The organism is Gammaproteobacteria bacterium (assembly GCA_016200485.1).
In the GTDB taxonomy this organism is placed as follows: Bacteria; Pseudomonadota; Gammaproteobacteria; order Tenderiales; family Tenderiaceae; genus JACQEP01.
On sequence record JACQEP010000014.1, the window covers coordinates 115,343 to 173,013 of the forward strand.

Here is a 57,671-nt window from a genome sequence, read left to right on the forward strand (position 1 = left end):
AATCAAATTGCCCTTTGCCAGCGCCAGTGTTCGCGCCCAGCGCAGTTGCTGGGGTAGTTGTTCGAATCGCCAACACATCAGTCTCAATCGCGCAATGATGTTTCTGGATCCGGAGATTGTGCGCTATCTGCTCATACATGAGCTGTGTCATACCGTGCATCTCAATCACTCACGCCGCTACTGGAACTTGGTAGAACGCTTCGCGCCACACTATCGCGACCATGAAACGATTCTTGATCGTGCAATGGCGGACTTAGTGCCGCGTTGGGCGTTTGCCGCTGAAGCGCGGGAAGGCTAGTATCATCGGATTTATCAGTCGATGATTTTTCCTTAGTCAGCCGTCAGAACTGGCCTTAAGGCTTAATCATCAGCCCACCTGGTTTTTTCTTTGAGGTGGGGGTGTCTTCGTAAACTTGTTGCAGTTCCAGCAAGTGCTCAGCAATGACGGCGGCCTCTGCAATAGGCATAGTGCCAAACACCGGCATCTTGCGCTTTGGATTGATGGGCTTGGTGATGTAATCAACAATCCCGTCACGACCCCGCAGTGTGAGGATATTGGCGGGCGTCTGGTCCGCTAACAGACCCGTGCCATCCTTGCCATGACATTCCGCGCAATGGTGATTGAATAAATCTTCGCCCGTCTTCAAGTCAGGGTGATTATGGTCGTCACGGTTGCTACAAGCGGTGAGCGCACCGATTAGCATCAGGCACATGAATGGCTGAATGGCCGGACTCAAACGCAATTTATTTTTGATCATCGCGGTCATAAAGCGAAATCAGTTCATCAGAAACAGAATCTGGCATTTTAATTGGAAGCCGACACGGCTGATACAAGTCGTTCATGAGTTTCGTAAAACATAACGTCCGGTCTTTTTTCCGCCGATTTTCTCGACCAGCCCTGCGTCAAGCAGCGGACGCAATAAATCCATCGCACCCTGTCGAGACACGCCCAGCGCCTTCCATATTTCAGCGGGAGCCATGCCCCCGTGATCGCGAAGCAGATACAGAAGCTGTTCCTGCCGCGGACGCAAAATCAGTTTTTCCGCAGATTGGACCCGGAAGGTTTGAATCCGCAGCCATGCCCGTTCCAAAGTCTGCTTCAGCCCCGCCGCACAGTACTCCAGCCACGCAGACATATCTTCTCCAGCCTCCCGTACACCATCCAGTGCGGCATAGTATTTGGGGCGATTTTCCCAGTAATACTCATCCACCGAAAAAATGTGATGCGTGTCAAAACCGCGCCGGTAGAGCTCCCACAAAGCAAGCGCCCGACCCGTACGGCCATTGCCATCGGCAAACGGATGGATGGCCTCGAAGCGGTAATGCAGAATGGCCGAACTGAGAACCGGCGAGAGTTTTTTTGCAGCCGTATTCCACCACTCCAGCAACTCGAACATCAAACCTGAAACGGCATCCGGCGGAGGGGGAAGGTACCGCCCGACCCGGACAGAGATCATCCGGTATTTCCCCGCCTCACCCTGATCCATTACCTCCCCGGCCAGAATCCGATGCAGCGCCAGAATGTCCGCATGACGGATGTTTTTTTAGCTGCGTTTTTTTCCACGTAGCGCAGCCCGGCGAAATAATTCATGACTTCCCGCTTGGGTCGCGCACTGGAAGCGGAAAGTTCGCGCCCTTCCTCCAACGCACGAACCTGTTCGAGCGTCAGCGGGTTTCCCTCGATGGCCGTCGAGGCGTGAACGTTGCGTGTGCGGGTATCTTTCTGCAGGGCGGGAATCCAGGCAATATCCACCACGGTGCATTGAATGCGCTCGCGTAACGCCGCCACCCGCTCTACCTCAGCAAGCAGGGTTGGGGTGATAGTGAATTGCGGAACATAAGCCATATAGAAAGCCTAATTAAGTGTCAAGTATAAGTCAAGTTTTGTGTCAAGTAATGATCAAAAAAAGCCCGGACTCGCCGGGCTTCGTAGTTCGTAGTGATTTAATGATCAGTTGAACGTAAGCGTCTGCGCCATCACATTGCCGTTAGACTCAACGTAACCTTGCCATTCAACTCGGTCGCCAACCATCGGGGCCGACGATTCCGCTCAAACATTTCTGCTTTTCTTGATCAAATCGTAGGCAAGCTGAATTTCTTTTGCCTGCTCGGTCGCCATCGCGATCATGTCTTCAGGCAGGCCCTGCCCGATCAGTTTGTCAGGATGGTATTGGCTCATCTGTTTGCGATAGGCGCGCTTGATCTCCTGATCGCTGCTGTCTTTGGTGACGCCCAACGCCTTGTAGGCGTCATCCAATGCCGCAGCTGAGCTAGCTGTTCCTCCAGCGAAGTGGGATTGATTCAGCACCATCTCCAGCATGCGCTTGAAGGTGACCTGGTCATAACCCACCCGACCGGCGATATCAAAGAGCACCGCCTCTTCAGCCGGATGAAAATGTCCATCCGCCAGCGCCATCACGATCAGATAAGCCAGTAATACTTCCTTCAGATTCTTCGTATGTCCGCAAACGGACATAAATCGCTGATAGGTCGGCCCGATGTCAAATTCCGGTTCGGCTCCCCGCTTGAACAAGATAATGGCCTGCTGGCGATGTTCCGCGGTCATACCCAGTTTCTGCATGAAGGCCTCAGCATGATCGATCTCGTGCTGAGAGACCTGCCCATCGGCCTTGGCCAGCTTGCCCATTGAGAGGAACATCGTCTCGAGGAAAACCGCCTGACGTTGCGCATTCTGCAACGGGTTCAACGCACCGGCGCCATACACCCTGACGCGATCAATAAACGACCCGGCAAGCAAACCGAAGATCGCTCCAAAGAACCCAAAAAAATAATAACCTGCGATTAAACCTATAAGCTTGAACAAGAGAACTCCAGTCAATTAATTCGGATTTAAGGTATCAGAGTGATTTAATGTTACTCATCTCTTTGCCAGACTAAAATACGATTGTTGACTGGCATTTCATAGTCCTTGATTAAGGACAACCCAACCCCCAATGCCAAGTCATTCAGATCGTTAAAATCGCGAATCCCACTGGCCGGATCTCTTGCCTTTAACCAGGCGTCGAAGCGCGCGTTGCTGTCACTGGTATAGCGTCTACCGTAATTAAAGGGACCATAAAGGCAAACACGCCCGCCGGCAATGAGCATATTGCCTATGCCTTCAAACATATATTCCACTTCCGGCCAGGACATAATATGTGTCGTATTGGCAGAAAAGATGTAATCAATGCGCGAGACCGGCCAAGTCTTTTGTTGCACATCCAGGGCTAACGGCGCTAAAACGTTTGCCAACCCAGCCTCAGACCGCCAGGCTTCGATTCCAGCAAGTGATTCCTCTACATCCGTAGGTTGCCAGGTAAGATGCGGCAGATGTTGTGGAAAGTACACGGCGTGCTGGCCAGTCCCGCTGCCAATTTCGAGCACAAATCCCGGCTCGGTAAACTGCTCACGCAAAACGGCCAGGATTGGCGCTTTATTTTCTTCACACGCTGCTGAAAATGGTTTCATTATCGTTGCCGCCATAAGGCGAATTATCGCTGCCCAAATGAGATCTAATCCGCTTTAACATAAAACACGAATCTCCTCACCGAAGACGATAAGCGTCAAATATAGTTAACGGTCACTAGTTAAGGGGTTCCACTCTTTATCGTCGCCTTTACTTCGGTGACTCCTTCCACGGCGCAACCTTGAACAGCAGCAGCATGCCCGGTACGGCGAGCAGCGCACACAGCAGGAAGAATCCGGTCCAGCCCATCGCTTCCACCAGCCAGCCGGTGGCGGCATTGGCGAAGGTGCGCGGGATGGCCATCAGGCTGGTGAACAGGGCGAACTGGGTGGCGGTATACGCGGGGTGTGTGGTGCGCGCGATGAAGGCGACGAAAGCCGCCGTGCCGACGCCGACGCCGAACGCTTCCAGGCCGATCACAATGGCGAGTTGGGTGCGTTCCAGCGCTCCGATGTCGGCATGATACCCGATGGAAGCCAGCCAGGCGAAACCAAAGATCGCCAGCAACTGCACCACGCCGAACACCCACAGCGCGCGATTAATGCCGATCTTCACCATCCACAGTCCACCCAGCAGGCCACCAATGACGGCGGGCCACAGCCCGGCATTCTTGGCGATCAGTCCGATGTCGGTTTTGGAAAACCCCATGTCGAGGTAAAACGGCGTCGCCAGCGCGGTACACATACTGTCACCGAGTTTGTAGAACAGCAGGAACGCGAGGATCAACAACGCGCTGCCCCAGCCCTGGCGATTGATGAATTCACGGAACGGCTCCACCACGGCATCGCGCAGCGACTTGGGTGGCACGGCGCGGTGCGGCTCCTGCACCATCAAAGTCATGGCGATGCCCGGCAGCATGAACAGCGCGGTAATCATAAACACCATGTTCCACGGCAGCATGTCAGCCAGCACCAGCGACAGCGAGCCCGGCACCAGCCCCGCAATGCGGTAGGCATTCACATGCACTGCGTTGCCCAGCCCCAGCTCGCTATCCTCCAGCAACTCGCGGCGGTAGGCATCGAGCACAATGTCCTGCGTCGCGCTCAGAAAAGCGAGCAGCGTGGCGATCCAGGCGATGGTGCGCAGATCACTCTGCGGCGAGAACGCGCCCATCGACGCAATCACGGCCAGCAAGCCAAACTGCGTCAGCACCATCCATCCCCGCCGCCGCCCCAGCATCGGCACGACATAGCGGTCAAGCAGCGGCGACCAGAGAAATTTCCAGGTATAGGGAAACTGGATCAACGCAAACAGGCCGATGGTCTTGAGATCGACATGCTCAGTGCGCAGCCAGGCCGGCAACAAATTAAACAGGAGATACAACGGCAGACCAGAAGAGAATCCGGTAAACACACAGATCAGCATGCGCCGGGTAAAAAGCTGCTGCCAAACGGACATTATTCTTTTCCTAATCAGCCCAAAATCGCCGCGAGTTCGCGGATGAAGTTCAATCCTGCCTCCAGAGGCTACATCATTTCGTCGCCCAGTTCATCCGGATCGGACAGGTTTTTCATGGCGGTATCACTCGTTTGACGCGTCCTTGACTGCAGTGTGGGCATGACGAAGCCAGTGCGTTAGAATTGCGGGTTCTGCAACAATGAGCAAACGACTCAATATGCCCCCGGCGCTATCCATACGCAATCTCACCAAGACCTACAAGAACGGCCAAGTCGCCCTGAGCGGTATCGATCTGGACGTCCAGCCGGGGGATTTCTTCGCACTGCTCGGCCCCAATGGCGCGGGCAAGTCCACCACCATCGGCATCATCTGCTCACTGATCAACAAAAGCGGCGGCAAGGTGTGGGTGAATGGACACGACATCGACACTGAATTTCCTCAGGCCAAGGCCTGCATCGGGCTGGTGCCGCAGGAGTTCAATTTCAACATCTTCGAGCCGGTGGGTGAAATCGTCATCAATCAGGGCGGCTATTACGGACTGCCCCGCAAACTTGCCACGGAACGCGCCGAGCGTTATCTCACCCAGCTAGGCTTATGGGAGCGGCGCCATGAACAGGCGCGCACACTCTCCGGCGGGATGAAACGGCGCCTCATGATCGCGCGCGCACTGGTGCACGAACCACGGATCCTGATCCTGGATGAACCCACGGCGGGAGTCGACATCGAGATACGCCACTCGATGTGGACCTTCCTCGAACAACTCAACGCCCAAGGCACCACCATTATCCTCACCACACACTATCTGGAAGAAGCCGAACGGCTGTGTCGCAACATCGCCATCATCGATCACGGACAGATCGTGGAAAACACCAGCATGAAGGCACTGCTCGGCCAACTCAACACTCATACCCTGGTGTTGGATCTCGCCCAAGCCATCGCCCATGCGCCCGTCCTCAGCGATTACACAACACGCCTCGTAGATGATCACACCCTCGAAGTCGATGTGTGCAAAGGGCAAGATCTCAATTCGATCTTCACCGCGCTTGGCGCGCAAAGCATCGCCGTCGCCAGCATGCGCAACAAAACCAATCGCCTGGAAGAATCGTTCCTGCATCTCATCGGCAACGGGGCCAAGCCATGAACGCACGCGCACAATACATCGCCTTTCAAGCCATCCTGGTCAAAGAAATCCTGCGCTTCACACGCATCTGGATTCAGACCATCCTGCCGCCGATGATCACCACCGCGCTTTACTTCGTCATCTTCGGCCACCTCATCGGCTCCCAGATCGGGGCGATACAAGGATTCAACTACATGGACTATCTGGTGCCCGGCCTGATCCTCATGGCCGTGATCACCCAGTCCTACGCCAATGTCGTCTCCTCCTTCTACGGCTCCAAGTTTCAGCGCAATGTCGAGGAAATGCTGGTCGCGCCCGTGCCCAATTACGTCATCCTGCTCGGCTATCTCGCCGGTGGCCTGGCGCGCGGACTCTCGGTGGGACTCGCCGTCGCGCTCGTGGCCATGATCTTCAGCCACATCCAGATTCACAGCCTGCTGATTACGCTCTCAATCGCAGCCCTCACCTCCGTGCTGTTCTCCCTCGCCGGATTCATCAACGCCATCTACGCCAAAAGCTTTGACGACATTTCCATCATCCCCACCTTCGTGCTCACACCACTCACGTATCTGGGCGGCATATTTTATTCCGTCACCATGCTCTCCAGCTTTTGGCAGCAAGTGTCACTGGCCAATCCCATCCTCTACATGGTCAACGCCTTCCGCTACGGCATGCTCGGCGTCACGGATACCCATCTGCTAACGTCCTACCTCATTATTCTGGGGTTCATCGTCGCGCTGTTTGGGTTCAGCCTGTCGCTGTTAAATCGAGGGGTTGGGATACGTTCGTGAGGCGTGAGTAGAGAAAATCGGTCACGCAAAAACGTGGTAAGCACTATTTCAGCCAGATGTAGGGTGGGTTAGCGTTTTTTGCGTAACCCACCAAGCGTGCGAAGCACACAACCTATTGTTTTAATGAGTGCCTAACGACACGGTCGGTGGGTTACGGCGCAAGAAAATGCGCCTAACCCACATCGATTACCAAACCCCTTAAGTTCAGTGCCATTCGGCTTTGCGCCCTTAAATGGGTACTATCTCAGTTTCGCAATAGCGCGCAGCCGCCGCATTAATTCAGGTAAACGCGCCTGACTCGCAACATCACCCGGAAGATGACCCGAAAGCGCCAATTGAAACTCGTTATCTGTCAGTAGGTTCGTCAACTCGTCTGCAATGTATTTTCTCAGTTCACTGTCTGAGGCCCGGATTTCTTCAAGCAATTCCTCACGGCCATCAATCACGGTAATCACATCTTCCAGGTCGTGGCTCGCCAAGTAGTCGTTATTGCCACGACCGTGAAAGGCCACCAACTTGGTCGCGATAAATACCGGCGCGGTGATGAGTCGAATCTCCACATCCCCCGGCAAATTAACACGGGTCGCCGTACGAATTGCCAGTGGATACCAGCGATTATGAAAGCCAAGTATTCCCGGCTCACTCGGCATCAGATCCAATATCACGCCATTTCTAAGCCAACGACAAATAGGCGCATCAGGAGAAATATCATGCTTGAAGCCGCGCGCTTCCACTGCCTTTTCCATCGCATGATAATCCGCAAGCGTCACTACCTGTGCCACAACATCCACGTCGTTGGTAGCGCGTATGGTTTGTGCGCGTTGTGCAGTCAGTAACAAACCTGTTGCACAACCACCCACAAATACCAGCGACTCACGCAGCGCTCCAAGCGCGTCTGCTACCGGGACTAAAATGGCAAGATTTGGGTCATCCATGACGCCACTGTTTTTCACTGCAACCGTTCCTCAAGTAATTTTTTTGCCAACTCCCTCTCGCGCGCCTGCCCCGCCCGCAGCGCATCAAACAAGGCCAATAACTCATAAAGCGGTTTATCCTCTACCGCGGCCAGCGGCAAATTCTCATATAAAGGCAACAGCCCCGGCCCCCTCACGGTACCTTCCGGGTGTGGCCATACCGGTAGCGGTTCTGCCGAATGCATCATCATGTCCTTGAGTGGTGAACACCCGTGCGCCGTTGGAAAACCAATGGTGATCTCCCCGCGCACCGCCGGATAGGCATAAGGTGCCCCATAGATAAGGAATGGTCGCAAAGCGGCAAGTACGGGTAAGGGGCGCCCCTCAATTTCCGCCACCAAACGGGCGGCCATCAGTCGCTGCACGGCGGCGTGTGCCTCGAAGCGCGACAGGTGCATAGCCTCACCCAAGGCGGCATAGGGCAACCATTGCCCCTTCAAGGTCACCAATTTCAAGACAATCGCCAGGTCTTGTGGCTTCAGCACCCACTGTCGGCTACTGGCCCGCCTCATGGCGACCGATTTTTGAGATGATTTAGCTCTGCTCATATGCTATATGCATATAGCATATATAGATCTGAATTGCCAGCACCTTGTATGCCATATGCATATTGCATATAAACGATCTGGATATAACTTATTGAAAATCAGCCACGTAGGGTGGCCAATTGTCGATCATGCAAGCCACGCAACGTAACCAGCGAAATGATCGCCCCGACCAAAGCAAATGCCATATCAGACTGCGTATCCCACACATAACCCTGAGTCCCCAAAAACGCCTCTGCGCCATCCCCCGTCCCCAACGCCACCCACCATTCCACCGGCTCGTAAAATGCACTGAAGGCAAGGCAGAACGAAACCACAAAAAAGAACTGCCAGCGCACGCCGCGAATGACGTCCTTCCTCACAATAATCTCACGCGCAATCAGCGCCGGCACAAATCCCTGCGCAAAGTGGCCCAGCTTGTCATAATTATTTCGCGCAAAGCCAAGCAGATCCTTCAGATAATCAAATAGCGGCACCTCGGCATACGTGTAATGCCCGCCCACCATCAGGATGATGCAATGAACCAGAATCAACACATAAGCCAACGGCGTTAACCGAAATGACTTATAGGTCAGCGCCAAAACAACCGCGCCGATCATTGCGGGGATAACTTCCAGGAACCAGGTAAATTGATCTTTGGGATAAGTGCCAGACCAAATCAAAACAATCAGATAAATGGTAATCCAAGGGTAGATGGCATGTACTCCCTTACGAAATAGAAATCGTGCCACGACATTTTGGGAACTTGTTACAGCCCCAGAACTCTTTTTGATTATTCTCCCCCTTCTTTGTGATGCGCTTCACCATTGATGCGCCGCATTTTGGGCAGTCAGGTACTGACTCATCTACCGGATTAGATTCTGACTTATCTGGCTTCGAATCCGAAACAGCTGCAACAGCACCGCGGCACTTAGGAAAATCAGAACATCCAAAAAATTCCTTGCCAGGATTCTTACCTTTTTTAGCAGACCGCCTGATCATCTCTTTGCCACATTTAGGGCATTTAGGCATACCGGTGGTATAACCAGTGTCTGGCTCAGCAACAACCACATCACTTTCTTCAAGCCAAAACTTTGCCATATAGTTGATCGTGATCGGTTTGTGCATCAAAACCAGTTTATTCGCAAATGTGTATAAACTTTGCTGTGAGATAACCTTTGCAAGACTCATAACAGAAGACAAAGAATCATCATTTATGTCATTATTAAAACGCTCCAAGAATTTATCCGCTTTCATCACTGCACTACAGTCATACAGGCCTTTTTTAGGCTTTGTCAGTCTTGACTGTGGTGATATGAGAACAATATTTCGATAATTCGGCCTAAGAGTGATTCCAAGCCTTGTTGGCAAAAGACCATTATCATTCAACAAACGCTCTAATAATCTTATATGCCTTTCGTTTTGTGCGATTGGTGAGGGAATGGAATATGGCCTGTTTTCATAAAAATAACTAAAATCACCCTCATCAGAAATTGATACGCCATAATTGAAATTCTTTGACTCGATCACATAAATATCGAGCATTCTACCGATCAACAAATGGTCAATCTGAGCGACATCACCATCATGCTCAAGCCGAAGATCATGAATTAGAACCCAGTTCTTTTTTTGCTTAAAATCAAAATCAAGATAATAAGCGGATGTCTCCTCGCCCTTCTTGCCAGAATAAAGATTCTTCAGCTCACGATCGACAAGGCGTTTCTTCTCATCAGGAAAATCGCGCTCAAGCAGGTCAGACAAATAATCGATTCTCGCCTGACTATCATCCTTATTTTTAATTATCATTCAACCACCCACTCACCATAACTAATCAGATGTATACTCGGCATCCTGTGTCAGTACAAAAGACGTGCCAGCCCTGCTTGACTTTAATATTCCACACGCTCAATACGTTACCATTAAGTGTATTTTCTTGGACAGGCGCAGCACGGATTCGCCAATTGGAGCCGTAAAAATGCACCTTACGCACATTATTTTTCGTAAAGTACGAAATTTGGCAATTCAGAAAGGCCAATATAATTAAACATCTTGTAATTCGCCCGCCGAGCGGAAGATGATAGCTGACGTTTTTTAAGATTGCTCTTTGGAATAAATGGGTAAAAAACAATCCGCTGTTTGTTTTTTCCTTTCTCTTTCCATTTGAAATTCACCAGCAATGGCGGAACGATAAAGCCAGACTTTAACACCTTATCCATAATATCCCAGCCCGCACCGAAGATTTCATCTTTTGGCTTGCACTTATTGGTTTTCACTTGTGCGCGAAAGGCACAACCTGAACATTGAACATCATAGAGGGGGTAATTCGTTGGCAATTGCATCAAAGGCTTGCTACAGTTTGGACATGAAACTAGCCGTATTACCTCACGTTCACCGTCATTACCAGATTTATTGTTTCCGGCATTCATATCATCTGTCTACCATTTCGCCCAGCCCAAATCACACAGAATTATCCCAACTGCCTGAATCGCAAATTCAGCATCTTGTTCAGTCAGTTGTCGTAACTTCCGCTTCTCTTGTTCGGAGTGTTTTCCTCTAGGATGTAACCTCGAAATTATCCGCGCCGCGTTTGCGACAATCTCTAATTTTTCTTCCGCAATTTTATCAGCAAGCCCTCCAAGATCGAGACCAGGATTTACTTTCCCTTTACTCTGAAGGTACTTTGATAATATTGAGGATGCCGCCTCCCGACATCGGTCAACAACTGAATCCGCACCCGCCCGGAATATTTCCTCCTCCAATTTATCAATATACTCAATGACTGATACGCCATCATTCGACAGGATCTTTTCCCTATCTAGTTCAGGTAAAGCGCCGCCGCTCTTTCGAGCGCGCAATGTAATCATTTCATCGCCAATTGCGCTTGTCTCTATATTGACCAGTGTCCAAATAGTAAAACCGTCTTCTGAGCCCAAAAGAAGTACAGGCTGATCTATTTTTAGCAACTTAAGATGATGTCTTAGTCGAATCGATTGAAAAGCATATACATGCTTCCTATTATATGGGCCTATACCAATTTCTGTCCCTAAAGCCGGGTGTGGCCACACATTCCATTGTTGAACTATTGACTGATCGGCCTGATAAATTCTTCCTCTTCGAATCCGGCTAGATAAATCGTAGGTCTCTTCCCTAAAAATAAGGCTCGTTGACGGAAGAACATTATATTTCGCTGGTTGAAATATCGTTTCATGAACAGAAGCAATGGCCACTTGGAGTAATATTGGGCTAGGCCAGACGGGGTGCCCCCAATTTGATTGGGCCTCGTAAACAAGGCTTGTATCTCTATCAATCGCGATATTCATGAAGCAGCCTCATCAAGGATGATACCTTCAACACCATTTTTATTTATCTGTCTTCTGACTTACGATCGGCAAGGGAGATAATCCAAGCGCCCTAAGAAATTCATTGTGGTTATTAGTGGCCCCAACAATTTTCATTTCCAGGTCAACCAGCTCAGCATTTACCACCCCAAGATCAATTTTCTCCTCCGTCATGGCGGTGCTGACATAACGCGAAATATTTAGGTTGAAATCGTTTTTCTCGATCTCCTCCATCAACACACGCCGTGAGTAGCGCGCCTCTTCATTACGGTATTGGTAGGTGCTGACGATCTTGTCGATGTGTTCCGGCAGCAGCTTGTTTTGTCGCTTGCCTTTCTCAAAGTGATCGCTGGCGTTGATAAAGAGCACGTCATCTGGTTTTTTGCACCGTTTCAAAACAAGAATACAAACCGGGATGCCGGTAGAGAAAAACAAGTTTGCAGGCAGACCGATCACGGTGTCGATATGGCCATCTTTTAGCAGCTTGGTGCGGATGCGTTCTTCCGCGCCGCCACGGAACAGCACGCCGTGGGGCAGAATAATCGCCATCACACCGCTATCACTGAGGAAGTGGAAACCGTGCAACAGAAAGGCGAAGTCGGCGGCGGACTTCGGGGCAAGGCCATAGTTCTTGAAGCGAAAATCCTCGCCCAGTGCATCGTTCGGTTCCCAGCGGTAGCTGAAGGGTGGATTGGCGATCACAGCATCGAATTGCATCTTCTTGGCCGGGTTCATCTCATTGAGAATATCCCAGTCGTTAAGCAATGAGTCGCCGTGGTGTATCTCGAACTCGGTATCCTTCACCCCGTGCAGCAGCATGTTCATGCGCGCCAGGTTGTAAGTGGTGATGTTCTTTTCCTGTCCGTAAATCTTTCCGATTGTTCCGCGCTCTTTATGAAGTTGCTTGCGCACATTCAGCAGCAGCGAGCCGGAGCCGCAGGCGAAGTCCAGCACCTTGCTCAGTTTTTTCTTTTTGCCGTTTTTGGGTTCCTGACTGTCCAGCGTGACGATTTCGGAAAGAATGGTGGAGATCTGCTGCGGGGTATAGAACTCGCCCGCCTTTTTGCCGGAACCGGCGGCGAATTCGCCGATCAGGTACTCATAGGCATCGCCCAGGATATCGGTGTCGGTGCTGAATTTCGAAATGCCTTCAGCGATCTTCTGAATGATGGTGCAGAGCTTGGCATTGCGATCTGACGGTTTCTTGCCCAACTTCTCGGAGTGCAGGTTGATTTCCGAAAACAGCCCCTGAAATGTACTCTCGAATGATTTCTCTTCGATGTACTTGAAGCCCTTCCACAAGGTATCCAGCAGGTCTTTGTGGTGCGTGCGCGCCATTTCGGCAACGCTGCTCCAAAGGTGCTGCGGTTCGATCACATAATGCACCTTGAGGCGCATCTGTTTTTCAAAGTCTTCGGCATCTGCGGCGTTCTCTTCGTACCAGATTGCCAGCGGTGCGCGCCGGTCATCCTTTTGAGGTGTGGGATAGTCTTTGCCCAGCTCCTTCTTCGCCGCCATCTCGTAGTTGTCCGAGAGGTAGCGCAAAAACAGGAACGAAAGCATATAGTCGCGAAAGTCGTCGGCATTCATCGCGCCGCGTAATTGGTCGGCGATATCCCAAAGGGTTTTACCGAGTTGGTTGAGTTCTTCTTTGGTCATGGCTTTCCATTCTTCTCGTTAGATGGCGGCAGAGTCTTGGTGTTTTTGGCCAGTTTCTTTTCGTCCGATTTCACCCGCCGCTCCAGTTTTTTCAAATCCTCTTCCGCAGCAAGGCGTTCGGGTTTGATACCGCGCTGCCCCAGCATCTCGCGCACGCTGACATTATTTTGCACATGCTCATCGGTAATGGCGCGCTCGCCTTGCAAATTGGCTTGCTCAACATTGTGGTTGGTCATCTCCGTCGCAAGATTTTTGGCGGCAATCGTCAGGGTGGGCAGAAAGTCTGCCAGCGGACGGCTTTTAACGATGCCGTATTTGTCTTTCATCGCCTGTGTTGTGTGGCCACCGAATAAGGCTTGGTCACCTTGTGAGCGAATACGGCCAAACCCGGCCTCATCCACCCCGCGCTCATAGATGTTTTGCGACAGGGCCTTTTCCGATTCTTTCAGACGGTCGCGCGCTTCCATACGGGCCTGCAAGCGCATACGGTCTTCAATCAGCTCCTGCTTGCGGGTTTGCACTGCAAAATAGCTTTGTGCAAAGGCGATCTCGGGTTTGCGCGGGTCGCCGTTCTGGGCAATCAAATAGCAGGCATAGCGAGTCAGCATGAAGTCATCGATTTCCCGCCTAGCGCCGCTGCCCAACTCGACCATTTTCGTGACGCCACGAAAATGGTCCGAAGCCGCCTGGCCTGTGGCCTCGCAGGATTCCATGGCGCGGTTGATGGCGGTTTGGAAGTTCTCCCAGCGTGCGTAACCCAGCTGCTCCTGCAGGTCGCGGGCAAACCAGAACTCGATACCCTCGGCATCGGCGCGTTGTGCTGCCGCTTCAAGATGTTGGTGCAAAATCTGCAGTTGCTTATCCATGTGATGCCTCTTCAGTCAATTCCGGGAACAACTCTGGATTGAATCGATAGTTCGCCATAAAGTCATTCAATATTTTTTTGAAATACTGCTTGTTCTCTTCCATCATCTCGCGTGGCTCAAACAACGAATAGTTGCCGTGGCTCAGCACGTTGATCAAGCGCGCATGCAGGATGTCATCTTCATCGTCGGCTTCCTGCTTGATACAGGCAGAGAAATTCTTGAAACCATGAAAGGTGGCTGTCTTTTCCAGAATGCTCCGCAGGATATTGAAGTGGTAGGTGTAGAGGCGATCAGTTTCAACAGCTTCGTGGAGTTGCTTGAGCAAGGCGACATGGTGGAAAAATGGGGTCTCGTTGGTATAGCGCAGCGTATAACTGCCAGCACCTTTGTCGCTGTTTAGAAAAAATGGTTGAAGCGGATTTCCCTTTCTGTCATTCAGCGCATTCCACATCACATTGAAAAACAGTGCATGGTGTGACGAAATGACCGCCTTGATTTTGCCGTTGGAATCTTTCAAGAGATGTGCCAAATGGGCGGCCACCGCAATCGCATTATTGTCGTCCAGCGATGAGATGGGATCATCGATATAAATGTATTTAACCCACTCATAGACTTCCTGCCCATCTATGGCCAGTTGGGCGACCGCGAGGAAGAAACACCAGACAAAGATATTCTCTTCCCCGCGCGATACCTTGATTGGAACAGGGTCGCCGTTTTCATCCCGGTCGCGAAAGAAGGTGATTTCCCAATCGCCGTAATTGATGAAAAAGTTAAAGTCCGTATAGCGCGCCAACAGCGGGCCGATCCGGTTTTCCATTTCCAGCTCTTGCAGCCCACCAAAGAAACGCGAGTCGCGGTTCAGGCGCATGACGCGCCGCTCATCATTCTCCAGGTCGTTATCCCAGTAAAAAAGGTCTTCGGTAAAAGCGTTGAAGTAGAGCGTATCCCGCTGAACCTCATCAATGGTTAACGCATCATTTACACTGTCATTGACCGTCATTGGTCTTGTCGTAACAGTTTTACCCAACTCCTTGAATGCCATCGACAGGCGGGTCTTGCCTGTGCCGTTGTAGGCGAATAGCAGGATGTATTTCTTCTCTGCCAGCTTATCGCGCAGGTGGGTGGCGACTGCGTTGATGTCGGCGAAGGTAGCGAGACCATTGCTCATGCGCCCACCTCCTCCATGGCTGGAAAGAGTTGGTGCATCAGGCCTTTTTTATGGGTTTTAAGTACGGTAAATTGTAGGGTCTGCTTTGTCATTGTATCACCCCGCCAAACAAATCTCCCTGAGCAGGTCGTTTGCCTACAAGCCCAGAGGAAACGGTAAATCCACTTAACTCAGAACTTGATAGTGGCACATCAATTTCAGCATCGTTGTAACTTAAGACCCGGATAACCAGGTATTTGACTTTATTGGTCGGGCGTTTGACTATCTGAACACGCATGACATCAGTGGTATGAAGTGGCAGAGCGTCCAATTTAACCTTTTCCCAAAATTTACCAGTTAAGTCCTTGTCGAAATCGAAGGCGTTTTGATTATCCTCAACAATTTCAATTTTTCCGCGCCACGAGCGCTTGCCTTTCCAATCCGGGCTATGCACGATAATATTTGTTTCACCCAGATATAGAAGCTCTTCATCGGGTACCTCTTTGATATACAAATGGAAGTTATTCCGCGGTATAGGAGCAAAATCACCAAGACGAAAAGTATCTATACAATTATCTTTCTGGAACTGGTGGTAAATCTTATTTTTCTGTTTAATACATTCTCGTGGAAATTTTTCTGGAATATCCGCCGCTCTTCTTGTAACAAACTCGTTAACAGCCCGAACAATTTCGGCGTGCCCTTTTTTTGCCCAATCGTCAGCAGTTTCTCCAGTCAGCAAGGTAATAAACGGGCTAGCTCCAATAAAGCTAATCAAAAAAAACAGATTGGTTTTCCAGCCTCCTTCCTCCGGAGTGCCAATCTGTATGTCGATAGCAAGACCAAAAACCTCGGTAATTTCTTTATAAGACTCTATGAAAACAAGAAGTGAATTTGTATTGATTTCATGTTTGCCCTGAAAATTTCCGAAGTGAATTGGCAAGACAAATTCGTTCATGCCGGCACCTCATCCATGGCAGGGAAAAGCTGCTGCATTAGGCCTTTTTTATGTGTCTTGAGGGCTTCGACTTTTTTGGCTTGGGCGGTGATGAGTCCGTCGAGGGAAGAAAGGCAATCGGCGATTTTTTGTTGCTCCGGCAGACCTGGAACATTTATGTTTAGCTTTCTAAGTTGGCTTGAATACAGATGAACAACTGAAATCCCTTGAGCCAGTCGAGCAATCTCTTTCTTTTTGGCGTTGTTCAAGTAATAAGAAAGGAAAACCCCATTCAAGTTTGATCGAATAATATTTAGGTCGCCTCCTAAAGCGATACCACTACTCAAAACGCATGAGGCAGTTGCAATATCTTCCTCAGTTTCGCCAGATGCGGGAATAATCACGTCATTTGCTTCACTGAGAACTAATTCATCAGCTGGCACATCCGTGTAAGATATAACGGTTTCTATTGTCTCATTGTAATGAGTATAGAGTTCCCCATATCTAATACATGGCTGTTTGCCATTCGGCGATATATCTGATTTAGAAACACCCTTACCTTTTGAAAAGGTCGCCACTTTTTCAAGTGGCTTTTCTTCCCACCCTCCCGCCCCTCGAAACTCTGGAAAGCGGCGTTGGGGGGTGGTTTTGCCTTCAGCGGGGAAGAGTTGTTGCATCAGGCCTTTTTTATGGGTCTTGAGGGCGTCGAGTTTTTGGGTTTGGGCGGTGATCAAATCGTCGACGGAAGTGAGGCAATTGGCGATTTTTTGTTGTTCACCTAACTCAGGAAGCGAGACTGTAAGCCTCAGGAAGTCTTTTTTGTTTAACACCCTATTTCTCCCGGCACCGCCGGGAGAAATAACACCGAGTTTGTAAATAAACTGCTTATCAAGAATTACGTATCGAAAGAATTCTGGAATCGCTACTTTTCTTTTGAAGACAAATGTTGGAAAGCGATGAGAAACAAGAGCGCCTGCATCGGCTTGTTGCGCAATGGCAATCGCCCCTTCCCAAGCAAACGTGATGTTTACAATCAAGTCATCAGCGCAGACCTCATAGAGATACTCCATCGCGTTCTTTTCAGGATTTTTGAGATGTTTTAAAAAAGTGCCTTTCCCATGGCTACGTATCCCCAATCCCAAGTAATGATCAACGGGTTTTTTTCTTTCTCGAACAACGGGAGAAAGTGCATCTTCTAACGGCTTGTTTTTCCATTCCGTCGCGTCCCGAAACTCAGTAAAGCGGCGCACCGGCACCAGTGCCTTTTTACTTTGCTTACTCATACGCATTCAACCCCGATATTTCGCGCCCGCCCGCAAGTTTTTGCAGATAGGGCACCAAGTCTGCCATCAAGGCCAGTTCGGCTTCACGCCGCGCTTTCCAACCCAGCCCTAGGGGGCTAAGCAGGTCGGTGAGCTGTTCGCCGTCGAATATCATGCGGCTCATGATGGCATCGACAAAGGCTTGCAGCGCCGCGGATTGCAGGCCGTGCTTGTTGGCGATGTTGGACAGGTCGGCGGCGGCCTTTTGCGCCTTGAAGGTCTGATAGCCTGCGCGAATCTCTTTTTCATTGAGTGCTTCGCCGGTTTTCAGGCTGTTGATATAGGCGATGATGTCTTCGCGCTCTTCCATCAGATTGGCGTTGGCGCTGATCAGCTCAATGAGCTGGGCGCGGGTCATCTTTTGCTTGCCGGTTTTCTGCGTGGATTTAGCAATCAGCCCCATGATGTAGTCGTAGTCGATGAGGCTGGAGGCGAACAGCACCAGGTCGAATTCCAGTTGTTGCACCTCTGGCCCCGCCTCATCGCCTTTGCCCTGTTTGCGCTTGAGTTCCAGCGCGGTGTCAAGGTAGGCAGCCTTGAAGCTGCGCAGGGTGTCGGTGGGCAGTTTCTGCTCGATGGTCTGTTTGCTCTGGTCATCGAGGTCGGTGTATTGCTCCAGTTGGGTCTTGAGCTTTTGCACTTCTTTAAAGTGGTTGATGAATTCCGCCTTGGCGGTGTCGCCCTTGAGGTTGACCACTTGCGAGGGTTCGCAGGGCAGCCCTTTGGCGGCCATAAAGGTTTCCAGCTTGCCCACGGCGGCTTGGTATTTTTCCACCACCTTGGGGGCGGGATCGACCAGCCAGATTTCCCGCGCGCGGTCTATGGCTGCGCCGGAAAAGAGTTTGATGGCGTCGTCTACTTCGATCTCCTGATAGCGGAAGTCGAGGATGTTGCCCCAGGGCTTGCTGTCGTTGAGCACGCGGTTGGTGCGCGACAGGGCCTGGATCAGGCCGTGGTGTTTGAGGTTTTTATCCACGTACAGGGTGTTGAGGTATTTGGAGTCGAAGCCGGTAAGCAGCATGTCCACCACGATGGTGATGTCGATCTTGTTTTGGCGCGGGTAGTCAGCGTTGCTGTACTTCTGATCCTTGATGCGCTGCTGCACGTCCTGATAGTAGAGGTCGAATTCGTTAATGGTGTGATTGCTGCTGTATTGGAGGTTGTAGTCGTCAATAATGGTTTTGAGCGCGGCTTTCTTTTGCTCCGGCTCTTGTTTGTTGTCTTCCTTTTCCTGTGCCAGGTCTTCCTGTAGCTGCTGCACGTCTTTGTTGCCTTCTGCCGGTGGCGAGAAGACACAGGCGATGTGCAGCGGCTCGAAGGTTTCATCTTCGGCCTGTTTTGTTGCCTGCATGGTTTTGAATAGCTCGTAGTATTCAATGGCGTTGTTGATGGAGGCCGTGGCCAGTATCGCGTTAAAGCGGCGATGGTCGGTGGCGCTGTCGTGCTTTTGCAGTATGGCGTTGATGACGGCATCCGGCGGCGGTGTTTGTCCCTTCTTTGGTTTCTTATCCCCCTCCTTGCCAAAGTAGTCGATGTGGAAACTCAGTACGTTTTTGTCATCAATGGCGTGGGTGATGGTGTAGGCGTGCAGCTCTTTTTCAAAGATGTCTTTGGTGGTTATGAATGAGCCGACATTGCCATCAATCTGCTGATAGGTGGCGTTCTCGTCAAAGATCGGTGTGCCGGTAAAGCCGAACAGTTGCGCCCTGGGGAAGAACTCTTTGATGGCCTTGTGGTTGTCGCCGAACTGGGAGCGGTGGCATTCGTCGAAGATAAAGACAACGCGCTTGTCACGCATGGGTTCGAGGCGTTCCTTGTAGGTCTGTTTGCCCTCTTTCTGTTTTGCCTTGTTGCGTTTGCTGTTTTCGTCCAGCGCCAGACCCAGCTTCTGGATGGTGGTGACGATCACCTTGTCGGCGTAGTCGTCCGACAGCATGCGGCGCACCATGGCTTCGGTGTTGGTGTTGTGCTCGACACAGCCCTCCTGGAATTTGTTGAATTCCTCGCGGGTCTGGCGGTCGAGGTCTTTGCGGTCCACCACGAACATGCATTTTTCGATGTCGGGGTTGTCCTTCAGCAAGGTGGAGGCCTTGAACGAGGTGAGCGTCTTGCCGCTGCCGGTGGTGTGCCAGATATAGCCGTTGCCGCGATTCTGGTGGATACATTCAACAATGGCCTTGACCGCATAGATTTGGTAGGGGCGCATGATGAGAATTTTTTGCTCACTCTGCACCAGAACCATGTAGCGGCTGATCAAGCGGCCCAGGCTGCATTTTTCGAGGAAGTCGTCGGCAAAGTCGTGCAGGTGGGCGATTTTGTTGTTTTTTTCATCGGCGTGCTGGTAAATGGGCAAAAAGCGTTCTTCGGCGTTGAAGCTGAAGTGCTGGTTGCGGTTATTGGCGAAGTAGCGGGTGTCGCTTTCATTGCTGACGATGAACAACTGCATGAAACAGAGCAGCGAGTTGGTGTAGCCGTTGCCGGGGTCGTTCTTGTAATCGACAATCTGCTCCATGGCGCGGCGCGGGCTGATTTGCAGGGATTTCAGCTCGATCTGCACCATCGGCAAGCCGTTGATCAGGAGGATAACGTCGTAGCGATGATGGCTGTTGTCGGTATTGATGCGAAGCTGGTTGATGACCTCGAACTCGTTCTTGCACCAGTCCCGGATATTGACCAGCATGTATTCCAGTGGGGTGCCATCTTCGCGGACAAATTTTCCCTTCTCGCGCAAGGCCTGAGAAGCGGTGAAGACATCGGTGGTGATGATCTCGTCGCGCAGACGGGCGAATTCGGCGTCGGTGAGGTGGACGCGATTGAGGGCCTCGAACTTCTGGCGGAAGTTTTGCTCAAGGGCGGCCTTGTCGCGGATGTCGTCGCGGTAGGTGTATTTGAGATCGGTTAGCTTGGCGATCAGGCTTTGTTCGATCTGGTGTTCTGTTGTCATACATCTGCCCTAATGGAGCTTTGCCCCAATAACACTGTCGGCAAAATAAACCTCAGAAGCATATCAGCTTTATAATCAAATGGATAAAAATAGGCCGGGCAGGTCTCTGCACACCTCTCACGGATGGCGACGCCTAAGGACTCAAACAGGTTGATGCGCTTTTTGTCCTGCACGATCCAGCCAGCGGCGATCAATTTTTGATCGATCGCTTCACGGGTAATCGCCTCGTTTTGGGTGTGCTCGGGTGGTGTCATATTCCCCAGTTTCGATTCTTGCCCTTCTTCGCTTTTTGGGCGACACAAGCTTTTAGATCATACTTATTAGGGTTGTGTTGGTAAACCTGTATTTTTAGGCAACTTTTCGGTTAAACGCTGTCACGACGCCACTCCGGCGAGCATGTTCATGATGAGGCGTATTACGATCTCTTTGTCCTTTGGGTCGGATTCTGCCACGAGTAGTGCTACGCCTTAGAGTGCGGACTGGATCGCGGTCATTCCAGTCACCGAAATAGCCCGCTCGTCGCAAAACAGGACGATGATGCGATTTTGCGTGACACGTTGGATTGGCCGATGCTGCTAATCTTCAAGGCTCAAACTCCGGCATTGCACGCCGGATGAATTCATCGAATAACGGCACGGTAAATGCCATCTCGCCATGGGTAGGGCTATAGACCATACCCTTTTTTATGAGGCTGGCTCGCACCGGGCCTAGCGTAGTAATCTTCTCACGCAAGTTGTCGGCGATATCTCCCGTTCGGTAGGGCCCGGGACCAAGCTCTGCCATGGCGCGCAAATACTGCTTCTCCCTGGGCGTGAGGCGATCAAACCGCACCCGAAAGAAGTTCTCATCGAGGCGTTTACTCACCACATTCGTGGTTTGAAGCACGTCTTGCAGGGTGATCGGCGAGACTGTTGCATGATTCCACACTTGGTAGCCCCACTCCTGCAGAAAATAGGGATAGCCTTTGGTCATCCGGTAAATTTCGTACAGGGCGGTGGGCTCAATCGACTCACCAGCCGCTTCAATTGGCTCCCGAAGTGCTTTAGCGGCATCCGTCTCCGCCAGCGGTCCAACGTCTGGAAAATTGAACAATCGTTCTGCGTAAGACTTCGACTCTCCTGCCAGCCCGGGAAGAATCGCAAGACCCGCACCGATGAGCACCAAGGGAAGCTGGCGCTGCTGCATCTTATGCATGGCCATGATCAACGCACTCAACTCTGACGTATTCAGATACTGAAGCTCGTCGATCAGGATGACCACGGCGGAGCCGCGTTCTTCCGCAGCCTCGGCAACCGCAGTAAAAAGATTGGGCAGATCCACTTCGAGATCGCCACTATCCGCGGCACCGGACTCAGGTTCGATATCGACGCCGATATCGATCTCGCCCACCTTGATCCGAATGGCGCCAACAAAGTTCTTGAGCACAGCGAGTCCGCGCCGCGCCTTGTTCCCCGCCCCGGCGAGCCTATCAAGCTCGAACAACAGACGGCGCAGATGTGGTGCCAGCAGTGCAGCCAGCGACTTGCCCTGATGGGCCTCCACCAGAATGGTGCGATAGCCGTCATCTCGGGCCAATCGCTCTATTTCATTGAGCAGCACGGTTTTCCCGACCCCGCGCAGCCCCGTCAGAAGCAGACTCTTTTCCGGGCGCCTGGCGCGCATCCTCCCCAGCAGCACGCGGGCCTGTTCGAGGATGCTGTCCCGACCGGCCAACTCTGGCGGAGGCGAGCCTGCGCCGGGGGAGAAAGGGTTGCTGATTCTGTCCATGCCGTTCAACCTATATCAATTTATTCACGTTTATACGCCAACGATCGTATAAATTCAAATAAATCCCTATAAACTAGGCTTTGCCTTTTTGGCGGCATAAGCCTTTGAATCATATTTAATTTAAGGATACTCTGATTAATTCCTTCGGCGTCATTCCCGCCCCCGATCGGAGTCGAGGGCAAGCTCCAGCGGGAATCCAGTCACTCATTGAATTAAAAGCTGTAGATTCCGGGTCTGCGCTGCACTTCGCCCGGAACGACGAATTAATCAGAGGTTCCTTAAGTTGGTAAACGCTTATGTTTTTAGGCCACTTTTCGGTTATGCCACCACCCCGGCGAGCATGTTCATGATCAGGCGTATCACGATTTCTTTGTCCTTGGGGTCTGATTCTGCCACCAGCAGCGCCAGAGCGGCCAAGCCTACGTCATTCATCACTAGCTCGCCGTTACGGAACAACTGTCCGTTGCGGTTCAGGAAATCCACGAACAAGAACGATCCGATACGTTTGTTGCCGTCGCTGAATGGATGGTTCTTGATGACAAAATACAGCAGGTGGGCGGCCTTGGATTCTATGCTGGGATACGCGGGCTCACCGAACACGCTTTGTTCCAGATTACCGAGAATCGATACGAGCCCCGCTTCGCGAACTTGGCCGAATAATGCAGTTGCTTCCTTGCGCGCTATGAGGTTCTGCTTTAATTCAACAATCGCGGCCTCCGCTTCGACTTGGGAAGGTAACACCCCGCCGGCAATACCCTTGGGTTCGGTTAACAGCCCCTCGTCATAGCGTTGCAGCAGTAGGAAGGTTTGGGTGTAGCGGGCGATGACATCCACCAATCCCCGCCCCTGTTCGGTGGTGAGCACTTCCCCGGCAGCGGCTTTGCGCACGAGCGACAATGCTGCTTCTAGCTCGCGGGCGTTTTGCTCAAAGCGTTGGCGATTGAGTGTGTAGCCGCGGGTTAGGTGTTCCTTCAAAATCCGGGTGGCCCACTGGCGAAAATGCACACCCTCACGGGATTTAACGCGGTAGCCGACTGAAATAACAACATCGAGGTTGTAGAACTTGACGGGCTTATCCGAACCGGCAATGTGCAAATTTTGCACATTGCTTTCTTCCTCTAACTCACCATCACCGAACGCGTTTCGGAGATGCTTGGTAATGACGGACCGCTCACGTCCAAAAAGCTCGCTAAGCTGTGCCTGATTCAGCCACACAGTTTCCCGGTCCACCCGTACCTCGATAGTCCCACCGGGGCCCTCGTAAATTGCAATGTCCGTCATTGTATAACCCTCCCTGTTAATCAAGCGGTAATCTATTGTTATTACTATATTTTTAGCTGCTATACCTTTCAGGCCATACCGAATGAGGCTGGCTCGGTAAACGTGTATTTTCAGGTCACTTTTCGGCCAACACACCAGCGATTCTACCCGTTTCTTGACCAAAGAACGACCGTTCTATAGACTGATTTTCATGAATAACGATGACCTCTACCTGAGCAAGCTCCAGGACTATTACGCCACGCATAAGGTGCTGCCGCCCTATTCCACCTTGATGCAGCTGGTGGGGTTTCGCTCCAAGAGTCCGGTGGCGGCGTTGGTGGGCCGGTTGAAACTGGCGGGATTTTTGGAATCGACGCCGGATAAGCGGCTGCGGCCGGGCAAGCGGTTTTTCGAGCGGCCGATTTATGAAAGCGTGCGGGCGGGCTTTCCCAGTCCGGCGGCGGATGCGCAGCATGATGCACTGACGATTGATGATTATCTGGTGGAGCATCCTTCGCAAACGGTGTTGGTGACGGTGAAGGGTGATTCGATGATCGGTGCCGGGATTCACAGCGGCGATGTCGTGGTGGTGGAAAAAGGCGCACCGGCGAAGCTGGGCGACATTGTGATCGCACTGGTCGATAACGAGTTTACGTTGAAATATCTCGATAAGGAAAATGGCAAGTATGTGTTGCGTCCGGCGAATCTTGCGTATCCGGTGATTCATCCGCGGGGTGAAATGGAAGTGTTTGGCGTGGTGGTGGGTCAGTTTCGTAAGTACGTGCGCTGAAAAATTCCTTTAGTACCTTCTCCCTCAGGGAGAGGGAATGTTTCGACTTCAGCGAAGTAATCAAAATGAGTTCCGATTCATGCTTATTTCCGACTAGCCCAATGCCGTGGCCTACGTGGACGCTGATTGTTTTTTTACCTCTTGTGAAGTGGCGCGGCGGCCGGAGTTGCTTGCGTCGCCGGGTGTATGATGTCGAGTCACTCTCGCAGATACTGTTATCTACGAGACTGAATCCCAATGTATTGATGCTGTATAAATACAATGTCTTACTGTGTTAACAGTACGTTTATATCGAAAAAAGGGTTTTATTAAGCATCGGAAGAAGGGCTGGAACGGATTGCTCTTCTCCGAATTTATACCCGCCGCCGATACCGCCCCACCACATCATATAACGCTTGGGTAATCTGCCCGAGGGTACAGTCCTTGGAGGCGTCCATCAATACGGCGAAGGTGTTACCGCCTTCAGTGACGACGGTCTTAATGCGTTCGATGGCATCTGCGGATGCACGTGTGTGGTATTGTTTGAACTCAGTGACGGTGTCGATCTGGGCCTGTTTTTCGGTTTCGTCGGAGCGGATCAGTTTGGCGGATTGTACGGCGGCATCCCTCTCGGTATGCGACAAGAAGGTGTTAACACCCACAATTGGCAGGCGGCCATCGTGTTTGCGTTGCTCATAGTACAGGCTTTCATCCTGAATCTTACCGCGCTGATAAAGCGTTTCCATTGCACCTAGAACACCGCCACGTTCGGACAGCCGCTGGAATTCTTGGTACACCGTTTCCTCGACCAGATCGGTCAGCTTATCGATAATGAATGAGCCTTGATTGGGATTTTGATTGAAGTTCAGCCCGAGCTCGCGATTGATGATCATTTGAATCGCCAGCGCTCGGCGCACGGATTCTTCTGTGGGCGTAGTAAGCGCCTCATCATAGGCGTTGGTATGCAAACTATTGCAGTTATCATAAATCGCATATAACGCTTGAAGTGTTGTACGAATATCGTTGAAGCCCAAGGTTTGCGCATGCAGGGTACGGCCTGATGTCTGGATGTGATATTTCAATTTCTGGCTGCGCTCATTGGCATTGTAGATATCACGCATCGCACGTGCCCAAATCCGGCGCGCGACGCGGCCGATGACGGCATATTCCGGGTCCATGCCGTTGCTGAAGAAGAAACTCATTTGCGGGGCGAAGTCATCGACCTTCATGCCACGAGCCAGATAATATTCTACTAGTGTGAACCCATTGGCGAGTGTGAATGCAAGTTGCGTGACAGGATTTGCACCGGCCTCTGCAATGTGATAACCGCTGATCGATACGCTGTAATAATTACGGACATTGTTGGCGATAAAATATTCCTGAATATCGCCCATCATGCGCAGGCCAAGCTCCAGCGGGAAGATGCATTCATTTTGGGCTTGGTCTTCTTTCAGGATATCCGCCTGCAGAGTGCCACGAATCACTTTCAGCGTTTCACTGCGAATCTTCTGGTAAACATCCGCCGCTACCAGTTGATCGCCCGTGACGCCGAGCATGCCTAAGCCGAGACCATCATTGCCTGGTGGCAAATCACCTTGATAGTGCGGTCGAGCCTGATCTTTATAAAGTTTGGCGATTTTCTTCTCGGCCTGTGCCCACTGCCCGTTGGCGCGCAGATATTTTTCCACTTGCTGATCAATTGCCGTATTCAAAAACCAGGCAAGGATGATGGGTGCCGGGCCGTTGATGGTCATAGAAACTGAGGTTGAAGGTTGGCAAAGATCAAAGCCGGAATAGAGCTTCTTCATGTCATCAAGATTGGTGATCGAAACGCCCGACATACCGATGCGGCCATAAATATCAGGGCGCGGTGCGGCGTCTTCGCCATAAAGCGTGATCGGATCAAAGGCGGTGGAAAGACGAATCGATTTCTGGCCCAAGGCCAGATAATGGAAACGCCGATTGGTGCGCTCGGGCGTACCCTCACCGGCAAACATACGGGTGGGATCTTCTTCTTCACGGCGGTAAGGGAAAACACCGGCAGTATACGGATAGGCGCCGGGCAGATTTTCCTTCAATAAAAAGCGCAGCTGTTCGCCCCAGTTTTCATAGTCCGGCACGGCGATCTTGGGAATCTGTAACCGGCTCAGACTCTCCACATAATTATCGCCGCTGAACTCCTGACCACGAACGCTATAGCTGTAATGCTCGGCCTGCATGCTAGCCTTGATTTCCGGCCATTGTTGTAACAATGACATGGATTCATCTGTCAACTGCGCTAGGGCGGCATTATATTTACCCCGTAGGGCGGCGAGTGTCTTGTCCTTTTCCTTGTCGATTTCAGCGTCTGGATATCGCGCCAGCGGTTGGGGTAAAGCACGATCTGCCAGCGCCTCTAATGTTTGATAAAAACTGTAGGCCTGCGCCACTGTGCTCACTTGTTGTTCAATAGTATTTCCCTGCGCTAAACCATTTTCACTGATTTGCGCCAGATAATGAGTTCGATGTGGTGGAATCAGGCCGCTATCTGATTGTGTTGTATGCTGGGCAAGTGGCAGTTCGATTCCGTTGGCTAGAGACCAGACCCCTGCTTGTCCTGGCAATTGGCTCAAGCGATCACAAAGGCCGATGAGCAACTGTTGAATACCTGGATCATGCCAATTGCTGGCCACGGTGGCATACACCGGCACTTCATTGTCGCCAAGCTTGAATGCCTTGTGATCACGCCGCCATTGGCGGCGAATATCGCGCAACGCATCCTGCGCGCCACGCTTGTCGGATTTGTTCAAGACCACGATATCGGCATAGTCGAGCATTTGAATCTTTTCCAACTGACTCGGTGCGCCGTATTCATTGGTCATCACATACAGGGATAAATCAACTTGCTCAACGATGCCAACATCGGCCTGACCAATACCGGCAGTTTCCACCAGGATCAAGCCATAGCCTAGTGATTTCAGGAAGGCGATACAGTCGTTGAGTTTGTCGCTAATCGCAAAATTACGGCGTCGCGTCGCCATCGACCGCATATAGAGCCGTTCATTGCCGAGACTGTTAAGCCGGATCCGGTCACCGAGTAATGCACCTCCGCTCTTGTCACGGGTGGGGTCAATCGCTAGTATCGCGATGTGCAGATCGGGGAAACAATGCAGCAGATAATGCAGCAATTCATCCATAACACTGCTCTTACCGGCGCCACCGGTGCCGGTAATCCCAACCACGGGCACAGGACGAATCGTAGCGTTGGGTCTGGGCAGATGTTTGGCCGTGATCTCTCCCTGCTCAATCATCGTTAACCATTGGCCAATGGCGAAATGATCGTCAAGCGTAAATTTCTGTTCCAGTTTTCGGAGCTGCACTGCAAGCTGCGTGCGCTTCAGGATATCCTGCCCCATGCCTTCCAGCCCGAGCTGGCGCCCTTCTTCCGGGCTATAAATCTTTTCGACGCCATATTTTTCCAGCGCTGCGGCCTCATCGGCGGTAATCGTGCCGCCACCGCCGCCAAAGACACGGATACGTTCAGCACCGGCTTGCCGGAGGCGATCAATTAAATATTGGAAAAATTCAACATGCCCGCCCTGATAGGAACTGATGGCGATGCCATCGACGTCTTCCTGTAAGGCAGCCCGCACAATCTCATCGACACTGCGATTGTGGCCGAGGTGTACCACCTCCGCCCCTTGATCCTGAAGGATACGGCGAATGATATTGATCGCCGAATCGTGCCCATCAAAGATGGAGGTCGCCGTGATAAAACGTAAGGGAATGACTGGCAGACTGGATTTCGACTTGCCCTTCGTTTTAACTATCCTTTTCATGGCGCTCCTTTGATTTTTTAATTCAAACTATTTGGTCTTCATATATAGTATTTCGGTTTAGAGCCGTTTATTAATTAGCGTAGATATTGAAAATTAATACCATTGTAATTAAATTGTTTATTAATCTACTGAAAAATGCGATGCGCCACTCAGCGCGTTTTTCAGCAGGTTGATACAACATGGACAGGTACCCTAACAATGGCAACACTTCCTAAATATTTCTTATAGACCAAACCTTGGTGAGGTAACCCATGGCCACCGATAGCATTGTCATCGTCGCTGCCAAACGCACTCCGATTGGCGCCCTCATGGGCCAGTTTGGCGATTTGAGCGCTCCTGAGCTGGGAGCGGCCGCCATACGCGCCGTTTTGGCCAGTTCCGGACTCAAGGCAGAGGAAATCGACGAAGTGTTGTTTGGCTGCGTGTTGCCCGCCGGCCTGGGCCAGGCTCCGGCACGTCAGGCAGCCCTTAAGGCAGGGTTACCCGTGGCCACACCCTGCACCACAGTCAATAAGGTTTGCGGCTCGGGGATGAAGGCTGTCATGCTCGGCTTCGACGCTATCGCGGCTGGATCAGCCAAAATTGTGTTAGCAGGCGGCATGGAATCAATGAGCAACGCGCCCTATCTGGTACAAAAAGCGCGCCAGGGTTTGCGTTTTGGCCACGCCGAATTTCTCGATCACATGTTGTATGACGGTTTGCAGAACGCCTATGACGGTCAACCGATGGGCATGTTCGCCGAACGTTGTGTTGAGAAATTTAAATTCAGCCGTGAACAACAAGATGTCTATGCCGCTGAATCAGTCACCCGCGCATTAGCCGCCAGTAATGGCGATGCCTTCCACGATGAGATTACACCGGTAACAGTGACCACACGCAAAGGTGAGCAGGTCATCGATAAAGACGAGACGCCGTTCAAGTGCGACATAAGCAAGATTCCAAAGCTCAAGCCAGCGTTCCGGCCGAAGGATGGCACCGTCACAGCGGCGAGCTCAGCGTCGATCTCCGATGGTGCAGCGGCGGTGATCTTGATGTTGGAAAGTGAGGCCAACGCGCGTGGTATTAAACCATTGGCACGAATTGTGGCATACGCCAGCCATGCCATGGCGCCGGAAGATTTCACCATTGCGCCGATTTCCGCCGTGCAGAAGGTTTGCCAAAAGGCGGGCTGGCAAGATAAAGACATCGATCTTTATGAGATCAACGAGGCCTTTGCTGCGGTGGCGATGGCCGCGATTCACGAATTGAAACTTGATCGTGCCAAGGTCAATGTCAACGGTGGTGCTTGCGCCTTGGGTCATCCAATTGGAGCTACCGGCACTCGCATCCTGGTAACCTTGCTACATAGCTTGGCTAAGCGTAATCTGAATCGAGGTGTGGCTTCGTTATGCATTGGTGGTGGCGAGGCGACAGCGATTGCTATCGAGAGAATCAGCTAGCGGAATCAGACATGGCCGTCATCAAATCAAAAATTGACATTCACTCGGAAAAGTTCTCCGAAAATGCGGCTTACATGCGGTTACAGGTAGATGACTTGAAGGAAAAGCTGGAACAAGTCTCTATCGGTGGTTCAGTACAAATGCGCGAAAATCACATCAAGCGCGGCAAGCTGCTGGTACGTGATCGCATCCGCACCCTACTCGATCTCGATAGCTTGTTTATGGAATTCTCGGCCCTCGCCGCCCATGGCATATACGGTAATGACGTGCCGAGTGCGGGCATCATCACGGGTATCGGCCTCGTACATGGCCAGGAAGTCGTTATCGTCGCCAACGATGCCACAGTCAAAGGCGGAACTTACTATCCATTGACGGGCAAGAAACACCTCCGCGCCCAGGAAATCGCCGAGCAAAATCGCCTGCCCTGCATTTACCTCGTCGACTCAGGTGGCGCTTTTTTACCAATGCAGGATGAGGTTTTTCCAGATCGCGATAACTTTGGCCGCGTTTTTTATAACCAGGCACGCATGTCAGCCAAAGGAATTCCCCAAATTGCAGTGGTCATGGGTTCATGCACTGCGGGCGGCGCTTATGTGCCGGCAATGTCCGATGAAGCGGTGATCGTCAAAAATCAAGGCACTATTTTTCTTGGAGGTCCGCCGCTGGTTAAAGCGGCAACAGGTGAAATTGTCGATGCCGAAGCATTGGGTGGTGCCGACGTGCACACGCGTATTTCCGGCGTCACCGATCACCTTGCAGACAACGATCAGCATGCACTCCATCTCACCCGAGATATCATCGCCAACCTCAATTGGCAAAAAACAAGTCAGCTTAAACGTCGTGAAGCAGTGGAACCACTTTACGATGCAATAGAACTTTACGGCATCGTTTCTCACGATTTACGGGTGCACTATGATATACGTGAGGTAATTGCCAGAATTGTTGATGGCTCTGAGCTGCATGAATTTAAACAGATGTTCGGTCAAACACTCGTCTGTGGCTTCGCTCATATTCACGGTTATCCAGTCGGTATTATCGCCAATAATGGCATTCTTTTTTCCGACTCCGCGCTCAAAGGCACGCATTTTATTGAACTTTGCAACAAGCGAAAAATTCCGCTCGTCTTTTTGCAAAATATTTCCGGCTTTATGATCGGCAAAAAATATGAGCATGAAGGGATCGCAAAACACGGCGCCAAGATGGTCGCGGCTGTTTCCTGCGCTGAAGTACCCAAATTCACAGTCATCATCGGCGGCTCGTTTGGCGCCGGTAATTACGCCATGTGTGGTCGCGCCTATGGCCCCCGCCAGTTATGGATGTGGCCCAATGCCCGCATCTCGGTGATGGGCGGTGAAACGGCCGCCAATCTACTGAATCAAGTAAAAAAGGACAGCATGGAGCGCCAAGCTAAATCTTGGAGCGAAGACGATGCAGAAGGCTATATGAACGCCACGCGCGATCAATTCGCCACCCAGAGCCATCCTTATTACGCCACTGCCCGGTTGTGGGACGATGGCATCATTGATCCAATCCAGACACGGGATTATTTAGGCATGGGTATCGCTGCAGCGTTGAATGCCCCTATTCCTGATACACACTATGGCATCTTCAGGATGTAGATTGACATGACGACTCAAATCATCATTGATCGCACCCCCAATGGTGTTTACACCCTCTGCCTCAACCGGCCCGATCGCCACAACGCCTTCAATGCCGAATTGATTGATGAATTGCTGACTGCCTTGCAACAAATCCATGCGGATGCCGATGCGCGGGTTTTGATTGTTACTGGCAAAGGAAAATCGTTCTCGGCCGGGGCCGATCTGGATTGGATGCGTGGCTCGGCGCAATATAATGCAGTCAAAAATCGTGCTGATGCCAATAAACTCGCGCAATTGATGCGCACCATCTACGAGCTCAAGGTTCCCACCATCGCCCGTGTTAACGGCCCGGCCTATGGTGGTGGTTTAGGATTGATCGCCTGCTGCGATATCGCCATTGCAGCGGCAAGCGCCCAATTCGCGTTTACCGAAGTGCGGCTTGGTTTGGTGCCGGCGGTAATCGCGCCCTACGTTTTACAGGCCATCGGTCTGCGCCAATCGAGAAGATATTTTTTGAGCGCAGAGCCATTTACCAGCACGGAGGCGCATCATATTGGTCTGATACACGAAGTTGCTGCTGATGACAAACTCGATGAGCGAGTTCAGCATCAAGCCGGCCATCTGCTCAAGGCGGGGCCGATTGCCTTGCAACAATGCAAACGCATGCTGCAACAAATAACGGGCAATAGTCATAATGAACGCGAACTGGTGGAATTGATCGCCCATCTCCGCACCTCACCTGAAGCACAACAAGGCATGACGGCATTCTTCGACAAACGACAACCGCCCTGGATTAAATAAGGCGGATCACGATGACTCTGCCCCATCGCGTCAAGATCGTTGAAGTCGGACCCCGCGACGGCCTGCAAAACGAAGTCACAGCCATAGATACCGCCACCAAGGTGGAATTTATCAATCAATTATCGGCCACTGGCCTGTCCGTTATCGAAGCGACCAGCATGGTTAACCCCAAGTGGGTGCCACAACTCGCCGATGCTGAAGCGGTATTCAGCCAAATCAAGCGCCATGCCGGTGTTTCCTACCCGGTGCTGATACCCAATCTTCAAGGTCTGGAACGCGCTATCGCTGTTGGTGCTGATCATGTCGCGGTATTTACTGCGGCCTCAGAGACTTTCAATCAGAAGAACATCAATTGCTCCATTGACGAGTCGCTGCAACGATTTGAACCGGTCATGGCCTTAGCGAAAGCCAACAACATTCAGGTGCGTGGCTATATCTCCTGCGTGCTGGGTTGCCCCTATGAAGGCAAAATAAATCCCGAAAAGGTGGCTAACGTCGCCACGAGACTCCATACCTTAGGCTGCGCGGAAATCTCGCTTGGCGATACCATTGGCGTTGGCACGCCACTACAAGCACAAGATATACTGCGTCGAGTGAGCAAGCATGTACCAATGCATGAATTAGCAGTGCATTTTCACGATACGCGTGGTCAAGCGCTGGCCAATATTTACGCATGCCTGCAACTGGGTATTGCGACGATCGACACCTCGGTTGCCGGCCTGGGTGGCTGCCCTTACGCCAACGGCGCCACAGGCAATGTCGCAACTGAAGATGTTATCTACATGTTGCATGGGATGGGGATCGAGACCGGTGTTGATCTCGCAGCGCTAATCAAGGCCGGGCATTTCATTTGTGAAAAACTTGGCCGCCCTATAAACAGTAAACTTGGACGCATAGGATTACCATCATGAACTTCAATCAATGCAAGGCAATTGTCACTGGCGGCGCCTCTGGCCTCGGCCTGGCGGTTTCAAAAACAATCATCGCCAATGGCGGCGAGGTTGTTGTGCTCGATATCCATCCCGAACGTAACGCCACCACGGTCTCTGCGCTGGGATCAAAGGCGCATTTCATCGCCACGGATGTCACCTCGGAAAAAGCTGTGGATAACGCCGTTACCGAAGCGGCAAAAAGAATGGGCACTATTACGCTTGCTGTCAATTGCGCGGGCATTGCCCCTGCCCGCCGGGTACTAGCGAAGGATGGGCTGATCAGCACGATGGAATTTGAACAGGTGATCAAGATCAATCTCATCGGCACCTTCACGGTCTGTCGCGCGGCTGCCAATGTCATGCAACACAATGAACCCAGCGGCGCCAGTCAGGAGCGAGGTGTGATTATCAACACTGCATCTGTCGCTGCCTTTGAGGGGCAGATTGGACAAGCTGCTTACTCTGCTTCCAAAGGTGGCGTGGTCAGTATGGCGCTGCCGCTGGCGCGTGAATTTGCCCGCATTGGTGTGCGGGTGATAACCATTGCCCCCGGCTTATTTGAAACCCCGATGTTTGACACCTTGCCGGTCGAGGCGCGCACCGCACTGGCTGTTAATATCCCGTTCCCGAATCGGTTGGGACATCCGCAGGAATTCGCCGATCTGGTACGCCATATCTATGAAAACCCCATGCTTAACGGCGAAGTGATACGACTGGATGGGGCTCTGCGCATGCAGCCCAAATGAACGACCGTGAGTCACCTCTATGGCGACCTTCGCCTGAGCGCATTGCTCAGGCGAACATGACACGCTTCATTGAATTTATACGTCATGAGACAGCACTAGCGATTTCTGATTATCCGGCGTTATATCAGTGGTCCATCGAACACCCAGAAATGTTTTGGCCCGCCGTATGGCGCTTTTGCGATATCAAGGCCTCACAACCATGGCGTAACGTGCTCCAACAGCCCGCGACCATGCCTGGCGCCCTCTGGTTTGAAGGTGCGCGCCTTAGCTTCGCAGAAAATCTCCTGCGCCGCCGTGATGATAAAGCCGCAATAATTTTTTGGTCAGAGGATTATCAGCGTCGCAGTCTTTCCTATGCCGAACTCTATTCGGCCGTTGCCAAACTGGCTGCCGCAATGCGCGCAGCCGGGATAAAAGTTGGGGATCGAGTTGCCGGTTATTTACCTAATCTACCGGAAACCATCATCGCCATGCTCGCCACCACCAGTATTGGTGCCATCTGGTCGTCATGCTCGCCTGATTTTGGTGTCACCGGCACTGTCGAGCGATTTTCCCAAATCGAACCAAAACTTTTATTCTGCGCTGATGGCTATTACTTTAAAGGCGGCCGACACGATTCACTGGCGCGCATTGCCGAGATAGTCCAATCGCTGCCTACCTTAAAACGTGTGATTGTGATCCCCTACCTGGATGCCATGCCTGACAGTCAGGCGATTCGCAATGGAACGCACTACCAGGATTTCATCAACGGTATCACGGAAACCGAAATTGTCTTCGAACAACTCCCCTTCGATCACCCGCTCTATATCCTCTACTCCTCTGGCACCACCGGCTTGCCAAAATGTATTGTCCACGGCGCTGGTGGCACATTGATACAACATTTAAAAGAATTGATACTGCACACGGACCTCAAGACGGACGACCGCATTTTTTATTACACCACCTGTGGCTGGATGATGTGGAATTGGCTGGTCAGTAGCCTGACAACAGGCGCTACGGTCTTGCTCTATGATGGGTCGCCTTTCCATCCTCATACTGAAATCCTGTTTGATTACGCCCAACAAGAAAACATGAGTATTTTCGGCACCAGCGCCAAATATCTCTCCGCACTGGAAAAGAGTGGCGCGCTTCCAGGTAAACACTATAATCTGAACCGGCTCAAAGCCATGTTATCGACCGGCTCGCCGCTAGCACCGGAATCATTTGAGTTTGTCTATCGCGAGATAAAGTCCGATTTGCAACTCTCATCCATCTCCGGCGGTACCGATATTGTTTCCTGCTTCGCCCTCGGCAATCCGCTGCTACCCGTCTATCGCGGAGAATTACAATGCCGTGGCCTGGGTATGAAGGTGGCCATTTACGATGAGAATGGCAAACCGATACGTGGGACCGCCGGAGAACTGGTCTGCGAGGCGCCTACTCCTTCGATGCCCATTTATTTCTGGAACGATCCTGATGGTAAGCGTTATCGCTCTGCGTATTTTGAGCGCTTTCCAGGCATTTGGGCCCACGGCGATTATGCTGCACTCACTAAGCACGATGGCCTGATCGTCCATGGCCGTTCGGATACCGTCTTGAATCCCGGCGGGGTACGCATCGGCACCGCTGAAATTTATCGCCAAGTGGAGAAATTGCCAGAAGTCATGGAAAGCATCGCCATTGGCCAGGAGTGGCGCGATGATGTTCGAATTATACTTTTTGTTAAACTCCGTGAGGACATGAAACTCACAGAGGAGCTTAGCAACCGCATCAAGGCCACGATCCGGAGCAACACCACACCGCGCCATGTACCTGCTAAAATCATTCAAGTGACGGACGTTCCGCGCACCATCAGTGGCAAGATCGTCGAACTGGCGGTGCGCAACATTGTCCACAATCGACCAGTGACTAACATTGAGGCGCTGGCTAACCCAAAGGCGCTCGATTTATACAAAAACTTATCCGAGCTACAAACAGATTGAGTGATCATCATATGAATAAATTTCGCGCCTTCCGCATCCACGCAGATACCAATGGGACCCGCGCCGGTATTGAGCAACTGAGCCTGGACGATCTCACCTCGGGTGATGTCATTATTGAGGCTGAATACTCGGGCGTTAATTACAAAGACGCCCTCGCCGCTACCGGCACGGGCAAGATCTTGCGCCGCTCGCCATTAGTGGGCGGCATTGATGTCGCGGGTACTGTGATTGAGTCCGGTTACCCGCAATTTCATCCCGGCGATCCGGTGCTGATTAGCGGGTCTGGCCTAAGCGAAATTTACGATGGCGGTTACGCTGAATACGTGCGAGTGCCTGCCAACTGTGTTATTCCATTGCCAGCCGGATTAACCTTGTTTGAGTCAATGGTACTGGGAACGCCCGCGCTTACCTCCGCCCTAGCCCTGCATCGCATGGAACAGCTCGGCCAGGAACCGGGCAAAGGCCCAATCCTGATCACCGGCGCTAGCGGTGGCGTTGGTAACCTTGCCGTATCCATTTTCGCCTCGCGTGGATATCACGTCACCGCTGTTACCGGAAAACCAGAGCTTAAAGACCAACTCATCGCACTGGGCGCCACTGAGGTTATCAACCGTCATGATTTGAAAATGGGCACCCGGCCACTGGAAAAAGCCCTCTGGGGTGGCGCGGTCGACACAGTCGGTGGCGAAACGCTGGCCTGGTTGACACGCACCGTTAATGAGTGGGGCAATATCGCCAGCATCGGCTTGGCCGGGGGCAGTGAGCTGAATACTACCGTAATGCCATTCATCTTGCGCGGCGTCAGCATACTCGGCATTAATTCCACCACCTGTAGCAGCACCCTGCGACGTCAACTTTGGCAACAACTCGGTAGTGAATTAAAACCCAAACGTCTGGATTTAATTCACCAGGGGACAATCACTATGGAACAACTGATGCCAGCCTTCCAGAAAATACTTGCCGGAAAGCTACATGGCCGAACAATAGTCAAAATCAGGAATTAGAGGCTGTGCCCGAAGAAACAAAAATTACAGCTTTGATTTCAGTATCGAGGCTGAATACACCCGGGCCCATCTCATGGGTTACATCATAGCTAACCTCATTAATACTCACTGTCACCCCAGGATAAACACTTTTTTTCACAACAATTTTAGACCCTCCGGCATCAGCGATTTTCTGCTTTATTCCCTCAATCGATTTCTTTATCGCCTCTATCTCTTGCTGTTTCAGCGCTCTTGTTGCCGCCACTTTGGCAAGGATTGCTTGACTGTCACCCATGGGATAATGTTTATGACGATATTCAATTTGATCAAGCTGCTCAAGCTCCTTATTCTTCACTTCGAAATCGGCCTCAAGCTTATTAAATTCACGTCTGGTTTCTTGCGAAAAACCAACTTTCACAATCGTCTTGGAATAAATTTTTGACCCTAGACATGCCGATTCAATTCTATTATGCGCGGTAACGACCCCACCAATTATAGAGGCCTTGGCATTTTCAGCGCCGACCACAATGTCGCCATTCGATCCAATTTCGCTGTTAATAATGCTGCCATGCACCGTAAGATGGCCATTAATGAAAACTTTTGCGTTTTCTATGAATCCAACATTCACCTCACCTGGCGCGAAAACCTCGCTCTTCATTCCACGAATTCCGCCCTTGATTAAAACATCGCCACCTGATCTCACATCAGCGTCTTCAATATTATTATCGATAATGATTTCTCTTTTACTCTCCAGCTTAAATCCTGGCTCAACAAATCCTGTCACATGAACCGGGATATCACTATGCACATTGCCTGTCTTTTGACCAATATCACCATTGATTTCAAGAACCTCTACTATATACAAACTTCTAGTACTAATAATCAGCGCACCATCCTTGTCAGCAATCAACCTGCCGTGCTCATCCTTATGCAACCCATCCAGTTCAATCTCAATTTCTTTGGGTTGTTTTGCCTCTATTACTTCACCTGTCACCAATCGCCCATCAGCCGCATTTTTGGCCTCCAGCAAGTAACCCACCTTATCGCCTTTTTTTACATTCCATGGATAACTCTTTTCCCGAAAATCAATGCGGCCACCGGCAAGCTCCATCCCCGCATTTTTATTATCGTAGCTGAGTACAAGACGCGCATCTTTGCCGTCCTGTACAGGCACCCCCTTGGCTACAAGAACCTGGCTCACAGATCCAATTTTCTTGCCACTCGATAATTGCTCTGCCTTAACCAGCGCCTCTTGAATTGCATTTTCATCGATCCCATGTCGTACTCCGTGAGTCTCCAACAGAGCGGCTATATGAGAACTTTGAATCGGTGTATCGGAAATTGACTTGGCATAAATATCAAGATGCACTTCCATCGCATCTTCTGAAATCGAAACTCCTGGTTCCACGCTGAGCGCAACAGATCCGCCACTGACATCATATTTAATACTCCCCAGCCATTTCGCCTGATATTGTTCACCCTTATCTGTTGTCGATGTTTCAATACCTATACCCATTCGCGGAAAATTATTGGCTCCGGCTTTGGTGGGAATCGTTTTTCCGAGCACATTTTTACCTTCTTTCCCGCTGGTGGCGGGTTGATAAGTCGCAATAATCTCACCCGGGAGAACAGCACAATTGTTATGTTTTATCTGCTCTTCGTCCAATAGCCAAATCAGGACACCGTCTTCGCCAAGCACAGGCTTTTCACCTGCGGCGATGCAAAGATTTTCCTTGGGGGTGGCTTTACGAAACTTGTTTTTTGACGGGGGGTCGAATTGTAATGTGCCAGCATGAAAAGCATCGATAATCTCGCCAATCTTGGCATTATCGATGCCCTGAGTCAGTTTCTGTTTCTTGAGTTCTTTCAGAACGTCGTCGACGGTGACAGGCTTACCCCCATTTTGAGGCGCTGTGATCTCGTCGAGATAAACCATGAATTGATCCTCGGAGAGGAGCAGACGAAAGCTGCCGTCGACGGCGGGCTTAGCGTCATCCGCTGTTTCTTGTGGGGGAACACCCATAACAGCAGCCTCATGAAATAACACACAATAAATACCATAATAAGATTATCGGCACAATATACTGATTTATTAGAGGTGTTGCCTGTGATAAGCAAACCCCACATATCATTCGCATACCGGAGTACTTATGCAAGAGATAGATACAGGGATGCCTCTTGGGACCGAGAATAAGTGGCTAAACTACGCAGAAAAACAAGATATCACGCGTTATGCTTTTCAAAACTCCGCTTCGATTTAATATTGGGAAACTTGTCTGCATAACGCTTGATCCATTCCAATGCCGCCTGCTCACCCGTTAAATAACGGCCTTCCTTGAGTTCGACCTCACGCTTGTAGTGCTCGATATGGCAAATTTGCTCTACCATCCGCGCCTGAAAGGCTTCTTCAGAATCAATGAATGCAGCCCCGACATCATAGTGATCGCCACGTTTACGACACCACTTTACACGGGCGTGCGTTTCAAATGCTGGCTGCACAAAGGGAATCTTGATCGCGATGACAGTGCCCGCTTTAACCCGCACCTTGGCGCGGAAAGACAAACCGCCAAAGCTGACGTTATTGAGGTATTCAGTATCGTTGATCGCCAATTCATCAATCTGAAACTGAATCGGGATATCCGAGGGATGACGTATATATTCACGCATAACCGCCTACTCCTCAATTCATAATCTGCTGAAGACTAAGCAACTCCGGCCAAGGGCCAATGTGCCAACATATTTGACTTAGCAAATCCAAATCAATTCAGGATTAATGCACACCACACAATACCTTATAAATATCATTGATTAATTTTGGGCCACGGTATATCAATCCAGTATACAACTGAACCAACTTGGCGCCAGCATTAATCTTGGCCAATGCATCTGCGCCACTCATGATCCCACCGGCGGCGATAATCGGCACTTCTTCACCCAATATCCGATGCAATTGACGCACAACCTCTGTCGAGCGCTGCATCAGCGGTGCTCCACTCAGCCCTCCCTGCTGATCGGCATCGGCGAGATTTTCCACCCCCTGACGTGAAATCGTCGTATTGGTTGCAATCACTGCATCCACTTTGTATTGGAGAAAAGCTTCACTGATAACGACGATTTGTTCATCAGTCATATCCGGCGCAATTTTCACTGCCAGCGGCACATAACGTTGATGCGTATCTATCAGACGCCGTTGTTCTTCCTTCAAGCGTTCCAGCAAACCACCAATCATGGCTTCACTTTGCAATTGCCGCAAATTGGCGGTATTCGGCGATGAAATATTAACCGTGATATAACTAGCATAGGGATAGACGCGGCGTAGACAATAGAGATAATCATCCACTGCCTTTTCAATCGGCGTATCAAAGTTTTTACCGATATTGATACCCAATATGCCCCGGTACCGAGCCCGCTTCACATTGGCAATCAGGGCATCGACCCCATGATTGTTAAATCCCATGCGATTGATAATCGCCTCGGCCTCCGGCAGACGAAATAAGCGTGGCTTGGGATTCCCCGACTGCGGTCTTGGTGTGATGGTCCCAATTTCAATGAACCCAAAGCCCAATGCCGCCAAGGCATCAATATACTCACCATTTTTATCCAGCCCGGCTGCCAAACCCACTGGCGAGGGAAAATCAAGGCCCATCACTCTCACGGGCCTCGTTTTGACGGTATAAGCAAAAGGTTTTATGCCAAAGCGCTCGGCAATCCGCGCTGCACCTAAAGCTGCATGATGTGCAACTTCAGGTTCCAGAGCGAATGCCAGAGGTCTAAGCAGGCGATAGAAATCCGCCATAAGATTCAGTTCCGGAGATTGATATTTATTTCACAATGCTGCGACTGCGCAGTGTATTAATCACTTGATCAACACTCTGCTCCAAGCTTTGCTCGCCAGTATTAACGGCGATCTCGGGTTTCAGCGGCTCTTCATAAGGGGAACTGATACCAGTGAAATGTGGAATCTCTCCCGCTCTCGCCTTTTTATACAAACCTTTAACGTCACGCTCTTCACAGATATCGAGTGCACATTTGCAATAGATCTCGATGAAATCACCCTCTTTCACCAACGCCCGGACGGCATCGCGATCAGAACGAAATGGAGAAATAAATGCCGTTAATGCTATAACACCGGCCTCTACGAATAATTTACCGACTTCACCAATACGACGGATATTTTCGGTGCGGTCTTTATCGGAAAACCCGAGATCCTTGCACAAGCCATGACGAATATTATCGCCATCAAGGACGTAGGTACGGCATCCCATTTGGTGCAAGCGATCTTCCACCGCATGGGCCAGAGTTGATTTACCTGCTCCGGACAAGCCAGTGAACCATAAAATGGCGCTGCGATGGCCATTTTGCTGCTCACGATCGTCACGCTTGATCGTCGCCTGATGCCATTGGATGTTTTTAGAGACCGTCATACATCACCTTAACTGTTTGATTTTAAATGGGTAATGATCATTTCCGCCGATTGTCGGAAATCGCTACGGCATTTTACACCAAAGCCTCAACCGTGGTCATCAAAACGGCCAGATCATGGGGATCATAAACACAGCCACCGCTCCTAACAGGATCGTCAACGGTATCCCCATCCGCAGGAAATCGCTGAACCGATATCCTCCAGGTCCGTAGACCATCAGATTGGTCTGATAACCGATGGGCGTGGAAAATCCCAGCGATGCCGCGAACATTACTGCAACGGCAAAGGGTATGAAATTAACATGCAGTTTATCGGCAACCGAGATTGCAATCGGAAACATCAACACCGCCGCTGCATTATTGGTAATCAGCTCGGTAATCAATATCGTCGAAAAATAAATCAGTACCAGCGCCAGCCAAGGCTGATCGGCAATTTGCAGCACCAACTCCCCAAGACGCGTCGCCGCGCCACTATTCTGCAGCGCTTCACCCAATGCAAAAGAGGCTGCAATCACAATCAACACCTGCCAATCGACCGAACGTCGCGCCGTATTACCACTTAGGCACTGGGTCATGATCATCGCTCCAGCGGCCAGCATGGCGGCCTGTAACATCGATAACAGATCAAAACCAACAGCGAGCACCATCGCCACCAAGATGCCAAGTGCGAGTGGCGCCCGTTGATGTTGGGGCGGTGTTGAGTCTTCGAGACAGCTCACCAAAAAGAAATCACGTGAATTACGGTAGCGTTCGGCAAAGGTCGGTGATCCTTCCAGCAGCAAGGTATCCCCTGCCTGCAACACGATATCACCAATCTTGCGCTTGATTTGTTCACCATTGCGGGCTACAGCAATGATCGCCGCGTTATATTGAGTACGGAACCGGCCCTCCCGAATTGTCTTACCCACCAGCGGGCAAGAATCTGAAACGACTGCCTCGATTAGACAACGCTCCTTGCGTGGTGCATCGAGTTTGAATACCTGATCCGTCGCCGGCTTCAATCCCCGTATCTTTTGTAAATCGATAATTGAGTCGACAACGCCCGCAAAGACCAGGCGATCATTGGCATTAAGAATAGTCTGTGGCGCCACGGCGGGAAGGATATGTTCTCCCCGCTCAATTTCGATCAGATACATTCCCGGCAACTGGCGTAAACCTGCCGCCTCGATCGTTTTTCCTACTAGCTGACTACCCGCCTCGACCATCATCTCCACAGTGTATTGCCGGGCATCGGCTAACTGGGAGATCGGCGATTGACGATTGGGCAACAACCAGCGTCCCGCAATCAGGATATATATCAACGCCAATACAGTACAGGGTATCCCGAGCCAGGCGAGATCAAACAATCCGAAACCGGCGCCATCGCCCGCATGTTTTTTCACCAAGCCATTGACGACGAGGTTGGTACTGGTGCCAATCAAGGTGATAGTGCCACCGACAACCGCCGCATAACTCAGTGGCATCAGTAACTTTGACACAGGCACCTGATGTTTTTTTGCCCAATCCGTCACTGCCGGGATCATCATCGCCACTAGAGGCGTGTTATTCAAAAAGGCGCTGAGTGCCGCTACCGGCGCCATCATGCGCAATTGTGCACCACTGATCGATTTTGGTTGCCCAAACAAATAGTGAGCGATCCATTGTATCGCCCCTGTTTCGCGCATCGCTGCGGAAACAATGAACAACACACCGACAGTGACCATACCTTCGTTGGCCAAGCCCTCAAGCGCCTGTTGTGGCGACAACACCCCGGCCACAAGCAACAAGGTAAGCCCGCCCATCAGAACCACATCCACCGCCCAGCGAGTCATGACCAAAGTTCCAATACACAAGGCAATGACAGCGAGCGTAAACCACGCTTCCCAGCTCATTAACTCCTCAATCTCACGCTAGTAATTAGAAAGCACTGTAGTTGATTAACCTTTAAATTACCATTAATCCTGGTTATCCGTCACAAACAACAAGGCCGACATTTGTCGGCCTTGTCATGTCACCTAATAGCTAAGGGATCAAAACTCTTCCCACTCGCCATCGGCATCCCCGCCAGCTGCCGGCTTAGCCTTACGAGCTGGGGCTGGGGCTGCCGTTGCAGGCTTGGCTGCCTTGCGTACCGGAGGAGCAGCAGGTGCCGCTTTACGAACCGGAGCCGCTGCAGATGCTTTAGCCTTATGACGAACTGGCGGAGCTTCCACGACTTGATCCACCTTGAACTGACCGACCAGATCCTGCAGGGTTTCGGCTTGATTGGCCATCGATTCGCTGGCGGCAGCCGCCTCTTCGACCAAGGCCGCATTTTGCTGTGTCACAGATTCCAGTTGCGAAATCGCCTTGTTGATTTGATCGATACCTGCAGCCTGCTCCTGACCTGCCGCCGCAATCTCGGCGATAATATCGCTAACCTTCTTGGAGGCGACCACGATTTCTTCAAGTGTCTTACCTGAAGCATCGACCAAGCGGCTGCCTTCATCGACTTTCGATACACTATCCTTGATCAGCGTCTTGATTTCCTTCGCTGCAGCCGCGCTGCGTTGCGCCAGACTACGTACCTCACCGGCCACCACCGCAAAACCGCGACCTTGCTCACCGGCACGAGCCGCTTCTACTGCCGCATTCAGAGCCAACAAGTTGGTTTGGAAGGCAATTTCATCAATGACACTGATGATGTCTTCGATCTTCTTACTACTGGCGTTAATTTCAGTCATTGCCCGTACTGCATCACCGACCACTTCCCCACCTTTTTCGGCTTGTTGACGAGCACTGCTGGCCAACTGATTGGCCTGACGCGCATTATCGGCATTCTGCTTGACGACACTGGTCATTTCTTCCATGGTCGATGCAGTTTCCTCAATTGACGACGCCTGTTCTTCGGTACGCTGACTCAGATCGGCATTACCCTTTGAAATTTCAGATGCGCCACCCGCAATACTATTGGCGGACTCTGTGATCTCAGTGATCATATTCTGCAACTTGTTCATTGAGCTATTCAGGGCATCACAAAGCACAGCGAATTCGCCTTCGTAAGCGCCTTCCATTGTTTGGGTCAAGTCACCCTCGGCCAGACTCTGCATGACACGGATCGATTCGGTCAGTGGTTCAACGATTGCCTGCAACATCGAGTTAACGCCGTCACCGAGAACTTTCATAAATCCTGAATAGCGACTGGCATCAATGCGCTTATCAAGCTGACCCGCTGAGGCGGCTTCAATCAGCCCCTGCAACTGAGCCTCTGCATCCTTCTGTTCGGTGATATCACGCCACTCCACCATGTTACCCATGTACTCACCCTTCGGACCGATAATCATTGTGGCATTAACCTCAAACTGAAGGTCAGCCACCTTGATTTCAGCCTTGGCGGGCAGGCGCTGCTTATCCTTAAGCAAGGCACGCTGGTGAGCCGGATTCTTGTGGAACATATCAATACACTTACCAATCAGATTGCGCGCTTCAAATCCCGGGAATGCTTGACGTAAGACGCCCTCCCTCTTGACCAGCATTTCTACTACTGCTGGATTCACATAAGTGATCGTTAGATCAGCATCGCACAGCATTATATTGGTGCTAGCTCCGTTAACAGCTGATTGCAAACGAGCAACATCAAGCTCTTTTTGCCTGGTTTCAGTCACATCGGACCACTCAAGGCTATTACCTACATACTCACCCGCACCATTCATGATTGCGGTCACGTTGATGCGAAAAATTAACGGTCCAACGGCGATATCAGTCGAGTAAGGCAGATTACTTGGATTTCCGAGCAGCTTGCGTTGATGTGAAGGATCCTTGTGGAAAATATCGATACAGGTACCGATCAGTTTATCGACGCTGAAACCGCGATACAAAGAGCGCAACTTGTCTTCGTGCTTGCGCAGAAGTTCTAGCGTTGATTTATTGGCATAGGTAATAACAAGATCACGGTCGATTCGCATCATCGCTGTCATAGCGCCTTCGACCGATCCTTGTAGGCGCACCACCTCATCTTCCCGAGCGCGCAATGTTGTTACATCGGACCATTCCAAGGTATTACCGACATATTTACCTTCAAGATTATTAATGGCATTGACACAAATATGGAAAGTCAACGGACCGACTTTAATATCGGTTTCAAAGGGCAAATTCGATGGATCGGACAACAGCTTGCGCTGATGCGCCGGATTCTTATGGAAAATATCGATGCAAGTCCCCACCAGTCGCTCTGGATCAAAGGAGGGATAAAGAGATTTCAGCGCCTGACCATGTTCACGCATCAACGCTTTGGTTTGCTCATTGGAATAAGTGATGACCAAATCGCGATCGATTGTCATCATCGCTGTTTGAGCGCCGTCAATGGCCGTTTGTAAACGCGATGCCTGCTCTTCTTTCTGTCGCTTTTCCGTGACGTCATGCCATTGCACAACATAACCAAGGCGCTTGCCCTCGCGATCGACCAGAACGCGGGTCTCGTGCTCGAACACAAAGTGTCCCGGCTTGATTTCACCCTGCCGTTTATCACCCGGGCGTAAATTTTCCAACAAACGTTTAATTGCACTAGGGTCGCGATGATAACGGTGAATACTTCCCCCCATCACCTCTGCCACTTTGAATCCCGGCAGATATTTCGCCAACTCAGATTCAACAGCAGTCAGCACTTCGCGTGCCTTGCGATTTATAAACACCACATTCTCATTTGCATCTGCCATCATGATGTTGATGGGGGCGTTTTCGAGAATGTCTTTCAATACGTCCAGATTTTCAACGACACCGACTGCCTGAGTTTGATTGTCCATTGCGCGTTCACCCTAGTCCTTTACCGTTTGCCAATAACTCTTGAGAAAATGAACATTTGGAGCAGGCGCTCCAAACTGTGATCAGCTTCTCCAGAATCCACCCTTCTGGCTTCGTTATCGACCGGTCTTTTTGGAACTTAACCATGTAAAAAGAAAGAAATAGAAACTTGTTTTAACCGGAGATCAAGACCCCTTCGGCACGGACAATATCTTCAGGCGTTCCATAAAGCACTAAGGTGTCTCCTGGCTGAAGCTGCATCAATGGACTTGGATTTGAACCGCGCACCCCACCTCTACGCACTGCGGTAACCGTAATATTGATGGTCTCTAATTCCAAAGCCCCTAATGACTTACCCACCGCATAGGCCTTGGGTGGGAGAGTCACTGAATGTAACCGTTCCTTAAAGGGTTCAACCCCCTCGACCGAGTCCGGATCCTGCCCCGGGAAGAAAGCCCTGAGCAAGTGATAACGGTCGTTTCTGACCGCCTGCATCCGCCGTAGGATCCGGGTCACTGGCAAATTCAATAGCAGGAATAGGTGCGACCCCAACATCAGTGCCGCCTCCAGGGTCTCTGGCACCACCTCCGTCGCCCCGGCATTTTGTAAACGCTCTAGCGCCGAATCATCGCTGGTTCGTACCAACACCGGAATGTCAGGCCGCACATTCCGTACATTGATCAACACCTTCTCTGCCGCCGGGACATCATCATAGGTAATCACCACTGCACGTGCGGTGGCCAGGCCAGCTGCCTGCAAAATATTATGATGTGTCGAGTCCCCATAGCTCGCGGGTTCGCCCGCCTCTTTCGCTTCATTGACACGACTGGCGTCCAAATCCAGTGCGACGTATTGGAAACCTTCCTGTTCCAACAAATGGCCAATGTTTTGTCCGGTACGGCCATAGCCACAAATAATTACATGCCCTGCCAATCCTTGAGATGCGTTTTGAATATCATCAAGAATTTCCTGTCGGTTTCGACTGTAACTTTCCGCACAAAATATTTTGGCCATCACTCCATTTCTTTGTAATAGAAAAGGCGCTAGCGCCATGCTCAACACCATGGTTGCCGCGATAATGTGGGTCAAATTTTCCGTGAATAAACCGGAGGCAAAGGCCAACATTAACAATGCCAACCCAAACTCACCCGATTGTCCCAGTACAATCCCGGTTCGCAATGCAACTCCTTTAGGAGCGCCATCCATCATGGTGACCCACATGATCGAAATAATTTTAAATAATGTCACCACCAGCAAGAGCAATAGAATCCAATGTAAATTGGAAAAAATCGCCGGCAAATCCAGCAACATCCCGATGCTGATAAAGAATAAACCCATCAACACATCGCGGAATGGACGAATATCGGCCTCAACCTGGTGTTTAAATTCGGTCTCGCCAATCATCATGCCCGCCAGGAAGCCACCTAACGCCATTGATAATCCAGACGCCTGCGTGATCCATGCTGCCGCCAATGCAAATAACAAGGCCGTCAGCGTAAATAACTCTGCGGAGTGAAATGCGGCAATCGCACGAAACAAGGGGCGTAATAATTTATACCCCAACCACATCATGACCACGATGACCACGACACCCTTGATCAGCGCCAACACCAATTCAGACGCCAACGAACTGGTATCACCCGCAGCCAGGGCGGGAATCAAGATCAGGAAGGGAACTACCGCGAGATCCTGAAATAAAAGAATCCCAACGGCCAAGCGACCATGACGGGAGTTGATTTCCAACTGCTCGGTCAATTGCCGGATCACGATGGCGGTCGATGACATCGCCAGCATCCCACCGAGTACGACAGCAGACTCCCCCGGCAAGCCAATCAACCAGGCGATCGCCCCGACAACTGCTGTGGTTACGACGACCTGGGCCGCCCCCAATCCCAGGACGACGCGCTTCATCGCCATCAAGATGGGGAGCGAAAACTCCAGACCTACCGTAAATAACAGGAAGACAACGCCAAACTCAGCCAGGAACTGCACATCTTCGGTGCGAGGGATGAGTTTAAACCCCTCAGGTCCGATGAAAGCACCCACGACAAAATAAGCCAGCGCCGAAGGCAGTCGATAGCGTTTACATACGGCGACCGCCACTACTGCGGTGGTCAATAACATCACAACCTGCCAAAGAACTCCGTGTTCCATCCCGTTATCGCCCACTCAATCCCAGATTAAAATCGACATTTAATTTCAACATCTTAATTCATCGGCCCCATCAATACACCTCTGAGCTGCAGCAGGGCGTTAAACCTCCGAAAATCGAGTATAATCTGCGGGCTCAGTATCCTAAAGAATCCGCAGTAGCGAGGCAGTATCGAACATGGCATCACCATCAAAATCCAAATTTCTACCTCATCTCCAGCGCTATCTGATCACCGGAATTCTGACCGTGATCCCGATCTGGATCACCTGGATCATTTTCAACTTCATCATGGAAAAGTTGCGAAACATCAGTCTTCCCTGGATCAATGCCCTATCTGACCTGAGTGCGCCAGCGCTTCCCCCTTTTGCCCGATGGCTGACCGATCCGTTGTTTCAGAGTACCTTCGCTGTCATGATCACGCTACTGGGACTTTATACTTTGGGCTGGTTCGCCAATCGGGTCATTGGCAAAAAACTTATTGAACTGATCGAGCAACTGATCGGACGCATTCCGTTTGTGCAAACCATTTATGGCTCGACTAAGAAATTGCTTACCGTGTTACAACAAAAACCAGGTGGCGATGTCCAGCGCGTGGTTTTGATCGAATTTCCTTCGTCCGACATGAAAACGGTTGGTCTCGTGACCCGGATTCTTATAGATGAAACCACAGGCCGGGAATTGGCTGCCGTCTATGTACCCACCACTCCAAACCCAACCTCGGGGTATCTGGAAATTGTGCCTGTGGAAAGACTGATTTCGACTGACTGGACCATGGAACAAGCCATGACCTTTGTGATTTCAGGTGGCGCGGTCGCCCCTGAACATATCCATTACTTCAATAGCGCACCTAAACCGCCTGTTCAGGGAAAAATAGCAGACTGATAGAATCCCGATCATCGGTATTCTATCAGTCACTGGATTTGGTTTAGAAGATATATAGAAAGATTGCTAAAACTAGGCGCCGCGTGCCACGCCTTCGCTTATGGCGACGAAACGCTGATTAAATGGTTTGATGACACCATTCATATTACGCTTCACCTTCACCACATACTTGAAACTAGACGCCTCAGAAATAGATCGCGAACCCGACAGCCCGATATTGTACGCCACCAACAATTGGTCCGTAGTGCGGGTCTTTTCCTTCAACATCAACAAGAACTTCGAAGCCACGCTGATATTGAATTTATCGTCGCTCATCAAATGGGCGATCAATTCCTCATCACTGCGATATTCCACAGGCTCATCCATATATTGGAACACGTCGCGAGCCGCAGTCACTTTCACCTGCATGACACCGTATGAACGCTTACCCACAGGCGCCGACATATGGCCAATTCGACCCAACAAACCCGCCGCAGTCTCCTGCATCATGACCGCTTGCAACAACTCAGCATGAGCCTCGCCACCATCGGCATAACCGACTTCATAGGCCATCTTGAGCAGGGATTGCTGCTGTTCGGTCAACCAGCTCTTGCTCACGGGATTCCAGAACATGCCCGCTTCGGACTGGTCACCCTGCACACCTTTGGCAAAGGCGTCCAGACCAAAAAGACCGCTAATGACATGGTCCCGATCAACCATGGAAATATTTTGGTTAAGGCACGCCTCACCGTTGGCAGAGGCATTTTTAGGCTCGGACATCAGCACCATGCTTGCGCTGGTCAACGCCACAACGCCGCTGACCATCATGGTGCGCAAACGTACGTTCTTACTAATGTCAGTACGTTTCTGAAATTTTCGTTTAGCGTCAGCCATCTCTCTATACCTCACTCAATTGGCCCTGATTTTCTCCTCCGCTTTCCCGTCGCCAAATTCCATCTCGGGGAAAACGATGTCTTCTGCTCCCTATGGGGGAAACCAGAAGGGGTGAGTCCTTTCGGGTTACTTGCTTTCAGTTAGAGCAGCCTAAGCTGCTTGTTCAACATAGAAGGCATTCTAGCACGATCACGGGTTTCGCTCAATTTTATATTACTTTTCAATAGGTTAAAGTGTGAACTTGAGCATATTTTTAATGCCAATTCATATAAAATCAATAAGTTATGGCCATTATCGGATATGGATTTCGGGGCAAGGATAACTATTTGTTTTTATTGCTTATAATTAAATGTTATAACAATTCTTCAATATTTACGCAAAAAAATACACCGTTCCCGTAACCAAGTGAGCCCACGCTCCTGAAATCGTGGGTTATATTCCAGCACCTCTACCGGCCCCAGGTCTTCGATAGCAAACGCCCTCCCAAAGGCATCCTTCACCTCATCCACCATCACCGCAAAAGGTGGACCGGACATGAGCCCAGCATCATACTCCATGGTAATCAACAGGATTTTGGCGGTCGGGGGGAGGATGTCACTCAGATGCTGCTGGTAACGGCGCCGCAACTCACGTGGGAAAGCCACCATCGCGGCTCGGTCATACACTGCTCTGATGTCTGAGAGATCATCGGGGGTCAGATCAAAGAAATCGCCTTCCAGGAGGGTGATCCCGGGAGTGGTATGGGCCAAAAAAGGGCCTTGCTGCTGCACCGACCATGTTCCACCCGTCTCACGGATGAACTCAGCGATGGCGGTCTCACTCCCCTCAATCCCCATCACTGAATGCCCCTGCTCACGCAGCCACAGCATGTCTCGTGACTTGCCACAGAGGGGTACAAATACACTTCCCTTGCCATGAAGCATCAATGTCGGCCAATGCTTCGTCAGGTACGGATTGTATTCAGCCTGATGAAACCCGATCTGTCCTTGTTGCCACCGCTCGCGCCAGAATTCCAGATCCATCGATTAATACTCAAACTCGACTTTATAGCCACCAAACTTACGAATGTTAATCACACCGCTATCCAAAATTAGATATTGCCCCTTAATTCCCTGAAGTATTCCTGAAATATTCTCCGTCTTATCAAAATCCAGCGATTTAACCTTTTCTGGATATTGCAACACGGGATAATTGATCGCAGTGATTTTAACGTCAGATAAAAGCTCAATCGCGGCGCCACCAAAACGATCTATCAAGGGGTCGATTTCGGGTTTACATCGCTGAAGCAGATCGTCACGGATTGCCAATAAATCGAGAGTCTCATTTTCTCCGCGTAACATCTTGCGCCAATCGGTACGATCAGCGACATGCTGTTTCAGCACAACCTCCATCAGCCCTGATTGAAAACGGTTTTGTACCTTAAACACGGGTAATGCCTGCGTCGCTCCCTGATCTATCCAGCGCGTCGGTACCTGATTCTGACGGGTAATCCCTACCTTGACTCCCGAAGAATTCGCGAGATAGACAATATGCGGTTGAAAACAATGCGCCTTCGCCCATTCAGGCTCACGGCAGGTCCCCTGATCGAAATGACAGGTTTCGGGTTTAACAATACAAGAATCACATTCAGCCAAGGAACGCATACAAGGGAAACAATAACCCTGTTGAAAACTTTTACTTGTCTTTCGGCCACAATGGATACAATTAATCTCGCCGGAAAACCGCAGCACCAGTTTCTTGCCCAATAATGGATTTAATTCAATACTATTTTCCCCAAGCAATAAGCAATAATTCACTGGCGTTGCCAGCAACACTGGCATTTTGCGAAGATTACCGATCACCAGCATATCACCTAGACTAACGCCTTGCTGACCACTTCATAGAGATCGTTTGATAAGCCAGGAATAGCAAGCAGTTTCTGCAATTGCGTCTGCATCAACGCCTGGCGCTCAACGCCATAACGTCGCCAATGAATCAATGGCGTCACAATTCTCGCTGCCACTTGTGGATTGAGCGAATTCAAGGTCGCTACAACATCGGCCAACAACTTATAACCTTCGCCGTCTGCCTGATGGAATCTCACCAAGTTTCCTTGTGCAAATGCCCCGATCAGTGAACGTACCTTATTCGGGTTCTTTATATTAAATGCCGGATGTTGTTGCAATTCGATTACTTTATGCACGGTGCCCGGCAAACGGGACAGCGCTTGCAACATCAACCATTTATCTACCACCAATGGTTGCTGCTGCCATTTCTGGTAAAAGGCATCAAACGCCTGTTGCTGCTCAGAACAGTCAATATGACTCAGACTGGATAGTGCGGCAATGACATCCGTCATATTGTCGGAGCGCTGAAATTGATCGTAACCGCGCGCTATGTCTGCCTTGTCTCCCACAGTCCCCAGCAAGGCCAGACTCAGATTACGCATCCGCCGCTTACCGATGGCGTCCGGATCAATTGAATAATGCTTCCCCTGATCGTATTTGCGATACAGTGTTTCCAGACGTTCCCCAAAACGGCGCGCCAGTGCCTGTATCAAATACCAACGGGCACCATGAATGGCTTCGGGATCAACGGGGTGGATAAAATCACATATATAGCTTTCTTTGGGCAGTGTTAACGCTTCTGCCAATAAATTCTTGTCTGCATTTTCATCATGCAACAAACGCTCATAGGCACCCAAAAATACCTGTGCAGATTCACCCAACGCCGAAAGATCGAAATTGGCGGTTTTCTGCCATTGCCCTACTAACTCTCTTATCACTCGCAATGCCAACTGCTGGCCGGCATCCCAGCGATTAAACTCATCGCTATCATTCGCCATCAAAAAGGCAAGATCGCTATCGGTATAGGAAAACTCCAACTTGATAGGCGATGAAAAGTGTCGATTCAGTGAGGGTACCGGACGTTTTTTTATACTGGAAAATACAAAAGTCTGTTCCGCATCACGCAATTCAAGCACACGGCTCTCAGCTGAAGCCGAGACTTCCCCCGAAAGCTGCAAAGGCAACGCCTGGCCGGTTTCATCCAGCAATCCGGTCACGATTGGAATGTGAAAAGGTTGCTTGATGGGCTGACCTGGGGTTTCCGGGCAACTTTGCTGGAATTTTAATCTGTAGCGCTGTGCTTTCTGGTCATACTCATCTACAACCTTGACCAGTGGGGTACCCGCCTGGCTATACCAGCGTTTAAATTGCGAAAGGTTAACTTGGTTGGCATCCTCCATGGCAGCAACAAAATCTTCCGTAGTCACCGCCTGGCCATCATGGCGCTCGAAATACAGGTCACTGCCGCGACGAAACCCTTCTTTCCCCACCAGCGTACGAATCATCCGCACCACTTCGGCGCCTTTTTCGTAAACGGTGAGCGTATAAAAATTATTGATCTCGACATAGGATTCCGGACGTACGGGATGAGCCATTGGCCCGGCGTCCTCAGTAAACTGCATACTCCGCAACTGGTTTACTTCTTCAATTCGCTTCACTGCATGCGAAAACATGTCGCCACTGAATTCTTGGTCACGAAACACCGTGAATCCTTCCTTAAGACTTAACTGGAACCAGTCCCGGCAGGTAACTCGATTCCCCGACCAATTATGAAAATACTCGTGACCAATCACACCTTCGATATTCAGATAATCTGCATCGGTTGCCGTATCGGGGTCAGCCAATACAAACTTTGAATTAAAGACATTCAACCCTTTATTCTCCATCGCCCCCATATTGAAGTCATCAACGGCTACGATCATATAAATATCAAGATCGTATTCCCGACCAAATACTTCTTCATCCCATCTCATGGAACGTTTGAGCGAGCGCATCGCGTGGTCGCATTTGTTGATATTATGCGCCTCCACATAAATGCGTAGACAAACCTTCCGTCCGGAGCGAGTGACAAACTCATCGTCGATATAGCTCAGGTTTCCGGCCACCAACGCAAACAAATAACAGGGTTTCTTAAATGGATCCTGCCAACGCGCCCAATGACGTCCCCCTTCCAGTTCGCCAGATGCCTCCAAATTGCCATTGGACAACAGCACCGGATAACGCTCCTTATCGGCGACCAGGGTCGTAGTGAACGACGACATCACATCAGGACGATCCAGGTAATAGGTGATGCGGCGAAAACCTTCCGCCTCACATTGCGTACAAAAATTGCCGCCGGAAAGATATAGCCCTTCAAGAGCCGTATTTTCTTTTGGATTTATGCGAGTAGTTATTTCCAGAAAAAAGGAAGTTGGCAATGATGTTATCGTCAGCGATTCATCGTCAACTTGATAGGCATCTTCAGCAAGCACATTCCCATCAAGGATAACGCTTAACAGATCAAGATCCTGACCCGCTAATATCAATGCTGACTTATTATCGGCACGCCGCCGTATTTTCATTGATGACTTGACCACGGTTGCGGTCTCATCGAGATCAAAATGCAGATCTATGCTGTCGATAATAAAGTCTGGTAGCGTATAGTCCTTCAAATAAATCGTCTTGGGTGTTGAATCATTCATCATCGTTACTTCTCTGCATTAATAATGCTGTCAGCCAGTGTGCCCACAGAAACCGCAAACTTTTCAGAGCGGTTCCAATTCAATATTGCCCGGAAATTGCTATAGATCAGAAAGGTTCTGCCGCCGGGGCCATCAGGCTGGATCAAATGGGCGGCAAGCTCTCTTTGTGACAGGTTCTTACCATTTAACCGTCGCACACCCAACGCCTGCCATTCAGGCAATAATTTACTTTGCTCATACCCAAACATTGCCGGATCGATTCCCTCGGGGACAATCACCTCACGTCCCCAAGTCATATGATCCTGCCAACCAACCTGAGAAAGATAATTTGCCGCAGAGGCAAGCACATCGGCGGTCGAGTTCCAAATATCGATACGTTGATCACCATCAAAATCAACGGCGTATTTAAGGAAGGTGCTGGGCATGAATTGTGACTGTCCCATTGCCCCCGCCCAGGAGCCAATCATCTTTTCCGGTTCAATATGTCCCTGATCAACAATCGTCAGCGCATCTAGTAATTGGCTACGAAAGAATTCACTGCGTCGCCCATCATAAGCCAAGGTGGCTAGTGCCGCGATAATTGGAAAACCACCCGTTGAGCGCCCATACTCGGTCTCCATCCCCCAGAACGCCAACAGATACTGGGGCTGTACTCCGTAACGCTTCCTGATGTCATTAAAAAGTTGCCGATATTCGCGGTATCGCTGCCTACCCCTATTAATGCGCCGTTTCGTTACTGCATGTTGTACATATTGATCCAAGGTCAACTTGAATTCGGGTTGGCTGCGATCCAGCTCAATCACACGATCAATATGACGAACATCAGCAAAGGCACGTTCCAGCGTCGCAGGCTTGATGCCGCGAGACAGCGCCTCTTGTTTAAACTGATCCAGCCAGACTTCGAACGGCACGGCATTTTGTGCCGCCGCCACAGACATCATGCCCAACCACAGGGACATCCCCAGAACCCAATACCGCATCATTTGCCCGTTATCCCCCACCCAACCATTCTACAGATACCGAATTCGAATTCGCACACCATATGTCCTATTTTTCCTTATCTGCGGTCAAGGTTACAATCAGTTTTTACATTTAACCTCTGGAGTTGCGTCATGGCCTTAACCCCTTCAACAATGCTGGATCTTGATACCCAAGCCCCAGATTTTTGTCTCCCCGATCCAACAGGCAAATTGTTTCGCCGTGATGATTTCAAGACCGCCAAGGGACTGCTCGTTATATTCATGTGCAATCACTGTCCCTACGTCAAACACATCAGAGCAGCGTTAGCCAGCTTTGCCAAGGGATATCAGGCCAAAGGGTTAGCGATTGTGGGAATCAATAGTAACGATGCCAGTAAATATCCCGATGACAGCCCTGAAAAGATGGCAGAGGAACTCCGCGCCGCAGGATATACTTTCACTTATTTGTATGATGAGACACAACGTGTGGCGCAAGAATATCACGCCGCATGTACTCCGGATTTCTTTTTGTTCAATCAACAACAAAAATTGGTATACCGTGGTCAATTTGACGATAGTCGACCGAAGAATGACATTCCTGTGACCGGTCGTGACCTGCGCACGGCTGTAGACGCATTACTCGGCGGCAAGCCAATCTCCGCCGATCAAAAACCGAGTATTGGCTGCAATATTAAATGGAAACCCGGCAATGAGCCGGATTATTTCGGCTAGTTACCTTTAATTGCCAACCGCTACCAGATCGATCTGATCAAAGCTCGCCACTTGGCGATGACTTGAAACCAAAGCAACCGGTTCGCGGACAAGCTGTATTGTCCGCATGCCGGTCGCGGCCGCGGCATCAAGTTCTTCCTTGATATCTGACAGAAACAAGATTTCATTCGCTGAGCAGCCAATATCTTCCATGATATGGCGATAAGCCGATTCTTCCCGCTTGGAACCAATATTAGTATCAAAGTAACCACTGAACAGTGGCCTCAGATCGCCAAATTCGCTGTAACCAAACAATAGCTTTTGTGCATCCACCGAACCGGAAGAAAAGACAAACAATTGCAGACCGTTTGCATGCCATTGCTTAAGATATTCTACCGCATCTGGATAAACGTGGCCCTTGAAGGCGCCGCCTTCAAAACCCGCTTTCCATATCATGCCTTGTAACGATTTCAGCGGCGTGATTTTTTTATCTTCGTCAATCCAACGAATCAATTGCTCGATCAATTGCGCTTGGGTCCATGATGCATCGCCGACCAGTTCCCGCACCTCTTCAAGAATTTTCAGAACCTTTGAATTTTTGTGTTCCGCTTTTACATATTCAGCAAGGTGCTGACGCGCATAGGGAAACAACACGTCCTTCACAAAAGACAAGGATGAAGTCGTGCCTTCAATATCGGTGACGATGGCTTTAATCACATGCCGCTCAGAATTGTTCAAAAGTGGGAAACAATTTAGCAATCGGGTCGCCAGTATATTGTGCCACCCAGCCCTCGGGCGTGGTAAACAACCGAATACACTTAAACTTGGGCGCGCTTCCCATATCAAACCAATGTTTGGCATTGGCAGGGACGCTGATTAAATCACCTTGCTCACAACGTATGCCGTACACTTTGTCAGCGGCGTGGATGTAGAACAGGCCTTTACCCTCAACAAAGAAACGCACTTCAAAATCGGTATGGATGTGCTCATCGAGAAACTTCTTACGCAAGGCTTCACGGTCAGGATGGTCGGGCTTGAGGCTGATCACATCCACCGATTGAAAGTCATATTCTTCCATCAGTTGATCCACCGATTCGCGGTACGCCTCGATGACCTCATCCTGACTGGCGTCTACATGCAAGGGCTGGGCGGCCTGCCAGCGCTCAAAACGCACACCAGCGCCATGCAATCGCGTTGCAATCGCATCGTAATGGCTGATGGTCTCAAATTGACCCGGATTTTGGGCATCAAATACCTTCAATAGACTCATGGCCTCACCCTTGATAGCTATAAGAGCCGACATTCTAGGCCATCGCCAGCCACCAACCAAGCCTTATCTGGGTACTTTATAAACAGCCCCAGGAAGCCGATAACTATAATAAGGGAGTCACAAACTGTAATTTCCAAGGCAGGGAAATACGCAATTCGGAGGGCAACCGATGAAAAAGCGTAATTATATGATATTGATAGCTTTATTTTCCTGGACAGGATTAGCCTGCAGCTACGAAATCCTGCCCGCCGATGAAGCGGAACAGGATTGCTATGGTAGGGCCATGGTTGGTCTGGATTCGGTGATAAATTCCCGTCTCGGCGTACCTGCCGAACACGCCCTGGAATTAGCGAGGGTTCAGACTAAAAGCGCCTCGACTCCTCGCTATTCCCAAGACATGCTCCGCACGATCCTCGACGCCTATTTATGGGAACAATCGCCCCATAGTTATGCCGTCAAGATATTCTACCGTTGCGCCTATGAGCGCAATTCATCGCTGCACAGCGCCAAGAATAACTGGCTAAACGGCGATTAAGACAATTACTTCGTCTTGATATCCAGCAACTCGACCTCAAAC

The 57,671-nt window shown here is 50.6% G+C and carries 51 protein-coding genes (2 of these 51 running past the window's edge); 14 read left to right on the top strand and 37 right to left on the bottom strand.

Going from position 1 to position 57,671, the window contains the following annotated elements; genetic code table 11:
* Positions 1-298 carry the final stretch of a M48 family metallopeptidase gene (locus HY272_09335; protein MBI3772887.1) on the top strand. The gene continues 449 nt to the left of window position 1, outside the view, so 298 of the gene's 747 nt are visible here — the last part of the coding sequence; its start codon lies beyond the left edge, outside the window; the stop codon is at positions 296-298.
* A 55-nt stretch (positions 299-353) separates the two neighbouring features.
* On the opposite strand, the gene HY272_09340 is transcribed toward HY272_09335, so the two are convergent.
* From HY272_09340 to HY272_09365, 6 genes are all read right to left on the bottom strand, one after another.
* Entirely contained in the window at positions 354-767 is a 414-nt protein-coding gene (locus HY272_09340; protein ID MBI3772888.1) for a cytochrome c, read from the bottom strand.
* A gap of 72 nt (positions 768-839) precedes the next feature.
* A complete protein-coding gene (locus tag HY272_09345; protein ID MBI3772889.1) occupies positions 840-1,487 on the bottom strand; it encodes a Fic family protein in 648 nt (215 codons plus the stop codon).
* Positions 1,487-1,846, bottom strand: a complete 360-nt coding sequence (locus HY272_09350; GenBank protein ID MBI3772890.1) for a hypothetical protein — start codon at positions 1,844-1,846, stop codon at positions 1,487-1,489. The genes HY272_09345 and HY272_09350 overlap by 1 nt, the downstream gene beginning before the upstream one ends.
* Before the next feature lie 204 nt (positions 1,847-2,050).
* Entirely contained in the window at positions 2,051-2,824 is a 774-nt protein-coding gene (gene djlA / locus HY272_09355; protein ID MBI3772891.1) for a co-chaperone DjlA, read from the bottom strand.
* A gap of 50 nt (positions 2,825-2,874) precedes the next feature.
* The gene (locus tag HY272_09360) at positions 2,875-3,483 is read right to left on the bottom strand and encodes a DUF938 domain-containing protein (protein MBI3772892.1); all 609 of its coding nucleotides are present in this window, start codon (positions 3,481-3,483) and stop codon (positions 2,875-2,877) included.
* A 133-nt stretch (positions 3,484-3,616) separates the two neighbouring features.
* Positions 3,617-4,864, bottom strand: coding sequence for an AmpG family muropeptide MFS transporter (locus HY272_09365; protein ID MBI3772893.1), 1,248 nt, complete (start codon positions 4,862-4,864; stop codon positions 3,617-3,619).
* A 217-nt stretch (positions 4,865-5,081) separates the two neighbouring features.
* On the opposite strand from HY272_09365, the gene HY272_09370 reads away from it, so the two are divergent.
* Both HY272_09370 and HY272_09375 read left to right on the top strand, forming a co-directional pair.
* A complete protein-coding gene (locus HY272_09370) occupies positions 5,082-6,005 on the top strand; it encodes an ABC transporter ATP-binding protein (GenBank protein ID MBI3772894.1) in 924 nt (307 codons plus the stop codon).
* Positions 6,002-6,775, top strand: coding sequence for an ABC transporter permease (locus HY272_09375; GenBank protein MBI3772895.1), 774 nt, complete (start codon positions 6,002-6,004; stop codon positions 6,773-6,775). Before HY272_09370 ends, HY272_09375 begins: the two co-directional genes overlap by 4 nt.
* Before the next feature lie 239 nt (positions 6,776-7,014).
* On the opposite strand, the gene HY272_09380 is transcribed toward HY272_09375, so the two are convergent.
* The 15 genes from HY272_09380 to HY272_09450 form a co-directional block, all read right to left on the bottom strand.
* The gene (locus HY272_09380) at positions 7,015-7,710 is read right to left on the bottom strand and encodes a hypothetical protein (protein ID MBI3772896.1); all 696 of its coding nucleotides are present in this window, start codon (positions 7,708-7,710) and stop codon (positions 7,015-7,017) included.
* A 14-nt stretch (positions 7,711-7,724) separates the two neighbouring features.
* Positions 7,725-8,297, bottom strand: a complete 573-nt coding sequence (locus HY272_09385) for a hypothetical protein (GenBank protein ID MBI3772897.1) — start codon at positions 8,295-8,297, stop codon at positions 7,725-7,727.
* Between the two features lie 98 nt (positions 8,298-8,395).
* Positions 8,396-8,893, bottom strand: a complete 498-nt coding sequence (locus tag HY272_09390) for a DUF2238 domain-containing protein (GenBank protein MBI3772898.1) — start codon at positions 8,891-8,893, stop codon at positions 8,396-8,398.
* Positions 8,894-9,002: 109 nt separating this feature from the next.
* On the bottom strand, positions 9,003-10,079 hold the full coding sequence (locus HY272_09395; GenBank protein MBI3772899.1) for a topoisomerase DNA-binding C4 zinc finger domain-containing protein: 1,077 nt from the start codon (positions 10,077-10,079) through the stop codon (positions 9,003-9,005).
* A gap of 185 nt (positions 10,080-10,264) precedes the next feature.
* Complete coding sequence (locus tag HY272_09400; protein MBI3772900.1) at positions 10,265-10,699, bottom strand: hypothetical protein; 435 nt, start codon at positions 10,697-10,699, stop codon at positions 10,265-10,267.
* Between the two features lie 9 nt (positions 10,700-10,708).
* Entirely contained in the window at positions 10,709-11,593 is an 885-nt protein-coding gene (locus tag HY272_09405) for a hypothetical protein (GenBank protein MBI3772901.1), read from the bottom strand.
* A gap of 39 nt (positions 11,594-11,632) precedes the next feature.
* A complete protein-coding gene (locus tag HY272_09410; protein ID MBI3772902.1) occupies positions 11,633-13,270 on the bottom strand; it encodes a type I restriction-modification system subunit M in 1,638 nt (545 codons plus the stop codon).
* Positions 13,267-14,136, bottom strand: a complete 870-nt coding sequence (dinD, locus tag HY272_09415) for a DNA damage-inducible protein D (protein ID MBI3772903.1) — start codon at positions 14,134-14,136, stop codon at positions 13,267-13,269. The genes HY272_09410 and dinD overlap by 4 nt, the downstream gene beginning before the upstream one ends.
* Positions 14,129-15,304, bottom strand: a complete 1,176-nt coding sequence (locus tag HY272_09420; GenBank protein MBI3772904.1) for an AAA family ATPase — start codon at positions 15,302-15,304, stop codon at positions 14,129-14,131. The genes dinD and HY272_09420 overlap by 8 nt, the downstream gene beginning before the upstream one ends.
* Positions 15,305-15,392: 88 nt before the next feature.
* The gene (locus HY272_09425) at positions 15,393-16,238 is read right to left on the bottom strand and encodes a hypothetical protein (GenBank protein ID MBI3772905.1); all 846 of its coding nucleotides are present in this window, start codon (positions 16,236-16,238) and stop codon (positions 15,393-15,395) included.
* Complete coding sequence (locus HY272_09430; GenBank protein ID MBI3772906.1) at positions 16,235-17,500, bottom strand: restriction endonuclease subunit S; 1,266 nt, start codon at positions 17,498-17,500, stop codon at positions 16,235-16,237. Before HY272_09430 ends, HY272_09425 begins: the two co-directional genes overlap by 4 nt.
* Positions 17,493-20,483, bottom strand: coding sequence for a type I restriction endonuclease subunit R (locus tag HY272_09435; GenBank protein ID MBI3772907.1), 2,991 nt, complete (start codon positions 20,481-20,483; stop codon positions 17,493-17,495). The genes HY272_09430 and HY272_09435 overlap by 8 nt, the downstream gene beginning before the upstream one ends.
* Positions 20,480-20,737, bottom strand: coding sequence for a hypothetical protein (locus HY272_09440; protein MBI3772908.1), 258 nt, complete (start codon positions 20,735-20,737; stop codon positions 20,480-20,482). Before HY272_09440 ends, HY272_09435 begins: the two co-directional genes overlap by 4 nt.
* A gap of 328 nt (positions 20,738-21,065) precedes the next feature.
* Positions 21,066-22,250: an ATP-binding protein gene (locus HY272_09445; GenBank protein MBI3772909.1), complete on the bottom strand. Its 1,185-nt coding sequence runs from the start codon at positions 22,248-22,250 to the stop codon at positions 21,066-21,068.
* A gap of 318 nt (positions 22,251-22,568) precedes the next feature.
* Positions 22,569-23,531: a virulence protein RhuM/Fic/DOC family protein gene (locus HY272_09450; protein ID MBI3772910.1), complete on the bottom strand. Its 963-nt coding sequence runs from the start codon at positions 23,529-23,531 to the stop codon at positions 22,569-22,571.
* A 190-nt stretch (positions 23,532-23,721) separates the two neighbouring features.
* On the opposite strand from HY272_09450, the gene umuD reads away from it, so the two are divergent.
* Positions 23,722-24,300, top strand: a complete 579-nt coding sequence (gene umuD / locus HY272_09455; protein ID MBI3772911.1) for a translesion error-prone DNA polymerase V autoproteolytic subunit — start codon at positions 23,722-23,724, stop codon at positions 24,298-24,300.
* A gap of 353 nt (positions 24,301-24,653) precedes the next feature.
* Here umuD and HY272_09460 read toward each other — a convergent pair whose 3' ends face one another.
* Complete coding sequence (locus HY272_09460) at positions 24,654-28,097, bottom strand: methylmalonyl-CoA mutase family protein (GenBank protein MBI3772912.1); 3,444 nt, start codon at positions 28,095-28,097, stop codon at positions 24,654-24,656.
* A 251-nt stretch (positions 28,098-28,348) separates the two neighbouring features.
* Between HY272_09460 and HY272_09465 the strand changes: the two genes are divergently transcribed.
* The 7 genes from HY272_09465 to HY272_09495 are packed head-to-tail and all read left to right on the top strand — an operon-like array spanning position 28,349 to position 36,581.
* Positions 28,349-29,536, top strand: coding sequence for a thiolase family protein (locus HY272_09465; GenBank protein ID MBI3772913.1), 1,188 nt, complete (start codon positions 28,349-28,351; stop codon positions 29,534-29,536).
* An 11-nt stretch (positions 29,537-29,547) separates the two neighbouring features.
* Positions 29,548-31,155 (top strand): methylcrotonoyl-CoA carboxylase, encoded by a 1,608-nt coding sequence (locus HY272_09470; protein MBI3772914.1) that lies wholly within the window; start codon positions 29,548-29,550, stop codon positions 31,153-31,155.
* A 6-nt stretch (positions 31,156-31,161) separates the two neighbouring features.
* On the top strand, positions 31,162-31,938 hold the full coding sequence (locus tag HY272_09475; GenBank protein ID MBI3772915.1) for an enoyl-CoA hydratase/isomerase family protein: 777 nt from the start codon (positions 31,162-31,164) through the stop codon (positions 31,936-31,938).
* A gap of 11 nt (positions 31,939-31,949) precedes the next feature.
* Positions 31,950-32,849 carry a hydroxymethylglutaryl-CoA lyase gene (locus tag HY272_09480; protein MBI3772916.1) on the top strand — a complete coding sequence of 300 codons (900 nt, stop codon included), beginning with the start codon at positions 31,950-31,952 and terminating at the stop codon, positions 32,847-32,849.
* Positions 32,846-33,616, top strand: a complete 771-nt coding sequence (locus HY272_09485; GenBank protein ID MBI3772917.1) for an SDR family NAD(P)-dependent oxidoreductase — start codon at positions 32,846-32,848, stop codon at positions 33,614-33,616. Before HY272_09480 ends, HY272_09485 begins: the two co-directional genes overlap by 4 nt.
* Positions 33,613-35,577, top strand: coding sequence for an acetoacetate--CoA ligase (locus HY272_09490; GenBank protein MBI3772918.1), 1,965 nt, complete (start codon positions 33,613-33,615; stop codon positions 35,575-35,577). Before HY272_09485 ends, HY272_09490 begins: the two co-directional genes overlap by 4 nt.
* 11 nt (positions 35,578-35,588) lie before the next feature.
* The gene (locus tag HY272_09495; GenBank protein ID MBI3772919.1) at positions 35,589-36,581 is read left to right on the top strand and encodes a YhdH/YhfP family quinone oxidoreductase; all 993 of its coding nucleotides are present in this window, start codon (positions 35,589-35,591) and stop codon (positions 36,579-36,581) included.
* Here HY272_09495 and HY272_09500 read toward each other — a convergent pair.
* From HY272_09500 to HY272_09530, 7 genes are all read right to left on the bottom strand, one after another.
* Positions 36,571-38,583 (bottom strand): DUF342 domain-containing protein, encoded by a 2,013-nt coding sequence (locus HY272_09500; GenBank protein ID MBI3772920.1) that lies wholly within the window; start codon positions 38,581-38,583, stop codon positions 36,571-36,573. The two genes, HY272_09495 and HY272_09500, sit on opposite strands and share 11 nt — an antisense overlap.
* A gap of 200 nt (positions 38,584-38,783) precedes the next feature.
* Positions 38,784-39,227, bottom strand: coding sequence for a PilZ domain-containing protein (locus tag HY272_09505; GenBank protein MBI3772921.1), 444 nt, complete (start codon positions 39,225-39,227; stop codon positions 38,784-38,786).
* Between the two features lie 103 nt (positions 39,228-39,330).
* Positions 39,331-40,356, bottom strand: coding sequence for a quinone-dependent dihydroorotate dehydrogenase (locus HY272_09510; protein MBI3772922.1), 1,026 nt, complete (start codon positions 40,354-40,356; stop codon positions 39,331-39,333).
* 25 nt (positions 40,357-40,381) lie between these two features.
* A complete protein-coding gene (gene cysC, locus HY272_09515; protein ID MBI3772923.1) occupies positions 40,382-40,984 on the bottom strand; it encodes an adenylyl-sulfate kinase in 603 nt (200 codons plus the stop codon).
* A 99-nt stretch (positions 40,985-41,083) separates the two neighbouring features.
* Positions 41,084-42,853: an SLC13 family permease gene (locus HY272_09520; protein MBI3772924.1), complete on the bottom strand. Its 1,770-nt coding sequence runs from the start codon at positions 42,851-42,853 to the stop codon at positions 41,084-41,086.
* Between the two features lie 138 nt (positions 42,854-42,991).
* Complete coding sequence (locus HY272_09525) at positions 42,992-45,541, bottom strand: PAS domain-containing protein (GenBank protein ID MBI3772925.1); 2,550 nt, start codon at positions 45,539-45,541, stop codon at positions 42,992-42,994.
* Between the two features lie 373 nt (positions 45,542-45,914).
* Positions 45,915-47,894 carry a cation:proton antiporter gene (locus tag HY272_09530; protein MBI3772926.1) on the bottom strand — a complete coding sequence of 660 codons (1,980 nt, stop codon included), beginning with the start codon at positions 47,892-47,894 and terminating at the stop codon, positions 45,915-45,917.
* 175 nt (positions 47,895-48,069) lie between these two features.
* Between HY272_09530 and HY272_09535 the strand changes: the two genes are divergently transcribed.
* A complete protein-coding gene (locus tag HY272_09535) occupies positions 48,070-48,774 on the top strand; it encodes a DUF502 domain-containing protein (protein MBI3772927.1) in 705 nt (234 codons plus the stop codon).
* Between the two features lie 72 nt (positions 48,775-48,846).
* Here HY272_09535 and HY272_09540 read toward each other — a convergent pair whose 3' ends face one another.
* The 5 genes from HY272_09540 to HY272_09560 form a co-directional block, all read right to left on the bottom strand.
* On the bottom strand, positions 48,847-49,647 hold the full coding sequence (locus HY272_09540; GenBank protein ID MBI3772928.1) for a hypothetical protein: 801 nt from the start codon (positions 49,645-49,647) through the stop codon (positions 48,847-48,849).
* 365 nt (positions 49,648-50,012) lie between these two features.
* A complete protein-coding gene (gene tmpT / locus HY272_09545) occupies positions 50,013-50,669 on the bottom strand; it encodes a thiopurine S-methyltransferase (protein ID MBI3772929.1) in 657 nt (218 codons plus the stop codon).
* Between the two features lie 3 nt (positions 50,670-50,672).
* A complete protein-coding gene (locus tag HY272_09550) occupies positions 50,673-51,494 on the bottom strand; it encodes a DUF2797 domain-containing protein (protein MBI3772930.1) in 822 nt (273 codons plus the stop codon).
* Positions 51,495-51,499: 5 nt separating this feature from the next.
* A complete protein-coding gene (gene pepN, locus HY272_09555) occupies positions 51,500-54,154 on the bottom strand; it encodes an aminopeptidase N (GenBank protein ID MBI3772931.1) in 2,655 nt (884 codons plus the stop codon).
* A gap of 5 nt (positions 54,155-54,159) precedes the next feature.
* The gene (locus HY272_09560) at positions 54,160-55,134 is read right to left on the bottom strand and encodes a lytic murein transglycosylase (protein MBI3772932.1); all 975 of its coding nucleotides are present in this window, start codon (positions 55,132-55,134) and stop codon (positions 54,160-54,162) included.
* Positions 55,135-55,266: 132 nt separating this feature from the next.
* On the opposite strand from HY272_09560, the gene HY272_09565 reads away from it, so the two are divergent.
* Positions 55,267-55,845: a thioredoxin family protein gene (locus HY272_09565; protein MBI3772933.1), complete on the top strand. Its 579-nt coding sequence runs from the start codon at positions 55,267-55,269 to the stop codon at positions 55,843-55,845.
* A 6-nt stretch (positions 55,846-55,851) separates the two neighbouring features.
* Here HY272_09565 and mtnC read toward each other — a convergent pair whose 3' ends face one another.
* Positions 55,852-56,541: an acireductone synthase gene (gene mtnC, locus HY272_09570; protein MBI3772934.1), complete on the bottom strand. Its 690-nt coding sequence runs from the start codon at positions 56,539-56,541 to the stop codon at positions 55,852-55,854.
* Between the two features lie 7 nt (positions 56,542-56,548).
* Positions 56,549-57,094 carry a cupin gene (locus HY272_09575; protein MBI3772935.1) on the bottom strand — a complete coding sequence of 182 codons (546 nt, stop codon included), beginning with the start codon at positions 57,092-57,094 and terminating at the stop codon, positions 56,549-56,551.
* A gap of 169 nt (positions 57,095-57,263) precedes the next feature.
* On the opposite strand from HY272_09575, the gene HY272_09580 reads away from it, so the two are divergent.
* Positions 57,264-57,629, top strand: coding sequence for a hypothetical protein (locus HY272_09580; protein ID MBI3772936.1), 366 nt, complete (start codon positions 57,264-57,266; stop codon positions 57,627-57,629).
* A 5-nt stretch (positions 57,630-57,634) separates the two neighbouring features.
* Here the strand turns inward: HY272_09580 and HY272_09585 are convergent, their stop codons facing one another.
* Positions 57,635-57,671, bottom strand: the end of a protein-coding gene (locus HY272_09585) for an FKBP-type peptidyl-prolyl cis-trans isomerase (GenBank protein MBI3772937.1). It continues 644 nt past the right edge of the window; 37 of the gene's 681 nt are visible here — the last part of the coding sequence; its start codon lies off the right edge, out of view — the gene reads right to left on this strand; its stop codon occupies positions 57,635-57,637.

Coding starts and splice junctions, on each gene's coding strand:
- HY272_09410 (MBI3772902.1), bottom strand. CDS start 13,270: ATGACCAAAGAAGAACTCAACCAACTCGGTAAAACCCTTTGGGATATC.
- HY272_09340 (MBI3772888.1), bottom strand. CDS start 767: ATGACCGCGATGATCAAAAATAAATTGCGTTTGAGTCCGGCCATTCAG.
- HY272_09345 (MBI3772889.1), bottom strand. CDS start 1,487: ATGGATCAGGGTGAGGCGGGGAAATACCGGATGATCTCTGTCCGGGTC.
- HY272_09385 (MBI3772897.1), bottom strand. CDS start 8,297: ATGAGCAGAGCTAAATCATCTCAAAAATCGGTCGCCATGAGGCGGGCC.
- HY272_09480 (MBI3772916.1), top strand. CDS start 31,950: ATGACTCTGCCCCATCGCGTCAAGATCGTTGAAGTCGGACCCCGCGAC.
- HY272_09465 (MBI3772913.1), top strand. CDS start 28,349: ATGGCCACCGATAGCATTGTCATCGTCGCTGCCAAACGCACTCCGATT.
- HY272_09540 (MBI3772928.1), bottom strand. CDS start 49,647: ATGGCTGACGCTAAACGAAAATTTCAGAAACGTACTGACATTAGTAAG.
- HY272_09565 (MBI3772933.1), top strand. CDS start 55,267: ATGGCCTTAACCCCTTCAACAATGCTGGATCTTGATACCCAAGCCCCA.
- dinD (MBI3772903.1), bottom strand. CDS start 14,136: ATGGATAAGCAACTGCAGATTTTGCACCAACATCTTGAAGCGGCAGCA.
- HY272_09395 (MBI3772899.1), bottom strand. CDS start 10,079: ATGATAATTAAAAATAAGGATGATAGTCAGGCGAGAATCGATTATTTG.
- HY272_09475 (MBI3772915.1), top strand. CDS start 31,162: ATGACGACTCAAATCATCATTGATCGCACCCCCAATGGTGTTTACACC.
- HY272_09500 (MBI3772920.1), bottom strand. CDS start 38,583: ATGGGTGTTCCCCCACAAGAAACAGCGGATGACGCTAAGCCCGCCGTC.
- HY272_09350 (MBI3772890.1), bottom strand. CDS start 1,846: ATGGCTTATGTTCCGCAATTCACTATCACCCCAACCCTGCTTGCTGAG.
- HY272_09495 (MBI3772919.1), top strand. CDS start 35,589: ATGAATAAATTTCGCGCCTTCCGCATCCACGCAGATACCAATGGGACC.
- HY272_09490 (MBI3772918.1), top strand. CDS start 33,613: ATGAACGACCGTGAGTCACCTCTATGGCGACCTTCGCCTGAGCGCATT.
- HY272_09380 (MBI3772896.1), bottom strand. CDS start 7,710: ATGGATGACCCAAATCTTGCCATTTTAGTCCCGGTAGCAGACGCGCTT.
- HY272_09390 (MBI3772898.1), bottom strand. CDS start 8,893: ATGATCGGCGCGGTTGTTTTGGCGCTGACCTATAAGTCATTTCGGTTA.
- HY272_09470 (MBI3772914.1), top strand. CDS start 29,548: ATGGCCGTCATCAAATCAAAAATTGACATTCACTCGGAAAAGTTCTCC.
- HY272_09435 (MBI3772907.1), bottom strand. CDS start 20,483: ATGACAACAGAACACCAGATCGAACAAAGCCTGATCGCCAAGCTAACC.
- umuD (MBI3772911.1), top strand. CDS start 23,722: ATGAATAACGATGACCTCTACCTGAGCAAGCTCCAGGACTATTACGCC.
- HY272_09420 (MBI3772904.1), bottom strand. CDS start 15,304: ATGAGCAATGGTCTCGCTACCTTCGCCGACATCAACGCAGTCGCCACC.
- HY272_09510 (MBI3772922.1), bottom strand. CDS start 40,356: ATGGCGGATTTCTATCGCCTGCTTAGACCTCTGGCATTCGCTCTGGAA.
- HY272_09400 (MBI3772900.1), bottom strand. CDS start 10,699: ATGAATGCCGGAAACAATAAATCTGGTAATGACGGTGAACGTGAGGTA.
- HY272_09580 (MBI3772936.1), top strand. CDS start 57,264: ATGAAAAAGCGTAATTATATGATATTGATAGCTTTATTTTCCTGGACA.
- HY272_09375 (MBI3772895.1), top strand. CDS start 6,002: ATGAACGCACGCGCACAATACATCGCCTTTCAAGCCATCCTGGTCAAA.
- HY272_09530 (MBI3772926.1), bottom strand. CDS start 47,894: ATGGAACACGGAGTTCTTTGGCAGGTTGTGATGTTATTGACCACCGCA.
- pepN (MBI3772931.1), bottom strand. CDS start 54,154: ATGAATGATTCAACACCCAAGACGATTTATTTGAAGGACTATACGCTA.
- HY272_09440 (MBI3772908.1), bottom strand. CDS start 20,737: ATGACACCACCCGAGCACACCCAAAACGAGGCGATTACCCGTGAAGCG.
- HY272_09525 (MBI3772925.1), bottom strand. CDS start 45,541: ATGGGGGGAAGTATTCACCGTTATCATCGCGACCCTAGTGCAATTAAA.
- HY272_09560 (MBI3772932.1), bottom strand. CDS start 55,134: ATGCGGTATTGGGTTCTGGGGATGTCCCTGTGGTTGGGCATGATGTCT.
- HY272_09430 (MBI3772906.1), bottom strand. CDS start 17,500: ATGAGTAAGCAAAGTAAAAAGGCACTGGTGCCGGTGCGCCGCTTTACT.
- HY272_09535 (MBI3772927.1), top strand. CDS start 48,070: ATGGCATCACCATCAAAATCCAAATTTCTACCTCATCTCCAGCGCTAT.
- HY272_09405 (MBI3772901.1), bottom strand. CDS start 11,593: ATGAATATCGCGATTGATAGAGATACAAGCCTTGTTTACGAGGCCCAA.
- HY272_09450 (MBI3772910.1), bottom strand. CDS start 23,531: ATGACGGACATTGCAATTTACGAGGGCCCCGGTGGGACTATCGAGGTA.
- tmpT (MBI3772929.1), bottom strand. CDS start 50,669: ATGGATCTGGAATTCTGGCGCGAGCGGTGGCAACAAGGACAGATCGGG.
- HY272_09520 (MBI3772924.1), bottom strand. CDS start 42,853: ATGAGCTGGGAAGCGTGGTTTACGCTCGCTGTCATTGCCTTGTGTATT.
- HY272_09505 (MBI3772921.1), bottom strand. CDS start 39,227: ATGCGTGAATATATACGTCATCCCTCGGATATCCCGATTCAGTTTCAG.
- cysC (MBI3772923.1), bottom strand. CDS start 40,984: ATGACGGTCTCTAAAAACATCCAATGGCATCAGGCGACGATCAAGCGT.
- HY272_09575 (MBI3772935.1), bottom strand. CDS start 57,094: ATGAGTCTATTGAAGGTATTTGATGCCCAAAATCCGGGTCAATTTGAG.
- HY272_09360 (MBI3772892.1), bottom strand. CDS start 3,483: ATGGCGGCAACGATAATGAAACCATTTTCAGCAGCGTGTGAAGAAAAT.
- HY272_09370 (MBI3772894.1), top strand. CDS start 5,082: ATGCCCCCGGCGCTATCCATACGCAATCTCACCAAGACCTACAAGAAC.
- HY272_09425 (MBI3772905.1), bottom strand. CDS start 16,238: ATGAACGAATTTGTCTTGCCAATTCACTTCGGAAATTTTCAGGGCAAA.
- HY272_09485 (MBI3772917.1), top strand. CDS start 32,846: ATGAACTTCAATCAATGCAAGGCAATTGTCACTGGCGGCGCCTCTGGC.
- HY272_09365 (MBI3772893.1), bottom strand. CDS start 4,864: ATGTCCGTTTGGCAGCAGCTTTTTACCCGGCGCATGCTGATCTGTGTG.
- HY272_09460 (MBI3772912.1), bottom strand. CDS start 28,097: ATGAAAAGGATAGTTAAAACGAAGGGCAAGTCGAAATCCAGTCTGCCA.
- HY272_09445 (MBI3772909.1), bottom strand. CDS start 22,250: ATGGACAGAATCAGCAACCCTTTCTCCCCCGGCGCAGGCTCGCCTCCG.
- HY272_09550 (MBI3772930.1), bottom strand. CDS start 51,494: ATGCTGGTGATCGGTAATCTTCGCAAAATGCCAGTGTTGCTGGCAACG.